This window comes from Sphaerimonospora thailandensis (assembly GCF_016863115.1).
Lineage (GTDB): Bacteria > Actinomycetota > Actinomycetes > Streptosporangiales > Streptosporangiaceae > Sphaerimonospora > Sphaerimonospora cavernae.
In genome coordinates this window covers 1-56,932 of the sequence record NZ_BOOG01000029.1, presented here as the reverse complement: position 1 = coordinate 56,932, position 56,932 = coordinate 1, and the positions used below count along the sequence as shown (strand labels likewise).

Here is a 56,932-nt window from a genome sequence, read left to right as displayed (position 1 = left end):
GGCGACGGCGACGGCGAGACCCGGCTCCCAGTCGTCGGCCGAGTCCGGCATCAGATCCAGCACAGCCTGCGCGGCGCGGAAGTCGACCCGCATCATGCTCTCGGCGACCAGCCGCATCCGCAGCGGCACAGCCTCGGCCGCCCGCGGGTTCGGCATGCGGCTGAGCTCGTCGAGCAGCAACGCACGGGCCTCGTGCGGACGGTCGAGCTGGCGCTCCATCAGCGCGCACACCCGGGCCGCGCGTCCCCTGCGCCGGTAGTCGTCCTCCGGGAGCAGCCGCAGCAGTTCGCGGGCGGTGTCGCGGCCCTCGGCGAGCCTGCCGCTGACGCCCTGGGCCCAGCTCAGCTCCAGCAGCAGCGCCAGGCGGTCCTCGCGTGAGTCATGGTCGTCCGGCATGAGCCGCAGCGCCGCCCGCAGCCAGTGCGCCGAGGTCGCCGGCGCGTGCGTGATGACCGTCCGGGCCGCTTCGACCAGCACGTCGACCGATCGCCTGTCGCCGAACGAACCCGACTGCTCCACGTGGTGGGCCCGCGCGGTGGCGGGGGCGCCCAGACCGGCGAGGTACGCGGCGATCCGCGCATGGGCGCCCAGGCGCCATCCGGGGGCGGCCGACTCGTAGGCGGCCTGCCGTACGAGCGGGTGGCGGAAACGGAACCTGCCGGAGCCGGCCGACCGGGTGATGTCCCGCTCCACCAGCGTGTCCAGCGCGGTCAGCGCGGCGGGCAGCGGCATCTCGCCGGCGACGGCCGCGATCGCCGGTTCGAACTCGTCGGCGGCCACCGCGGCGGCCTGGGCCAGGAGCAGCGCGGCCGGGGGCAGGCCGCCCAGCTCGATCCGGAGCGCGGCCAGCGCGGTGGGCGGCAGCGCGGCCACGTCGGCGTCGCCCATCCGGGCCAGGGCCTCCAGGTAGAACGGGTTGCCGCCGCTCGCCTCGTACAGCGCCCTGCCGCGGCCTCGGGCCACCGAGCGGCCGAGGAACTCCGCGGCCTCCGCGGGGCCGAGCGGGCCTACCGTGATCTCGTGGCCGCGCGGCCCGGCGCCGTGGACGAGCGTGGTCAGGCGCGGCGTGGCCTGGGCCGGGCGGTACGCGGCCGCGATCAGGACCGGTGCGTCCACCGGGTGCCTGACGATGTGGTCGAGGAACTCCATCGAGCCGTCGTCGGCCCAGTGCAGGTCGTCGAGGATCAGCACGAGTCCCGAGGGCCCGGCCAGGGTGCCGATCAGATGGCGCAGCGCGCGGTAGACCCGGTAGCGGCCCAGGCCGCTGCGGTCGTCGTCATCGAGATCCCCTGCGGGTGGGTCGGGGGCCGGACCGGTGGCGGCCAGCGCCGGGAAGACCCGCGCCAGCGGGACGGTGTGCGCGGCCCGCAGGGTCTCGGCGATCTCCCGGCGCCGTGTGTCCAGGTGGTCGTCGAGCGCGTCCACGAGCGCGCTGAACGGCATCACCTGCTCGAACTCGGCGGCCCGCCCCCACAGCTGGACGAAACCGCGTTCGGTGGACAGCGTCGCCAGTTCGCCCAGCAGGCGCGTCTTGCCCGCGCCCGGCTCACCGGCCAGCGCGACGAGCTGGAATCCCTCCCGGAGGCTCGCGTCGAGTGCGCCGTGCAGCGTGTCGAGCGCGTCCCGCCGGCCGACCAGCCGCGTTTGAGCGCCCGTCACGACCGGCCGGGCCGTACGTTCGTCCATTCCTACCCCAAGTGCCGGGGATCCGTTCGATCCCGGTCAGCCGTGTCGACAGGCCCCAGTAAACGCACTTTACAGATCTCTGGCCGTGAAAGGGGTCACGGGCCGTAATTAACGCCGTTTGGCAAGCATTCGAAAAGCAACCGGTCAGTTCGCACGATTCTTGGATGAGGGGTGCGTACTACCGGGTACGGGGAGCGTCGTTCACACATCGTCACCGCGGAGGTGTCAGGTGCTGGACCGGATCGCCGCCCCCAATGGTTCGCGCAGTGGGTCGCGCAGTGGGTCGCGCAGTGGGCCGCGCACGCCGTACGGGCCTCCCGGGTCGGTGGAACGGCTGGCCGCGGCCCTCCCAGGACGTCTGCGCGACGCGCTGCCCACCGAGATCCGTTCCGGCAGTCCCTGGCCGGTGCGGGTCGACGTCCTTCTCGACGACGGGATCACTGAGGACGATGTCGAGTCCTGGGTGCCCGCGGTGTCCATGCTGCATTCGGGCGGTGACGCGCTCGAATTGGCGGTTCGGGACGGACGGGTGGTGGGGGTGCGCGGCCGGGCCGCCGACCGGGTCAACCACGGCAGGCTCGACCCCCAGGAGTGGCAGGGTCGGTGGCAGGGCTGGCGGCACGCGGGGCAGGACGGGGCGGGGCGCCTGACCAGGCCACTGGTCAGGGAACACGGCCGGCTGGTCGAGACGACCTGGGACGTCGCCATGGACCGCGTCGCCGCCCGGTCCCGGGAGTTGCTGGCCAGACCCGGAGGGTGGGGCCGCGTCGGGTTTCACACGGGCGGCCGGCTGTTCCTCGAGGAGTACTACACCCTCGCCGTCATCGGCAGGGCCGGGATCGGCACGCCGCACATGGACTGCGACACCCGCCTGAGCACGGCCGCGGCGTCCGCGGCCCTCATGGAGAGCTTCGGCACCGACGGGCCGCCCGGCTCGTACGGCGACCTCGACCACTGCGACGCGATCGCGATGTGGGGGTGCGACCCGAATTGTGGGCCGCCCGTGCTGTGGGAGCGCGTGCTCGACCGCCGCCTCGGCCCCGGCCCCCCGGCGCTGATCGCCGTCGGACCGGAGGGCACACCGGCCGCGCGGGAGGCCGACGTCCACGTGGCCGTACGGCACGGCACCAACGTGGCCCTGATGAACGCCCTACTGCACGAGCTGATTGCCAACGGCTGGTACGACGAGGCTTATGTGGCGAACCACACGGCGGGCTTCGACGAGCTGTGCCGGGCCGTGGACGCCTACCCGGCCAGGCGGGCCGCCGAGATCTGCGGTGTACCGGTGACGCTGATCGAGCAGGCCGCCGAGATCCTCGGGGCGGCGGAACGGCTCGCGTCCGTCGTGGCGGGCGGCTTCCACCTCGCCTGGCAGGCCACGGCGGCCACCTGCCAGGTCAACAACGTCCATCTGCTGCGCGGCATGCTGGGCCGCCCGGGGGCCGGTGTGCTGCATGCGGGGGGGCCGCCCTCGGCGCGTGGCGCGCTGGAGACGGGTGCGGCCGGCGGCCTGCCGGGTCTGCGCAACTGGGCGAACCCGCGTCATGTGCGCGAACTCGCCGCCCTGTGGAACGTCGACCTCCCACACTGGGGGCCGGCCACGCACGCCATGCGGATCTTCCGGTACGCGGAGGAGGGCTCGATCGGGCTGCTGTGGATCTCGGGGGCCGATCCCGCGCGCTCGCTGCCCGGCGCGGGTCGGATCCTGCGGCGCAAGGACCTGTTCGTGGTCGTACAGGACCTGTTTCTGACTGATACGGCGCGGCTCGCCGACGTGGTGCTCCCGGCCGCCGGCTGGGGCGAGAAGGTCGGCACCGTCACCGGCGCCGACCGCACGGTGCACATCAGCGGCAAGGCAGTGGAACCGCCCGGCGAGGCCCGGCCGGATCTGGACGTCTTTCTCGACTACGCGCGCCGGATGGACTTCCGCGACCGGGACGGCGCGCCGCTCATCGGCTGGCATGATCCGCGGTCGGCCTTCGAGGCGTGGCAGGCGTGCTCGAGGGGCCGCCCGTGTGACTACACCGGCATCACCTACGAACGGCTGCGCCGCGGCGGGATCCAATGGCCCTGCACGCCGTCCTCCTCACACGGCACCGAGCGCCTCTACGCCGGGGGACGCTTCAACACCGACCCCGACGCCTGCCAGACGTACGGCCATGACCTGGTGACGGGGGCCGAGTACGGCGAGGAGCCGTACCTGAGAGCACAGTACGGCGAGGAGCCGTACCGGAGGGCACAGTCCGGCGAGGAGCCGTACCGGAGGGCACAGTCCGGCGAGGAGCCGTACCGGAGGGCACGGTCCGGCGCCGAGCACGGCTCGGGGCCGTACCGGGCACCCGGGCGGCAGGCCCGGGCCTTCCTGCGGGCCGCGGAGTACGAGCACCCGCAGCACGCCGCCACCATGTCCCTGGACGGAGCCGCGCCGTCCCCGGACGGCCATCTGGACGGCCGGGTGAACGGCGGCAGTCACCTGAATGTCCTGAACGGGGGCGCGGACGGCGTCGTGGACGGTGTCGTGGACGGGGCGCCGGTCGTCACGGGATGGGACGCGGTCGCCAGGCAGCCGCTGCTCGCTCCGGCGCCGCCGGTCGCACCCGTGGCGGTCGACGTCGGCGGCGTCTACTCCGCCGCGTCCCCTCTCGATCCCCTCATCCAATCCGGGGTGGCGGCTACGGCGGGGGGCTGCCCGGTGTCGGAACGGCTGGAGGAGGTCTGACTCGTCCTGCACGACCATCGGGGCCTGACGAGATCCGGGAGGTGACGGCCGGCGGCTGAAGCGCGGACAGGTCAACCTACCCGGAGGGAGACGGCCGGTGAGCATGCATCTCGCCCATTACCTCGGTTTGCTTCACCGGTCTCAGCACGAGTTGGCGGACGCCCTGCGCGCGGTACGGCGCGCTCATCCCGACGAGCCCGACCTGACCGGCGTGTGCGAGCGTCTGGCCGTGCAGTGCGGGAACAACGCCCGCCGGCTGGAGCCGTTCGTCCGGAGGTATTCGGCACATCTGTCCGAGGAGCCCGAGCGGATGCATTCCGCGCTGTTCTCCGGGGCCCGGCGGGGCAGTCTCGGCCTGCTGCGGGACCTGCACGACCTCTATCTGCTGGCCACCCAGTGCGAGATCTCGTGGACGCTCATCGCGCAGGCCGCCGAGGGAGTCGGGGACGAGGAACTGCTCGACGTGGTCCGCCACTGCGGTGCCGAGACGGCCGCACACCTGCTGTGGCTACGCACCCTGATGCGCCAGATCGCCCCCCAGACCCTCATCGTCGCCCCCTGAGCCCTCTCGAAAGGTCGGACATCCCATTAGGCGGGGGAGACGAGGGAATCGAAGACCGCCCGCATCGTCGGCTCGTAGGCGTTCCAAGACTTCTCCTGCACCTGCCAGTCCAGGATGCATATGGCCGACTCCAGCGTGACGACCCGGACCACCCTCCGATATTTCCCCTTCACCGAAGGGTTCTCCGGATCGGACTCGGTCGCGACGGCCGTGTACTCCAGCTCCGCTGCCTGCCCCTTGGGCACCCGCGTCCTGTCGAACCGGACCCGGCGGTATCCGTTCCCGGGTTCCGCCTGCTGAATCGCCTCCAGTTTGGCCAGAATTCCCTGCGGCTCGCCCACGTCGCCCACCTCGTGTGGATCGGACCGGGAGGCGACCTGAACAGTGAGGACGGCGCTCTTCTTCTGGTTCCACCACCGGTACTCGTCGTCGCCGGATTCGGAGAGCCACGCCTTGGGCGCCCGCAGCGACCAGCCGCCCGTCATCGGGAACTGGAGCAGCGTCAGCACCTTGCGCTGCGGGGCCGGCTTGGTCGCCGACGCCGTCGGCTGCTTCCGTCCCTTCGGGATCTCCTCCTCCTGCATCAGCGCCCATGTGCCGCCGATCGCGCCCAGGAGGAGGACCAGGGCCGCACCGATCAGCAGTGCCATTCCGCCCGGCCCCAATGTCCGAGTATGCGCAGCCCGTGACCGGGGAGCCGAGGTGGGAGGTGGGGTCGCCTGATCCATGGAGAACGCAGGGCGATGCTGTGGGGTCGGGGTATGCCGTGAGAGGGGAGGGTGCTGTGGAAACGGGACGGCGGGGGATCGGTAATCGACGCCGGCGGCGCCCGGCCTCGTCGGTTCCGGCCGAGACGGCCGTACGGCCTGGCCTGGGTCGCTCGCCTCCGCCATGGCCAGCAGCCGGTCCGCCTCCGCGGCGCCGATGCGGCGGGCGGGGTCCTTGACCAGCAGTCCGCCGACGGCGGGACGGAGCGCGGGTGGCACGGGCGAGAGATCGGCCTCCTCCCGGCTGATGAGTGCCGCGAGCACCGCCATCCCGCCGCTGTCCCGGTGGAAGGGCGATCTCCCGGTCACCATCGCGTACAGCGACGCGCCGAGCGACCAGAGGTCGGAGGCCGGATCCGCCTGGGCGCCGCTCACCCGCTCGGGCGCGATGAAACTCGGGGATCCGGTGACCATGCCGGTTCTGGTGAGCGACGGATCACCTTCGGCGGTGGCGATGCCGAAGTCGGAGAGCACGATCCTGCCGTCGTGCCCGATCAGGATGTTGGCGGGCTTGACGTCCCGGTGGACGACGCCGACGGCGTGGGCGCAGGTGAGCGCGTCGAGCACCTGGCGGCCGATGGCGGCGGCCCGGACCGCCGTGAGGGGGCCGTCCTCCTCGACGATCTGGTCCAGCGACCGTGAGGGGACGAGCTCCATGACGATCCAGGGCCGGCCGTCCTCCTGGACGACGTCGTGGATCGCGATGATGTTCCGATGGCTGATCCGGGCGGCGGTACGCGCCTCGCGGGTCGCCCGCTCGATCATCTCGGCCCGGTGGGCGTCACCGGTCCCCGGCGGAAGGGTCACTTCCTTGACCGCCACACGCCGGTCGAGCACGCCGTCGTGGCCTTCCCAGACCGTGCCCATGCCGCCCTGGCCGAGCCGGCGGAGCAGCCGGTAACGGCCACCGATCACCCGACTGGGAGCAGACGTCACGATCACACCATTCATCGAAAACCATCACAGCCGTTACAGATGATCCCATAACGGCAGGCCACGCCCGACCGGTATCAGGAACGGGACAGTCGGTCGGCCTGGCGGATCGGCTCGGGCAGCCGGTAGGCCGGGGTCAACCGCAGGACGTGGGCGCAGGCCGTGTCCAGCCCGACCCGGTGGCCCTGGGAGACGTAGACGGGCTTGACACCCTCGCGCGTGCGCAGCGCGCGGCCGACCACGTCGCCGTCGATCCGGATGGGGCTCCACGCGCCGCGTTCCCGGCCCGGCGCATCGTGGCTGCCCACGAACGCGGTCTTGGCCACGCCGACCGTCGGCAGCCCGGTCAGCACGCCCAGATGGCAGGCCAGCCCGAACCGGCGTGGGTGGGCCAAGCCGTACCCGTCGCAGATCAGCAGGTCCGGGGTGACCGGGAGCCGATCCAGGGCGGCCAGGAGCGACGGCAGCTCGCGGAAGGCGAACAGCCCCGGCACGTACGGAAACCTCACACGCTCCCGGACGACTGCCCTGTCCACGACTCGCAGGGTGTCCGCGTCCAGGACGACCACGGCACCTGTGACCTCGTTGCCCTTGACGGCGTATCCCACGTCCAGCCCGGCCACGAGCCTGACGTGCTCAGGTCCGGAGTCGGCCAGATCGACCAGTGGCCGGAGCTGTTCCTGTACGGCCTCCGCCTCCGCCACCGTGCTCGGCCACGGACGGGTCAAGCTTGAACACCTCTACTCAGCCATCGGCGGGCCTGGCCGAGATGGCCGGCGGTGAGTCCGAAGCGGGAATCGACCTTCACGAGCAGGAAATCACCCACACCGGGATGCCGATCCAGGTAGTCGTGGTCGGCCTGATCGAGGATGTCGTCGAACCAGACGAACGGACGGCGCCGCACATATTTGGCGATGGCGCGGGTCTTCATGTGCTCACCCGAGTTTGACGCCGGGTCGCCCATGACCGGGATCACCGGGAGACGCGGCAGGCCGATGCGCGGGGCGATCTCCTCGTTGGCGTGGTCCTCCCAGGTGGTGGCCCACGCGAGATCGGCTCCGGTGGCACGGGCCAGCTCCAGCAGACGGGGGCCGTGGCGTGGGTCGAGCATCACCTGGTATGGCGCGCCGTCCACGACCACGGTATGGCGTCGAAAAGACGGGGAAGATCGTCGTAACGGGTTGAGCACCCCGTCCACGTCGAGCAGCACGAGTGGTCTCATATGTGATCACGCTACTGCCGGAACGTGGGCCTTACAAGAACACAAAGGCGCAGGTCAGGGGCACTGGAGGCGTCCTTCTTAAAAACCTTGGTCCCCTCGCGGTAGCTACTTGATGAGAAGTAATAGCGGAAGTCGAAACAGGGAACGACATCGGCATCTACCCGAGCGGAGCTAGCATATATACGAAACGCAGTCGAGCCAGAGGAGTCAACCTGGCCTGGGAACTTCGCCTCTAGAGCTGCCTTTAGCTCGGACCTGAGCCTCGCTGGAGTCCAGATCCCGGCATATGACCCGCTCGGCGGATGCGCGCCAGTCGTTGCCTCGTCCCAGTACGCCGCCTCACCGCACTGAACCGCGATATCAACGTCGCTGTCGGTCTTGACGTTGGTGTTGTTGGCGTACGACCCCTTGGCGAAGGCATCGAGATCAACGCCATCAAAAGCAGGGTGCTCTTTCACGGCCTCGCGGATCATCCGCTCCGTCCGCTCCTGCTTCTCCTGTTCCGTCGCGCTCGACAGTCCGGTCCAGCCACGGAGCTTGTCCTCCAGATCACTCATGTCCATCGCTCCTGTGCAAGGGGGGCATCGTTCAGCTGATCACGGAGGCTTCGCCAGTTCGGCATGAACCTATCCATCAGCTTGGTGAAGCGCTCGCCGTGGTTGCGTTCGAGATGATGCGTCATCTCGTGGACGACGATGTACTCCAGGCAGCCGGGGTGCTTCTTGGCAAGCTCGACGTTAAACCAGATGTGTCCGGTTTCGCGGTTGCATGATCCCCATTTGGTCTTCATCCGCCTGATTGTCCACCGTGGCACTGACACTTTCAGGATCGGTTCCCACTTGGCAATCAGGTTCGGGATCGCTTGTCGCAACTGCTCCCGGTACCAACGATCGAGCAGTTCACGTCGTCGCTCGGCTGTGGTGCCGGCCGGAACGTATAGCAGCAGACGTTCGCCGTCTATCTCGAAGTGAGCCCGGCCCGGTCGTTCTACGACCTTCATCCGGCGGCGAACTCCCCACACATAGTGAGACTCGCCTGTGACCATCTCTCGCTCAGACTGGCGTGCGGCTGAGCGAAGTTGCTCGCGTCGCTGCTTGATCCACGGCAACCGCTGGATCACGGCCAGCCGGACATGCTCGTCGTCAAGCCGACGCGGAGCAGCCACCCGAACCCGACCAAGGGGCGGATAGACGCCGATGTGCAGGTTTTTGATGTCCTTGTAGATGACATCGACGTCGATACCACGGATGGTCAGGTAGGCGCTAGCGGTACTCATGACGTGCCTTTATTAGTTCAAATAGTTCGTCGAGCCGGTCGAAGTCAGCAGGTAGCGTCCGCGCGAGCGCACGCCTGACCTTCTTCTCCTTGATTGGGTTACCTACCCACGAGTCGGGCTTGGTGTGCCGGATCGTCGTGTCGATCTCGACAGCGATCTCGGTTGAGGGGTAGAAGAAGTCGACCAGGGCGCGGCGAGCGCCGTTGTTGGCCCACTCCGGGTACTCGGTATCTGATTCGCCCTTACCGAGCTTGGCCGCGTGCTCGAGCAGCTTCGCGAGGTACTCCTTGTAGTTCAGGGCACCCTGGCGCCGCTCCTCGAGGATGGCGTCAAGCAGGTTGGACATCTTGTCGTAGTACTTCGGGTTCATCGGGCGCTCGTCGATGATGAGCTTGCGTACGTTGTTGGTGATCGTCTCCGCCACCGCTTCAGGGTCCTTCTTGATGCCCGCGGGAAGCTTGTCGAGCGCACCAGCTCCTATCTGGACGATGAGCTGGATGAGGCCGGCGTCCTGGAAGTCGGAGACCACCTCGGACGGCTTAGCGCTGATGTAGGTGTCGAGCAGGTGGCGCATGCCGGCCTCGTACTGCTTGAAGTCGACGTCCTCGCCAGCACCGAGCTTGACCTCGTCGCGCACGTTGGCGTAGTGCGCGATCTCGTCCTTGATTGCCGCAGCCTCGGCATCACTGTAGCCTGCGGCGTTCATCTCGTTGGCGAGGTTCCCGTACGCCCGTGTCACGGCCGCGACGGCCTTGTAGAGCTCGACTCGTTTGGGCTCGTTGGCCTTGAGCTGCTCGGCGTTGCCCTGCTCGCGAGCGCAGAAGTACTGCTGGTACTGCAAGGTGTTCTTCGGCGGTTCAACCAGCTCACACAGGGCGCGGATCTTCTCCAGGGCCTCGTCAAGGTCTTCGCGAGCCTTCTCGAGCCGGTCGGACAGCAGGCCCTCGATATCCTTCTTCTCGTAACCCTCCAGGGCACCGCCGGTGTAGTCGGTGATGGCGGACTCAAGTGAGTTGAACAGGTCCCGGTAGTCGACGATGTAGCCGTAGTCTTTGTCATCGCCGTCGAGGCGGTTGACCCGGCAGATGGCCTGGAACAGACCGTGATCCTGCATCTTCTTGTCGATGTACAGGTAGGTCGCGCTCGGGGCATCAAAGCCGGTCAGGAGCTTGTCGACGACGATGAGTAATCGCATCTGGCCCGGATCGTTGACGAAGCGCTCCTTGACGTCCTTCTCGAACTGCTCGGCCTTGGTCATCGCCTTGTCGGCCGGTTCGCTGAAGTGGTCCGAAAGCATCTGCCGGTAGATCTCGTACTGGCGCAGCCGCTCGGTGGCTCCGTGGCCGGAGTCCTCCTTAGAGATGTCGCTCGCCTGCGGCACGTAAGACGTGACGATCGCGCACTTGCCCTTGAACCCGGCCTGAGTGAACAGCTCGTAGAACTTGCACGCCTGGTAGATGCTCGAACTGACGAGGATCGCGTTGCCACGGCCATCCGACAGGCGCGGCTTGATCTCCATGTCGAGCAAGATGTCGTTGACAATCTGCCGGGCACGCGGCTCGGAGCTGACGACCTTCTGCATGGTGCCCCAGCGCTTCTTGAGTTCGGCACGGGAGAGGTCTGTCATGCCCCGGGTCTTGGCCTCGAACCACTTGTCGACCTTCGCAGGCGACGTCAGCTCCTGGTCGATATTGCGCGCCTCGTAGCGCAGGTCCAGGACGACGCCGTCGGCCACACCCTCGTCGAACTTGTAGGTGTGGATGAAGCTACCGAACCGCTCGATAGTGGTGGCTTTGTCGGCCTTGAGGAGCGGCGTGCCGGTGAAGCCGATAAACATCGCGCCTGGCAGAAGCGCCTTCATGGCGTCGTGCATCTTGCCCGACTGGGTACGGTGGGCCTCGTCGACGAAGACGAAGACGTTGCCCTTGGCGTAGAAGCCCTTGGGGACAGTCGCGTTCAGTTCGCGGATGAACTCGCTCTCCGCTTGGTCACGCGCAGCCTCGTCCTCCGAGCCGCGGAACTTGTGAACCAGCGAACAGATCAGCCACTCCTCGCTCGCGTTGAGAGTGGCCAGCATGTCGGCGCCGCTCTTGGTGCGGTAGATCGACTCGTTGACCCCGCGGAAGACCTTCTCGATCTGATCGTCCAGCTCGGTGCGGTCGGTGATGAGCAACACGCGGCCATCCGGCTGATTCTCGCGGATCCACTTGGCCAGCCACACCATGGTGAGCGACTTGCCAGAACCCTGGGTATGCCAGATGATGCCGCCCTCACGCTTGGCGATCCGCGCTTGCGCTGCCTTGACACCGAAGTACTGGTTATGACGGCATGTCTTCTTCTGCCCCGCGTCGAAGACCATGAAGTCATGGGCCAGCTCAAGCAGACGCTCCTTCGAGCAGAGCTGCGTCAAGGAACGATCGAGCGGATCGGCTATCTCCGACTGCTCGCGCCACGCCAGCCAGTACTTCTCCGGCGTGTCGATAACGCTGTAGCGCAGCCCTTCCACGTCGTTGCCAGCCATCACGAGCTGCACCGTCGTGAAGAACGACCGAATGAACTCGGACCGCTGGTTCCCGTAGCTCTGGCGGATCCCCTCGGAGACCGCGACCTTCGAGCGCTTCAGCTCGATCGTCCCGAGCGCGATGCCGTTGACGTACAGCACGATGTCTGGGCGCTTGGTGTGCTGCCCGAGCACCGTCACTTCCTCGGCCAGGGCGAAGTGATTAGCCTCCGGGCGTGCCCAGTCGATGAGCCACACCGTCTCCGTCTGCTCGCCCACGCCGGGCTTGACCTTCACTCCATATCGCAGCAGGCCGTAGACGTCGCGGTTCGCCTCGTACAGGTCCCGGCCGCCGCCGAGCGAAGCGTCGCTCTTCAGCTTGTCGACGGCCTTGTTGATCAGGTTGTCGCTGTAGCCGCGGGCGCGGAGATTCTGTGCGAGCAACTCAACCTCGACATTGGAGTTCCCCTCGCGATACTCCCAGTTGCCGAGGTACTCGTAACCCAACGACTCCCGGAACAACGCGATAACGCGGTCTTGGGTCCTGCGCTCAAGTTGCCCGACGTTACTCATGACTCGCCCTCCGCCCGTGCCACCATCGCAACATCAACCCAGCGAGCTAGCACACTCAACGCGGCGAGGTACTCCAGCGCTTCCTGCTCGCTAAGCTCCTGATCGGCTTCGTGGCTGAGCGGGTTCCGGATGCCGGCGAACACGCCCTCGGCAAGGTTCATCGCTCCGCGCTGCACCGACTTGTAGGTGTTGCTGCCGTCGTCCTTCATGCGGCGCAGGCGCGCCTTGCCAACCTTCGGGTCATCGAGCGAGAACGCCTGCTTGAACAGGTCTGTCTCGCTCACGTCGCGACGGCCGACCTTGTTCTGGGTCTCGGCGTTCAGCTTCTTGATCGCGCCTTCGACCGCTTCGCGGAAGTGGCCGGATTGCCAGAGCGATTTGGCCCCGCTCCAGACCCAAGGATGCAGTTCGGCGGCTGAAAGCTCGGGCACGTTCTCGCCGAGGTTCTCCTTGACCTCTTGCTCGCGGACAAGCTGCTCGCGCGCACGGATCGCTGCCTCGCGGTGCCCAGTCCATCGATTATTCCGAGTGTTGTTGAACCGCAACTGCCAACCGTGGATTACGCGATCGAGGATCTGCTCGACAACCTGAGCCTGCTTGGCAACTTCATCGCTCGGTGCAGCCGTAATGTTGCGTGTAGTCATGAGACCATTCCCGCTTGCGTTGCGCATCGCGGTCTGTCCGATGAACTTGTCGAGTTCAGCGATCGCCCACTCGGTATTCATGCCGCGCCCTCCTTAATAGTTAGGCGAGTACGACCGGTCAGGAGTTGCTGCATCATACCCTGCTTCACAGCTTTGGCCTTGCTGAGTCGCTCTCGAAGCGCAGCGACTTCGGCTTCAGAGTCACTCAGAACTTCAGCGATTGCAGCCTGCTCTGGCTCGTCCGGTACGAGAATTTCTTGCTTGCTGTACTCGGAGATCCAATGCCGCTTGTGATCGCCGAGGGGGAAGTCGATCAACTGCATCCGCTCATAAACAAACCGAAGGTTGGCTCCGGTGCGAGCAGACAAGATCTTCATGGCCGAGGACTTTGCTTTGAAGTCGAAATCGACATGTTTGGAAGCAGTCGTAAAGTCATCGAAGATAATTACCGGGTGCGCCGTATAGATGCCGTGGGTTTCGTTCGTGTAACCCAGGATGAAGGTCTTTCCGGCTGTTAGCACAGGCACATGGCCTGCGTCCAGCGGCTTCGACGCTTGCACCAAGTACCGACCCGGCTGCTCGTAACTCAGCATCTCGCTAAGACGGCGAGGCCGCCATGGCAGCAAGAAGCCGGGAAGTCGGATCTTTCCGGTCAGAAGCTGCTGCATCAAGCCCTGCTTGATCGCCTGCTTCTTGGCGATCAGCCGTTCAAGAGTGGAAATGAGGTCTTCAGTGCTCGCCAGAACCTCGGAGATTCGCTCCTGTTCCTCGATTGACGGGAGCAATATCTCCAGCTTCTTGATCTGTTGGACGTTCATTCGCTTGAACGTCGATCCAGCCATCATGGCTTCGAACTGGCGGCCAATCGCTGGTGACTGCAGGACCGCCTGTAGGAACTGTGGCGAGCATGCGCTGGGCTTCGGTCTAAGTAGGCAGACGTCCTGACCCATGGCGAAGGGAGGATGGTCTGTTGAAACTCGCGCAACCCGGCCAACTGTCGCATTCCTGCTCATAATTAGATCGCCGGGGCGCGGTCGACGAGCGCCCTCGGTCAGGAGCATGTAGTACTCCCGGGTTGTCCTCGGCGCATGGTAGAGGTTCACAAATCGCCCACCGAGTTCGCCAATGCTCGCAACCGGGAAGCCTTGATGAACGAAGGAAGCTGTGACGTGCTTGCAGTCAACGACCAAGCACACTCCTTCGATCGACGCGGAGGTCCAGCCTCTGGGGATTGGTACAACCTTGGTTTCGGTCATACTTCGACACCCATATCTGACAGGTGGCGGGCGACCTTGGCTTCGAGATTCTCAAGCTCGGCGCTGAGGGCTTCGACCGTATCGGCATACCGCTCACCGAGTTGCTGAATCCGTACGACCAGAGCAAACGTGAGCGAGTTGACCTCGCCGGCCACACGGCTCTGCACGGTGGCCGCCCACTTGTCATCGAGGAGCAGGGTCTGAATCTCGGCGTCGGTGAGGTCCCCATACTTATTCAGGGTCGCGGCGTCAAGGTCTGCCTGGGCTTCCTTGGCTGCCTTCTTGGCGGCGGCTTCCGCGCTGTAGAGCGAGATGAGGTGCTGGAGTGCCTTGATCTCGTCGGCCTCGCCGTATCGCTTGATCTCCTTGAGACGAGTGGTAGCCAGCGCCTTGCTGATCTTGCCGTCATCCATCGCCTCGGCAAGCACGCCGTCGTCGACGGCGTGCTCCTCGATGTACTCCTCGACAGCACGGCCGGCTTCCTCGGCCGCCGCGTTCAGCGTGTTTACCTCGGCCTGCTCGTCCGCAAAGTAACGCGCGACGACGAGTGCAGGCGGAATGAGGTCCATCTTGTACTTGGTCTTCTTGCGGCCGGAGCCAACCTCGAGGTCGGGATCCTCCGAGAGCTTGCGTTCCTTGTCCTCGATGGTCTTGCGAGGCTTTGCCGCGTCAAGCCATCCCTCGTTCATGATGAGGAAGACATCGTCGTGCATGACGTCGTGCCAGTAGGTCATGAGCTGTTCGTAGACGTTGTACTCATCGAGCAGCGGGGTGTGCTTGAAGCGGATCAGAAGGTCATCGCTGATCCGGGCGATCAGATCCTTGGGGACGGTGTCCGCGTCCAGGGCTTGCAGGATCGGCCGGTGTGCGGCGAACCAGTCGTCCACCAGGGAGCGGGCTTGCTCGGCGAACTTGCGGAACTCCTCGGAATCGAGGATCGCCTGCTGCACCTGATCGAGCGGGATGGCGAGGTCGCTATAGCCGGGCCGGTTGGCCGTGAACAGCATGGCGCGCAGGCTGGGGAACGCGTCCCAGTAGCCACCGAGAGCATCGAGGTCCCGGTTCGGGATACCGCCGTGAAGGTGGGCGTGGAGGTCTTGGAGGTCTTCGGGCTCGGAGGAGTCGATGTAGCGCGGGATGTTGAGGTTGTAGTCGTTCTTCGGATCGGTGATCTCGCGGAGGGGCACCATGCGTGAGTAGCGCTCGATATCGATCTGCCTGTTGAAGACGTCGACGATCTTGTGGATGTCCTGGCTGCGAAGGCGGTTCTTGTTGCCGTCCTTGATGAAGCCCTTGGAGGCATCAATCATGAACACGCCAGTGCGCGCCTGGGCGTTCTCCTTATCAAGTACGACTATGCAGGCTGGGATGCTGGTGCCGTAGAAGAGGTTGACGGGTAGGCCGATGATGCCCTTGATGTAGCCGCGGCGCAGTAACTCCCTGCGGATATTGGCCTCAGCGTTACCTCGGAAGAGGACACCGTGCGGCAGGATGACCGCAGCCTTGCCGTTGCTCTTGAGGGACTTGAGAATGTGCAGTAGGAAGGCGTAGTCGCCGTTCTTCACTGGCGGCCGGCCGAGCTCGAATCGACCGTATTCGTTCTCTAAACCGTTGCTCCACGACTTAAACGAGAACGGTGGATTGGCGACGGCGAAGTCGAAGGTCCGCAGTTGGCTGCCTGCGGTGAAGTGCGGGCTGGTGATCGTATCGCCCTTTTGGATGTCCGCGTCCTCGTTGCCGTGGAGGATCATGTTCATCTTGGCCAGAGCCCAGGTAGCGTTGTCCTTCTCCTGGCCGTAGATCGTGATACCCCGAGGCGCTTCGTCGGCGACCTTGAGGAGCAACGAGCCCGACCCGCACGTGGGGTCGTAGACCGTGTTGTCCTGACGGGTGCTCGGTCCGATGCCGACAACCTTGGCGAGCACGCGCGAGACTTCGGCCGGGGTGTAGAACTGGCCCTTTGATTTGCCCGACTCCGTGGCGAAATGCCGCATCAGGTACTCGTAGGCGTCGCCGAGCAGGTCGTCGCCCTCGGCGCGGCTCCCCCGGAAGTCCAGGTCAGCGAAGATCGTCACCAGCTTGGAGAGGCGATCCTGCATCTCCTTGCCTTTGCCGAGCTTCTCCTCGTCGTTGAAGTCGGCCAGGTCGATGACCTTCTCCAGCCCGTTCGCCTCGGCGAGTTTGCCGATGATCTTGTTGATCTTGTCGCCGATCTCCTTATCGCCCTTGAGCGCGACCATGTCGTCGAAGGAGCCACCGGCAGGAACGTCGATCAAGGCGGTCCGGTCGGCCTTGGCCTTGTCCGTCACGTACTTCACGAACAGCAGCGTGAGGATGTAATCCTTGTACTGGCTGGCGTCCATGCCGCCACGCAGCTCGTCACAGCTCCGCCAAAGCGAGCTGTACAGGTCCGACTTCTTGAGAGCCACTACCACACCACCCCCTCGCCCGCATCGGAAGCTGGGCTTTCTGGAGGAGGTGCGACTGACCTGACCATGCTCTTGTATCCGTCCTTCACGCGTTCAACCAGTACGGCCTTCATCACGCAGGGTGACACCAGCCCTGGATGTCCCCACGATAGCGCCGGGCACCGACAGCCAGACCCCGCTTTGCCGGCGGCAGGTTTGCCGCAGGAACGTCACGAATAGGTCACGGCGGTGCGAAGCGACCTGATGAAAGCCGTGGAGTCGTAAGCGGCAACTCCACGTCGCTGCGGATAGTTGAAGCTGTAAACGACGCGATGGGATTGAACTCAAACAGGATTTTAATAGATTCGATTTCATCTTCCGAGCTAATTGTATAACAATTACTCCGCTCTTGAAAGCAGAATAGAGACAGGAATCAAAATTACCCACGGGTGTTCAACGTGCACATCATCACCGTATCTCCATCAGAATAATTGACATTCCGAGCAATAAGCCACCGATTCGACTGATACCGATTAAACCCTGCACATGATTCATACTGGAATAATACATATTGGAATTATGATGTCCATTCACGGGTCCTCCTGACTCGGCCGGTAGCCGATCGCCGTGGCCAGCTCAGGTACGCCTGATGTCTTGGGATGCCGCTCGATGAGCTGGACAGCCATGGAGCGGATGGCCGGGCGGTCTCGTACCTCGGGTACTGATTCGCGGCATGCGGACAGTAAGGCGAGCACGGTCTGCTCGGGCTTTCCCCATTGCCACCAGGCTCGCGCCAGGTCGGTGTGCAGCCGCCCTCGCCGTTCGGGCGTAGGCAACTGACTCGGGTGCAGCCCGCGGCCAGCATGGAGCGCTGCGCCCGCGTCGCCTAGCGACCAGTGGACACTGACCTCGTATCCCGTGACGTGAGCGGAGCTGATCGAGTGCCCCTGAGTAGGGGGCACAGGCAGATGAGCCGCAGCCTGGGACGCTTCTCTGATCATCTCCAAGGCGCGGTCGCGATCACCGATCTGAGCTGAGTTGTACGCGCCAGTGCACAACATCTGCACGTAGGCGGCGGCCTCGTCGGGCTGGCTGAGACCGGTGGATTCCAAGAGCGTGATAGCGCGCAAAGAGACCTGATCGGCAACCGGCCCGCGGCCCTCGTGGCGCAGCACGATGCTCAGGCATCGTGCGGAGGTGGCCACGCTGACCGGCGAGCCGGACAGCTTGGCGAGCATCGTGGCGCGGTCCGCGGTGATCCGGCTCGCCTGGTGGCGGCCGATCTTGTTGAGGGCCACGGTCGCAAGGTTGTAGCAGGAGGCCGCCAGCACGTAGGCGTCTGGTCTGTCGTGGTGGTCCGCCGCTTCGTGCGCGACGGCCAGCAGGTCGGGTAGGTCTGCGATCAGTCGTGCCAGGTCGCCTGTGTCGTAGCGGTCGCGTGTGTGTGCGAGCCGGGTAGCGATGCGGGATAGGTCCGGAGGGCTCGACGACGCTGGCAACACGGCCAAGGCGTCGTCCAGTTTGATCAGAAGGTGTGCGGGGATCGCCAGCCCCACGGCGGACAGGAGGGTACGGCGGCGCATCGGGTCCTCCTCGGCCTGAGGGGCTGTCGTGGTGACAACCGTAGCCACAGGAGAGACCGGAATATCAATGAGCGCGCCCAGAATGTGAGAGGGGAGCTGGACCGCCCGCGCGACTCGCCGCACGGTGTCAAGGTCGACTGCGGCGCGCCGACCTGTTTCGAGGCGAGAGATGGTCGATGCCGAGCAGGCGACGACTTTCGCGAGGTCGGCCTGCCGCCAGCCTCGGGCTACACGGGCATACCGGATCATGCCGCCCACATCCCGGGCAGCGATCAAAGCTCGTACCCGCGCTGAGTTCCACTCACTTTGGGGAGCCACGGCATCTCCAGGCGTCATTGCACCAGATCCGCGCCAAGGGTACGTCGCGCCAGCGGCCTTGGACAGGCGGTGTGCAGAACATGCATAGGGCGTGCACGACATGCACAGCCTCTTCGCTGGCCCGGTGGTGTGGGCGTTTCCTGAGGCCAAGGAACTCGCACGCCTGATGCCATGAAGGAGCTGATCGTTTGATGGGCAATCCCACTCCCGCCCTGGACACCGGCCGCGAATGGACGCCGGTGATCGACCAGCACGCCTCCTGGCTTGCTGTGAACCCGATCCAGGGCTGCCCCAAGAAGTGCAGCTATTGCTTCCTGATCCAGCGCGGTCAGACCCGGGTCGCACCGACCCAGCTCCACACCCCTGCCGAGACACTCCGGCTCCTGCTGGAGTCCGACCTGTACAGCCCGGAGCGTGTGGTCGCCCTGGCCACCTGGACCGACATCATGGCCACGGCACCCTCACGCGCCTACCTGGCCGAACTCCTGCGAGAGTTCGTCGCCGCCTGCCTCCCGAACGCCGTCGTGCTCATCACGAAGTGCCGGGTCACCGCCGACATCATCGAGGCAATCACGGCGGCACGCTCAGCAGGCCTGCGCGTCATCGTCTACCTCAGCTACTCCGGCCTGGACGACGCCGTCGAGGTCGGCGTACGCCATGAGCACATCCGCGCCAACTTCCCGGCCTTGCACGCTGCGGGGATCCCAATCGTGCACTACTGGCGGCCCGCGTTCCCGGAGTCGGCCACCGAGGAGACCATGACGCGCGTGCTCAACACGGCCGCACGGTACGCCGCCTGCACGATGGCTGCGGGGCTGAAGGTCGAGCCCGAGGCTCTGAATCGGCTCGCCCGGCTGTGGCCAGCGCTCGCCACCACGCCTGGCGCGACCGAAGCCGAAGGCGTCTACCCGGAGGCGTTCTGGGAGTTCATCCACCACACCACCGACAGCCACCCCGACTACCCGGTGTTCCACACCAACGCGTGCGCGCTCGCCTACGTCCTGGGCGAGGCGGACCGGTTCGGGATCCACGGCAGTCCCGTCTGCGTGATGCGGAACCGCTGCCCGAAGGGCCAGCGGGCACGGTGCGCCGCGGCTGCGACCACAGCGCCCGCCCATGACACGGTGACTGCGGCTTTGGCTCGGCGCGGCCTGGCCGACGTCAGATTCGACCTGCTGCCGGCGTCCCACGAGCTGGTCATCCACGATGCCGTACCGAATCGGCTGGTGTCGGCGCTCACCCAGGACCTCGGTCTGCGGATCCGGGTGGCCGGTCAGGGACCGGACGCCTACTGGAGCAGTGGCACCTCCGGCGCCCGCCCCCTCATCATCACGGAGACCTCATGATCGGAGACGGTGAGCTGGCGGAGATGCTGGAACAGGCCCGGCAGCTTCGCGAGGGGTTCGCTTCTACGGCACCTCGGCCCTGGGACGCGGCCACCGCGGGCGCGGAACTCGCGGTGCAGCTCGGCCACCTCGCGCTGTGCGTCGCCCGCTGTCACGGCATCGACGTGGCCGACTACTGCGACCCCGCACGGCCGATCAGCGACATAGGGGACGAGCTCGCGGACGTCACCCTGGCGGCCCTCAGCATCAGCATTCTCGACGGCGCCCCACCCACTGCCTCTCAGGACGGCGGATCCCCGGGGTCGGAGATCGAGGCGCTCCTGCTGCTACTGATCTGCGCAGGCCGCGCGGCGGAAGCGGGCCTGGTGAGCGCCGGATACCGGCATCAGCCCACCGGCACGCCGCCGCCTGTTCCCGAGGCGTGCGCAGCCACCCTGCGCGCCGCCGACCACTTCGCCCGGCTGTTCGACCTGGACCTGCCCGAGGAGTTCCGCGCGATGTACGACGATGCCAGCAGGTTCCTGTGCTCCCACCAGGGAGCGCAGACATGACGCTGCTGCAGCGCTGCGAGAACGGCCAGGTCCTCAAGCTCATGTCCGCGTCCGGGTCCATCCCGATCCGGCAGTCCGCGGCCGCAGACCATGTCAGCCTCTACATCGACATCCTGCGCACCGCCGGCGTCCGGCTGCCCGAGGACATGAGGATCGCGAAAGCCCCGAGACGGCTCGCGGTACAACACCAGTGGACTTCCGGCATCGCAGTCACCGACCTGACCGACCCGGCCCTGCTCATGTCGGCGATGCAGCAGATCGCCGCCTGGGTGCGAGCGCTTGAGCCCACACCTGCCCGTCTGGACACCAACCTGGCGAACTTCATCCTCGTGACCGACGGCCTGGTGTGCATCGACGTCCTTCCTCCCCTGCTGACCGACCTTCGACCGCCCGAGCACGACGACTGGCAAGCCCTGTTCGGCGCGCTCTGCTACGACACCGACATCACCCTGTGTGCACTGGCCGGATACACGGCCCGCCTGCTCCTGGCCACCCACGGCACCGGCGCGGCCCCCTATGCCCCCGAGCTCACCGGGCTCTGCCCCGGGCATGACCGGCCCGGCAGGCTGCCCGTCCACTGGTTCCACAGCCGACAGGAGATCGCCGTAGCCGCGCTCAGGGGACAGATCCCCAAGCAGGATGCACTCACCGCGTTCACGGTCACCTCGGTGCTGCAGTTGCGGCACACCGCGCCCGAGTGCCGGCGGGCCCGCATCGACTACGCCCTCTCCGAGATGTGCCGCCTCACCACTGAAGGAATTCGGCCGTGACCACTGACCTCAACCTGACCTGCCACATGGGCGACGTCACGATCACCGTGACAGCGTCACCGGCCGACCTTGACCGGCTGGCCTGCCATTTCGCTGACTACCTGCCCGCTTCCATCGCCGGGCTGGACCTGCCCGGCATCCGGCTCAACGTGCACACCGACCGCGACCGGTTCCGTTCGGCCGCTGCGACCTTCGCCTTGCGTGCGACCGCCACGGTGGAGCCGGTCCCCGGGGTCATCCTCACCGAGGGTCGTACTGCCGCCGGTGCCCGCTGCTACACCGTGGCGGGCGACGCACTGGAGGGACGGCCCGGCGCGTGGGCGGCCTCAATCGACGGGGCGGTCATCGACCTGTACGTGGCCGACCCCCACTGCGCACCCAGGTACGCGCTCCGGCTGATCCGCGAGGCAATGCTCCGGACGTACGAGGACGCCGGCGGGATCGTCTTCCACGCCGCTGGACTCGACGTCTCTGGACGAGCGGTGATGATCTGCGCTCCTCAGGGTGCCGGCAAGACCTCCACGCTGGCGGCGCTCCTCCACATCCTGGGGCAGCACGCGGCGCTGCTGTCGAATGACCGGCTGATCCTCCACGGAGAGCGGCGGGTGCTCGCTGTGCCGCTCCCCGTGCCGGTCGCGCGCGGAACACTGGACGCCTACCCCGCACTGCGGCCCCTCTACAGCCGAACTCCGGCGGACCTACCGGAGGAGTTCGGCACCCGTCACAAGGTCGCCCTGCCCGCCCGGCCGTTCGCCGCCGCGTTCGGGTCCGCCCTGACCGCTGCCTCCAAGCTGGGTGCCATCATCGTCCCCGCCTTCACCGACACGGCCCAGCCGGTCAACATCGGTCGCCTGAACACTGAGGAGACCCGCGAACTCCTGAACGCGGTGTGCTTCACGCCGGTGGACGAGTTCTGGCGGCCCTGGCTGATCCGCCGTAGCCGTAGCGATGCCGACCTGGCAGCCGCCGCAGCGTCCGTCTGTGCCCGCCTTGCCAACACGCCGTGCTACCGCGTGGAGTACGGCGTCCGCGGACCTGTCGGTCACCTGCAGCGCGCCCTGACCAACCTGATCGGAGACCTCCTGTGAGCCTTCCTTCCCACCCGATCTGCCCGGCGGTGGTGACCGCTGCCGGGCGGGGCACCCGCTTCCGGCCTTTCACGGACTGGGTGCCCAAGGAGATGCTGCCGATCGGCAGCAGGCCCGCGCTCGGGCACGTCATCGACGAATGCCTGGCTGCCGGCGCCGACCTGGTTCACGTCGCCACCCGCCCCGGAGAGCAGATCATCCCCGCCTACGTGTCCGGGCTGCGTGAGCAGGGCTTCCCCGTGCGCGCGGTCCCAGAGGACCTGTCGTACGGGTACGGCAACGCCGCCCCGCTGCTCACGCTCGCCGAGGAACTGGCCGCCGCCGAAACGTTCATGGTCGCGTTCGGAGACGACGTCCTCCTCGGCGGCCGGCCCGGCGCCGATCTGGCCGCCATGCGCCGGCTCGCAGAGCAGGGAGCGGACAGTGTCATCGCCGCTCAGCTCATCGACCGCGCCGATGTCGGCTCGTTCGGGGTCGTCGACCTGGCCGATCCCGGCGGGGACCGCGTCAGCGGGATCCGGCAGCGACCCGACCCCGCCACGGTGGCCGAGCCGCTCGCGGTGGTGTCCCGGCTGGTGCTTCGCCCGGGCATCCTGCCCCGGCTCGTCGCGAGACCGGAGGCGCGCGGCGAGGTTGATCTCGGCCTTGCCGTGGGGGAGCAGTCCCATACCGGTGACGTACGTGTCCGGAGGCTCGCCGCCGACTGGGTTACCGTCGGAGAGCCCCGTCGCTACGCCGACGCGCTCGCCCTCCACTGGCGTGATCACGCCCCGGCGGAGCACCCTCTCACAGTCAGCACGTGATCATCTCAGCACGTCTGGAGGACGACATGCCCATCATCGACATCTACAACGACCGCAACCAGCACGTCGGCACCGAGGACAAGAAGGTCGCCCACCGGAGCGGGTCATGGCACCGCACGTTCTCGTGCCTGGCCGTCAATCCCACCAGCGGCAGAGTGGTGCTGCAGAAGAAGACGCCCGGCCGGTATGCCTTCGACCGCCCGGACTACGCCGACTTCACTGTCGGCGGCCACTACGAGGCCGGCGAGCGGATCGAGGACGGCGTCCGCGAGATCCGTGAGGAACTCGGCCTCGACGTCCGCTACACCGACCTGCAGCCGCTGGGAATCCGCCAGACCGCTGTAACCCTGGCATCGGACTGGATCGAGCGCGAGTTCCAGTATTGGCACCTCCTGCCCCTCGACGCCTCCTTGGAGGAGATTCCGCTCGACGACGCCGAGGTGTCGGGACTCGTGCAGATCGACCTGCAGAACGCGATCGAGCTCGCCGCCGGCGACCGGGACGCAGTCCCCGCCCGTTACCTGTTCCGATCGGGCGATGACGGCCGGGAGTTCCTCGACGGGAAGCTCTGCCGGGACGACCTGGTCCCCGGCTACTTCGACGTCGACATGCTGTACCTACGTCTGTTCGTCGCCGCGGACCGGTATCTGCGGGGCGAGCGCAAGCACCTGTTCTGGTGATCTCATGCCATCCGCCTCTGACCGTTCGATCGCGATCGTCCTCGGCACCCGCCCCGAGGAGATCAAGTTGTCGGTGTTGATCGCTCTGCTCGGCGACCAGGCCCGAGTGATCCACACGGGGCAGCACTACTCCCCGGATCTGACCGGTCACCACCGCCCGCACGTGCAACTGCACATTGGCGGCCAGCACCGCGGAGTCCAGATCGGTGCCGCCACCGCCCAACTCACCCAGGCATGGCACGCCGACCCGCCCGCCGTCGTCATCGTCCAAGGCGACACCAACGCGGCACTCGCCGGCGCGCTGGCCGCCAACGCCGTCTCGGTGCCGCTCATCCATGTCGAAGCCGGGCTGCGGAGCCATGACCGTGGAATGCCCGAGGAGCACAACCGGGTCGTCATCGACCACCTGGCCGACCTGTGCTGCGCGGCGACTGAGGGGAACGTCGCCAACCTGTGGGCTGAGGGTATCCCCGACAGCCGGATCATCCTGACCGGAAACACGATCGTAGAGGCCGTACACCTGGCCAAGCGGGACCATGCGACAGCGCAGCAGGTGACCGCCCCGCTGGGCGATCAGCCGTACGTGCTCTGCACCCTGCACCGGCCGGAGAACGTCGACCATCCCGACCGTCTCCGCCGTATCCTGGTCAGCCTCACCGAACTCGATCTGCCAGTCGTGCTGGCGATCCACCCACGGACCCGGCAGCGGGTCCACGACTACGGGCTCGACCGGCTTCTGGACGGAATGCATGTCGCGCGGCCGCTCACTTACCCGGCGTTCCTCGCGGTCGCAGAACGAGCCACGTTACTGATCTCGGACTCCGGCGGGATTCAGGAGGAGGCCAGCATCCTTGGGGCGCGTCTACTCGTGCTGCGGCGGTCCACGGAGCGGCCCGAGGCGCTGGGCAAGGACTGCGTATTGGTTCCTAATCCAGCGCTGCTTGGCGAGGCCACCAGGTCGATGAGCGGGCGGCCAAGGCGTCCGTCAGGCGTGTCCAGCCCGTTTGGCGATGGCAGAGCTTCCGCGCGAATCGCTGATCTCGCGGAGATGTTGGCCACGAACGGGCCGGGCCTGCTGCGGCAGACAGCGGTGCAATCGCGGTCGGCGGTGTCCTGACGGCTCGCCCTACATTGGTGGGCGGTCCCGCCCCCTGCTTCGTCCCAGGGCGGGATCGCCGTCTTAGGACCGCGCGCAGCAATCCTGCCTGGCAGGACGGCCGGTTCTGATCCTGGCATGTCAGTGTCATACGAACAGCTCACCAGCAGCCTCGCTGCCGTCAACGACGACCTGTCCGACAGCGCGCGCCTGCTCGATGCGTGCCTCAGGGCGCGCGAACTCGATCAAGCGGACAAGCCCGACCCTGGAGTCTCCAGCGCCGCCGCTCAGCCCAAAACGACAGCAGGGCTACCTTCGGTATCGGAGGTAGCCCTGCTGTCGTTTCGAATCTGCAGGTCATCCTAGGGCGCACCTACTGGTGCCCAGTGTTCTAGTAAGCCTGATGTCGTGGGCGATACTGGGATTGAACCAGTGACCTCTTCCGTGTCAGGGAAGCGCTCTCCCGCTGAGCTAATCGCCCGAGTACTGCGAGCGGAAGACGGGATTCGAACCCGCGACCCTCACCTTGGCAAGGTGATGCTCTACCAACTGAGCCACTTCCGCGCGATCCCCGGGATCTCCCCGGCGACGCATGGCTAACTCTAGCGGATGTCGCGGGGTGCCGGTGCCGCCGATGGCAGGGATGTGAGGAAAACCCATTCATGAGGAGACTCGGACTGATCCTGCCCGGATTCGGGCAGAAAACTTGATAGTCGACATCCACGCTGCGTTAGGGTCCTGCTCTGTGTCCACGGCACGGCATCCCTTCGAGGATCTGATCAGTCACCTCACCCGGACGACGCCGCTCGGCCCGGGAGAGGCCGCACGGGTGGTGGCCGACGTCCTGGCGTACTTCGGCGAGCCCGCCGAGGAGTACGTACGCCGACGCCACGGCGAGCTCAAGGCGAGGGGGCTGACCAACGACCAGATCTTCCCCAGAATCTCGGCCGAGCTCACTGGAAGGCGTGTCGCGGCACCGGAGCTGTCGCTGCGCCAGCTCCGCCGGATTGTTTACGGATAGGAGCGGATATGTGCGGAATCGTCGCTTACGTCGGCCCCAAGGATGCGGCGCCCATCCTGCTCGAAGGGCTCCAGCGCCTGGAGTACCGGGGCTACGACTCGGCCGGCCTCGCCGTCGTCAACGCCAGGAGCCTGAAGACGCGCAAGGTCAAGGGCCGGGTGGCCGACCTGGCGGCGGCCGTACCCGCCCGTTTCAAGGGCACGGTCGGCATCGGGCACACCCGGTGGGCGACGCACGGCGCCCCGAGTGACGTGAACGCCCACCCGCACCTCGACCACGAGGGACGGATCGCGGTGGTGCACAACGGCATCATCGAGAACGCCGACGAGTTGCGCCGCCGCATCGAGGCCGACGGCGTCGTCTTTCAGAGCGAGACCGACACCGAGACGCTCGCGCATCTGATCGCGCTCATGGCCAAGGAGGCCGAGTCGCTGGCGGAGGCCGTCCGGAAGGCTCTGGCCGGGGTGGTCGGCACGTACGGCATCGCCGTCGTCGACGCGCAGCGCCCCGGCGAGATCGTGGTCGCCCGCAACGGCAGCCCGATCGTGCTCGGCATCGGTGAGAAGGAGATGTTCGTCGCCTCCGACGTCGCCGCGCTGATCCGCTACACCCGCCAGGTCGTGCACCTGGAGGACGGCGAGCTCGCGGTCCTCACGGCCGACGGGTTCCACACCTTCACCAGCGACGCCAGGGAGACCGCCAAGGAGCCGTTCACGGTCGACTGGGACGCCGGTCACTACGACAACGGCGGATACGAGCACTACCTGCTCAAGGAGATCTCCGAGCAGCCCGACACCGTCGCGCGCACGCTGCGCGGCCGCATCGACGACCGGTTCCACATCGCGCACCTCGGCGGCCTCGACATGGACGCCCGCGAGACCCGTTCGTTCCGCCGGGTGAAGATCATCGGCTGTGGCTCGGCGTACTACTCCGGGCAGATCGGCGCGCAGCTGATCGAGGAGCTGGCGCGAATGCCGGCCGACGCCGAGCCGGCCTCGGAGTTCCGCTACCGCGGCCCGGTCGTCGAGCCCGACACCCTGTACGTCGCGATCAGCCAGTCGGGGGAGACCTACGACACCCTCGCCGCGGTCCAGGAGCTCAAGCGCAAGGGCGGCAGGGTGCTCGGCATCGTGAACACGGTGGGCAGCGCCATCGCACGGGAGACCGACGGCGGCATCTACCTGCACGCCGGGCCGGAGGTGTCGGTCGCCTCGACCAAGGCGTTCACCTCGACCGCGGTCGCGTTCGCGCTGCTGGCGCTCCACCTCGGCCGGGTACGGGACCTGTCCCCGGCGGACGGCAGGCGCATCTGTGAGGGGCTGCGGCGGCTGCCCGAACAGATCAAGGAGATTCTCACCCTCGAAGAGCAGATCAGGGAACTGGCGATCAAGTACGCCGACGCGCCGGGGATGATGTTCGTCGGCCGGGTGCGCGGTTACCCGGTGGCCCGGGAGGGCGCCCAGAAACTGAAGGAGATCTCCTACGTCCACGCCGAGGCGTACCCGGCGAGCGAGCTCAAGCACGGCCCGCTCGCGCTGATCAGCCCGGAGCTGCCGACCGTGGCGGTGGTCCCCGACGACGAACTGCTCGACAAGAACCTCACCACGCTCGGCGAGATCCGGGCCAGGCACGGGCGGATCCTGATGGTCGGCCACCGGACCTCCGAGGCCGCCGACGACTGCGTCGTGGTGCCGAAGAACGAGAACGAGCTCGACCCGATCCTGCTCACGATCCCGCTCCAGCTCTTCGCCTACCACGCCGCCGTGGCGCTCGGCCGGGACGTCGACAGGCCGCGCAACCTCGCCAAGAGCGTCACCGTGGAGTGAGCCCGCTCCCTCCCTCTCCTAGCATGTCCGATATAGTCACAATGCGTGATTAGTCCGGTTCTGAGCGTGCAAGGCTTCTTCGGGGGAGGATGCCGAGGTGCGACGCCGTACCGTCCTCGTACTGGGAGCGCTGGCCCTCACGGCGGGATGCGGGACGCAGGCCCCGCCTGTCCAGACCGAGATCTCCCTGGTGGTGCCGGGTGGGGCGGGCGGCCGGGGAGACGGCTTCGCCAGGGCGCTGCGGGCCGTCATCGAAAGCCGCCGCTGGGCCAGGCGGGTGACGGTGCGTGAGCAGGGGGACGGCGCGGCCGCGCTCGCCAGGTTCGTCGCGACCGCGCGCTCCGGTGACCTGATGGTCGCCGACCCGGCCCTGCTCGGCGCGGCGGCCATCCGGCACGCGATGCCGCTCGTCTCGCGCACCGCGCCGCTGGCCAGGCTGGCGGGGGAGTGGGAGGTGCTGGTCGCCGCCCGGGATTCGAGCTTCCGGACGTTCGAGGAGTTCGCCGCCGCCCTGCTGCGCGATCCCGCCGGGCCCAGGGCGGCCGGCGGGACGGCCGGCGGTCCCGAGCACGTGCTGTACGGCCTGACCGCGCTGGGGTTGGGCGCGGACCCCCGGCTGCTCAACTACGCGTCGTACCACGACCGGGACCAGGCGGTCGCGGCCATGCTGGACGGGCGGGCGGCCGTCGGAGTCGGCGCGCAGCGGGATATGGCGCCCCACATCCGCGCCGGTCGGCTGCGGCCGCTGGCGGTCTCGTCACCCGAGCGGATGGCGGGGCTGGACGCGCCCACGCTGATGGAGTCGGGGGTGCGGCTCGTCTACGCCAACTGGTCGGGACTGGTCGGTGCGCAGGCCCTGGGTGAGCGCAGGCACGATGCGCTGGCGCGCCTGTGCCGGGCCATCGCCGACTCGCCCGTCTGGTCCAGGCTGTGCGCCCGCAACGGATGGGTGCCGATGTACCTGGACGGCGACGATTTCCGCCGCTGGCTGGCGAACGAGGCCCGCCGCACCAGCCGGGTGCTCGAAGAGCTCGGCCTGCCCTGACCACGTACTCTCTTGGGCGGCGAAATAGGCATAAGCGTGACTCGCAGTGGTAATGACCCTGTGAGGTGTGAGATGACGCAGAATCCATTCGCCAGGTTCGCCAGATGGCTCGGCCTCGACAGGAATCCGCTTCGCCGCCGGTGCGACCGGGTCGAGGCGGTGGTCCGGCTTGCCGCGGTGCTGGGCGTCATGGTCGCCGTCGCCTTCGGCGTGACGTTCGGTGCCAGAACGTACGGCGACGGCCTGAAAACGGAGGCCCAGCAGCGGCACACCCGTCACCAGGTGACCGCTCACCTGATCGAGGAGCCGGAGTCGCCCCGGCTGTCACCGGCCGGAGCGGCGATCGGCCACGTGAAGGCCCAGTGGCGGGCGCCCGACGGGCGGCAGTGGGAGGGGACGATCGACGCCTCGACGAGCAAACACCACGGTGACACGGTCCGGATCTGGACCGACGACCGCGGTTCGCCGGTCCCGCGCCCGCAGGAGCGGGAGACCACCGTCGTGTCCGCGCTGACCGTCGGCTTCGGCGTTCCGCTGGCCGCGGCCACGGGCCTGGCGCTGGTCGTCGCCGCGACCCGGGGCATCAACCAGCGGCGTGCCAGGCGGGCGTGGGAGGCGCAGTGGACGGTCGTCGAGCCGACCTGGCGCATCAACGGCCGCTGACCGACCCCTGATCAGTACCTGATCAGTCGGCGATCAGAGGTCGATGACCTCGCTCTTGCCGATCACCACGATCCCCTCTTTGGTGACCGCGAAGCGTTCGCGGTCGTGCTCGGGGTCGAATCCGATCCTGGCGCCGTCCGGTACGATCACGTTCTTGTCGATGATCGCCCGCCGGACCCGCGCGTTCCGGCCGACCCGGACGTTGCCCATCAGCACCGAGTCCTCGACGAGCGAGTGCGAGTGGAGCACGACGCCCGGGGACAGGATGGAGCGCAGCGCCGTACCCCCGGAGACGATGACGCCCGGCGACACCAGCGACTCCAGCGCCCGTCCGACCCGATCGCCGTCGTTGTGCACGAACTTGGCCGGCGGCAGCGGATCGTGGCCGGTGTAGATCGGCCACCTGCCGTTGTACAGGTTGAACACCGGATGCACCGCGATGAGGTCCATGTTGGCCTCGTAGTAGGCGTCGAGCGTCCCCACGTCCCGCCAGTAGCCGCGATCCCGCTCGGTCGAGCCCGGCACCACGTTGTTCGCGAAGTCGTACACCTCGGCGCCGCCGCTCTTGACGAACATGGGGATGATGTTCCCGCCGAGGTCGTGCCTGCTGCCGGGGTCCAGGGCGTCCTCGCGCAGCGCCGCGATCAGCGACTGGGTCCGGAACACGTAGTTGCCCATCGAGGCGTAGATCTCGTCCGGCGCGTCGGGCAGGCCCACCGCGTCGGTCGGCTTCTCCCGGAACGCGGCGATCCTGCGGCCGGACGGGTCGGTCTCGATGACGCCGAACTGGTCGGCCAGCTTCAGCGGCTGCCGGATGGCCGCGACCGTGACGTCGGCCCCCGACTCGATGTGCTGGGCGACCATCTGCCGCGGGTCCATCCGGTAGATGTGGTCGGCGCCGAAGACGATGACGTGCTCGGGTTCCTCGTCGTAGATCAGGTTGAGGTTCTGGAAGATCGCGTCGGCCGAACCGGCGAACCAGCGCGGGCCGAGCCGCTGCTGTGCGGGGACCGGCGTCACGTAGTTGCCCAGCATCGACGACAGCCGCCACGTCCGGGAGATGTGCCGGTCCAGGCTGTGGTTCTTGTACTGAGTCAGCACGACTATCCGGAAATATTCCGCGTTGGCCAGATTCGACAGCACGAAGTCGACGAGCCGGTAGATCCCCCCGAAGGGGACGGCGGGCTTGGCCCGGTCCGCGGTCAACGGCATCAGCCGCTTGCCTTCACCACCGGCGAGCACGATCGCCAGGACCTTCATAGGCAGGACCTTAACCCGCCGAACCCCGAACAAACACCTACGACTTAAGCTCCTCGATATGCGGGTCGATCTGCTCAGTCGTGAATATCCCCCCGAGGTCTATGGCGGGGCCGGGGTCCATGTGGAATACCTCGCCCGTGAGCTGCGGGAACTGGCCGACGTGCGGGTGCGCTGCTTCGGGGCGGCCCGGACGGAGCCGGGAGTGCGCGCCTACCGCGTCCCCGAAGGGCTGACCGAGGCCAACGCCGCGCTCCAGGTGCTCGGCGTCGACCTGGAGATGGCCGCCGGCTGTGACGGCGCCGACGTGGTGCACAGTCACACCTGGTACGCGAACTTCGCCGGGCATGTCGCCAAGATGCTGTACGGCATGCCGCACGTGGTGACGACCCACAGCCTGGAGCCGCTGCGCCCGTGGAAGGCCGAGCAGCTCGGCGGCGGGTACACGCTGTCGTCGTGGGCCGAGCGGACCGCGCTGCGGGAGGCCGACGCGATCATCGCGGTGTCGGCGGGCATGCGCCACGATGTGCTCACCGCATACCCCGAAATATCACCCGATCGGGTGCACGTGATCCACAACGGGATCGACACCGACGAGTACGCCCCGTCCGGCGGCACCGAGGCGCTGCTCAAGCACGGCATCGACCCCGGCCGGCCGTACGTCGTCTTCGTGGGGCGCGTCACCCGGCAGAAGGGGCTGGTGCACCTGCTGCACGCGGCCAGATCGTTCGACCCCGGAGCGCAGCTCGTGCTCTGCGCGGGCGCGCCGGACACCCCCGAGATCGCCGCCGAGGTCACCGGCCTGGTCCGCGAGCTTTCGGCGGCCCGCACCGGGGTCATATGGATCTCCGAGATGCTGCCCAGGTCCGAGGTGATCCAGATCCTCACGCACGCGACGGTCTTCGTGTGCCCGTCGGTCTACGAGCCGATGGGCATCGTGAACCTCGAGGCGATGGCCTGCGAGACGGCGGTCGTGGCGACCGCGACCGGCGGCATCCCCGAGGTCGTCGACGACGGTGTGACCGGCCTGCTCGTGCCCATAGACCAGGGAGCGGACGGCGAGCCGTACGACCCGCAGGTGTTCGCCGCGGCCATCGCCGAGCGCGTCGGGACACTGCTGGGAGACCCGGCCCTCGCGGCCGAGATGGGCCGGGCCGGCCGCCGCCGGGCGGTCGACCTGTTCTCCTGGCGGCGGATCGCCCAGCGCACGCACGAGCTGTATACGGAGATCCGCACATGACGACGATCGCGATCGACCGGGTCCGGATGGTCTTCACCGACAGGCACGGCGGTGTGAGCACCGGGCCGTACGGCTCGCGCAACCTCGGCGGAGCGGTCGGCGACGATCCGGCGGCGGTGGCCGAGAACCGCGCGAAGACGGCCGCCGAGCTCGGCCTCGACCAGGTCGTTTTCATGCGCCAGGTCCACGGGGCCGACGTGGCCTATGCGGTGGAGCCCTTCGCCGGTGAGCCGCCCGCGCTCGACGGTGTGTTCACCGACCGGCCCGGGCTCGGGCTCGCGGTTCTGGTCGCCGACTGCGCTCCGGTGCTGCTGGCCGACCCGGTGACCGGTCTGGTCGGCGGCGCGCACTCGGGCCGGCCGGGCACCGAGGCCGGGGTGGTCCCCGCACTGGTGGCGGCGATGGCCGCCCGGGGCGCCGAGCCGTCGCGCATGGTGGCCGCGGTCGGGCCGGCGGCCTGCGGGCGTTGCTACGAGGTCCCCGCCGAGCTCCGCGACCGGGTCGCCGCCCGGGTCCCTGAGACGTGGGCCGTCACCCGGCGGGGCACCCCCGCCCTCGACCTCCGCGCCGGGATCGCGGCCCAACTCGGGCGCGCGGGCGTCGCCGACGTCAGGCACGACGGCCGATGCACGATCGAGACGCCCGACCTCTACTCCTACCGGCGTGAGCGGGACACCGGCCGATTCGCCGGTTACATCTGGATCCACCCGTAGATCGCGAACCTTTCCGGTGTTGCGTGCATCTGATCAATCAGTAACGCACGCGTCGGAAGGAGATCACGATGAAGAGGATCCTGGGTGCCGCGGCCGTCGCCGTCGCCTTCGGCATGACCCTCACGGCGGCACCGCCGGCCATGGCGGCAGGGCACATCCCGAAGGGCTTCCTGCTGTACGAGAAGGAGGCGGCCAAGCACCACAACGACGACGAGGCGAGGTGGGAGGTCAGCCGGAAGACGGGTGCCTCGTTCGCCGTCAACCCCTGCGAGAAGGCCACCCTGGGCCGGTCCGGCCGGATGGCGGCCGGCACCGCGACCTACACGGCGGTCCCCGACTACATGCGGGCGGAGCAGGTGATCCTGTACAACTCGGCCAGGTCCGCCAAGAAGGCTCTGCGTGACCTGCGCGCCGCGGTGGCCGAGTGCCGGAAGATCGGCACCGGGCAGGAGACCTACCGGTTCACCTCCGCCGGAGCCGCCATAGGCGACGAAGCCGTCAAGATCACCGGCCAGGCCTACTACGGGAAGAAGTTCGCGGTCGGCGGACAGCGTGCCCTGGTGACCCGCCGGGCCAACGCCGTCGTCGTCTACAACGTCGCCGGAGAGTGGGGCAAGCCCGCCAAGAGCGACTTCTCCCGGCAGCTGAAGGACACCAAGAAGATGCTCGTCAAGATCTGCACGATCGCCGACTGCGACTGACCGGCGGCGGACACCGCCGCGGCGGGGGGACTCAGCGCGTGGTGAGGCGGCAGGCGTCCGCCCACCGCGCCGGGTCGACGACCCTCTCAGCGGGCGGCCGGACCAGTGCGCGGCAGTCGGCGATCGCGCCGGCGAGCAGGTCGCGCAGCAGCGCGTCCGGGTCTGGCACGCAGGCCTGGGCGATCCCGCGCACCGCGAGCTGCGCCGTGTTGGGCGCGGCATACCGGCGGAACCCCTTCACGGAGACCCGGATGCCGCGGCCGAACGTCGACGCCCACCGCGCCGCGTCGGGCACCCGCGCCAGCGCCTCCCGGCTGCGTTCCGCCATGCCGGGTCTCCCCTCCAGCTCGGCGAGGACGTGCTCGGCCGACAGGATCGACACCGCCATCGCGAGCTGCCGCTCGTGCGCGACCACCGGCAGCGCCGTGGTGGCGCACCGCAGCGCGATCCGCACATCCAGCCGGGGGTCGTCGCCGGTCAGCCCGATCACGGACGGGATCAGCGGGGCCAGGTGGGGCCGCGCCGCGTCGGAGGTGTGATCGTTGACGAGACGCGCCACTCCGGCGAGCAGCGGGTGGGTGCAGGCCGGGTGGTCGCTCCACCGTTCGCCCGCGAGATAGGACACGAACTCCATGAAGCACGCGCCCTTGCTGGGACTGCGATGCTTGCCGCGGGACAGCATCGGCATGACAGGAGGCACCGGAGGTATGTCACTGTGCACGAGTCACCCCACCAGAATCGCCCATCGGGTCTGATTCCAGTGTGCGCCCCTCACAGGGCGGTTCATAGAGGTGGAGACGGGATTTGAACCCGTGTACGCGGCTTTGCAGGCCGCTGCCTCGCCTCTCGGCCACTCCACCGAGCGAGGCCCTGACGTAAAAGACCTCTCGGAGCGGAAGACGGGATTCGAACCCGCGACCCTCACCTTGGCAAGGTGATGCTCTACCAACTGAGCCACTTCCGCGTCCGCCTCGCGGCGACGTGATAACTGTATCGGGTTTTCAACGCGGATGCGTACTCGAAACCGTGAGGCGGCGCCGTCACCCCCGCGGGGCCGCGACAATATAGGCGTGAAAATCGGCACGCTCGACGTCTGGCCTCCTGTGGTGCTCGCCCCCATGGCGGGCATCACCAACATCGGCTTCCGCACGCTGTGCCGGGAGCAGGGCGGTGGGCTGTTCGTCTCCGAGATGATCACCTCCCGGGCCCTGGTGGAACGGGTGCCGCTGACGTTCCACATGATCCGCTTCGGGGAACACGAGACACCGCGCAGCATCCAGCTCTACGGCGTGGACCCGGTGATCATCGGGAGGGCGGCCAGGATGATCCACGAGGAGGACCTGGCCGACCACATCGATCTGAACTTCGGCTGCCCGGTGCCCAAGGTCACCAGGCGGGGCGGCGGGTCGGCCCTGCCGTACAAGCGGAACCTGCTGCGCGCGATCCTCAGGGAGGCGGTCGCCAACGCCGGGCCGCTGCCGGTGACGATGAAGATGCGCAAGGGCATCGACGAGGACCACCTGACCTACCTCGACGCGGGCCGGATCGCCGCCGAGGAGGGCGTCGCCGCCGTCGCCCTGCACGCCCGTACGGCCAGGCAGCACTACGGCGGAACCGCCGACTGGGACGCGATCGCCCGGCTCAAGGAGGCGGTGCCGGAGATCCCGGTGCTGGGCAACGGCGACATCTGGAGCGCCGACGACGCGCTGCGCATGGTCGAGCGGACCGGCTGCGACGGCGTCGTCGTCGGGCGCGGCTGCCTGGGCCGGCCGTGGCTCTTCCGCGACCTGGCACTGGCCTTCGACGGCTCGGCCGAGCGGACGCGGCCCGACCTCGGGGAGGTCGGGGACATGATGCTCCGGCACGCCGAGCTGCTGTGCGAGGTGATCGGGAGCGAGCGGTACGGCCTGGCCGACTTCCGCAAGCACATCGGGTGGTACCTGAAGGGCTTCGAGATCGGGTCGGACGCCCGCCGCGCGTTCACCGCCGTCACCACCCTGGCCGAGTTGCGCGACCGGCTCGCCGAGCTGGACCGCCGTCAGCCATGGCCGGAGGGGGTCGCCGACGGCCCGCGCGGCAAGAGCGGGGAACGGGCCAAGGTCGCGCTGCCGCACGGGTGGCTGGACGATCCCGAGGACATGACGGTGCCCGGCGCCGAGGCGGAGGACGCGACCTCCGGTGGTTAGAGCCGGTCAGAGCCGGTCGAAGCCGGTGAGGTGGAGCACGGCGTGGCCCTCCTCGTCGGAGGCGGCCAGATCGACCTCGGCGCTGATGGCCCAGTCGTGGTGGCCCGCCGGGTCGTCGAGGACCTGGCGCACCCGCCACAGCTCCTTCTCCTCCTCGATCATGAGGAGGGCCGGGCCGCGGGCGGCGGGCCCGGTCCCGATCTCGTCGTGCTCGTCGTAGTAGGCGTCGAGCGCGGCCCCCCAGTCGAAGTCCGGGTAGAGCTCGACCAGCTCCTCCTCGCGGTCCAGGGCGGCGAGCTCGACCAGGCGGAACATCGCGTTGCGCACCAGCACCCGGAAGGCGCGGGCGTTGGCGGTGACCGGCCTGGTCCTGGCCTCCAGCTCGTCGGCGGCCTCCAGCGCCGCCTCCGGGTTGGCCAGCTTCTCCCACTCGTCGATCAGGCTGGAGTCGACCTGGTGGATCATCTCGCCGAGCCACTCGATCAGGTCGAGCAGGTCACCGGTCTTGAGGTGCTCGGGGACCGTCTTCGACAGCGTCCGGTACGCGTCGGCGAGGTAGCGCAGCACCGTCCCCTCCGAGCGGGCCAGTTCGTAGAACTGGATGTACTCGGTGAACGTCATGGCCCGCTCGTACATGTCGCGCACGATCGTCTTGGGACTGACCGTGTGGTCGCCGACCCAGGGGTGACCCTGCCGGTAGGTCTCGTACGCCCCGAAGAGCAGATCGGACAGCGGCATCGGATAGGTGATCTCGGCGAGGCGCTCCATGCGCTCCTCGTACTCGATCCCGTCGGCCTTCATCTGCGCGACGGCCTCGGCCCGCGCCTTGTTGAGCTGGGCGTGCAGGATCTGGCGCGGGTCGTCCAGCGTCGACTCCACGATCGAGACCAGGTCCAGCGCGTACGTCGGGGACTCGGCGTCGAGCAGTTCGAACGCGGCGAGCGCGAACGTCGACAGCGCCTGGTTGAGCGCGAAGTCCTCCTGCAGGTCGACGGTGAGCCGGGCCCGGCGGCCGTGCTCGTCGGGCTCGGCGAGCGTCTCCACGATGCCGCCGGCCAGCAGCGAGCGATAGATGGCGATCGCGTGGCTGATGTGCCGCCGCTGGGCCTTGCGTTCCTCGTGGTTGTCGGTGAGCAGTCGCTTCATCGCCTGGAAGCAGTCGCCCGGCCGGTTGATCACGGCCAGCAGCATGGCGTTGCTCACCTTGAACCGGGACGTCAGCGGCTCCGGCTCGGCCGTCTGCAGCTTCTCGAACGTCTCCTCGCTCCACCCGACGAAGCCCTCCGGCGGCTTCTTGCGCGCGTAGCCGCGCCGCCGCTTCGGATCGTCGCCGATCTTGGCCAGGGCCCGCTCGTTCTCGACGACGTGATCGGGGGCCTGGCACACGACGTAGCCGACGGTGTCGAATCCGGCCCGGCCGGCCCGCCCGGCGATCTGGTGGAACTCCCGCGCCCGCAGCCGTCGCACCCGGTTGCCGTCGAACTTCGACAGCGCGGTGAACAGGACCGTCCTGATGGGGACGTTGACCCCGACGCCCAGGGTGTCGGTGCCGCAGATCACCTTCAGCAGCCCCGCCTGGGCCAGCCGCTCCACCAGCCGGCGGTACTTGGGCAGCATCCCCGCGTGGTGGACGCCGATGCCGTGCCGTACGAGCCGGGACAGCGCCCGGCCGAAGCGGGTGGTGAACCGGAAGTTGCCGATCAGCTCGGCTATCGCCTGTTTCTCCGCCTTCGAGCACATGTTGATGCTCATCAGCGCCTGGGCCCGCTCCATCGCGGCGGCCTGGGTGAAGTGGACGACGTACACCGGGGCCTGCTGGGTGGCGAGCAGCTCCTCCAGCGTCTCGTGCAGCGGCGTCAGCCGGTAGGAGTACAGCAGCGGGACCGGGCGCTCGGCGTGCTTGACCACGGCGGTGGGGCGGCCGGTGCGGCGGGTGAGATCCTTCTCGAAGCGCTCCACGTCGCCGAGCGTGGCCGACATCAGCACGAACCGGGCCTGCGGCAGCTCCAGCAGCGGCACCTGCCAGGCCCAGCCGCGGTCCGGCTCCGCGTAGAAGTGGAACTCGTCCATGATCACAGTGCCGACGTCGGCCTCGGCGCCGTCCCGCAGCGCGATCTGCGCGAGGATCTCAGCGGTGCAGCAGATGATCGGGGCGTCGGCGTTCACCGAGGCGTCGCCGGTCATCATGCCGACGTTCTCGGTGCCGAACAGTGCGCACAGGTCGAAGAACTTCTCCGAGACCAGCGCCTTGATGGGCGCGGTGTAGAAGCTCACCTCGTCCTTGGCCAGCGCGGCGAAATGAGCTCCGGCGGCGACCAGGCTCTTGCCCGACCCTGTCGGCGTGGCGAGGATCAGGTTGTTCCCGGAGACGACCTCGATCAGCGCCTCCTCCTGGGCCGGATAGAGCGTGAGCCCGCGTTCGGCGTTCCAGGCCACGAACGTGTCGAACAGCGAGTCGGGTTCGGGGTCAGGTGGGAGGCGCCGGATCAGGCTCATGCTTTCGCTCACACCTCCTATCCTGCCGAAGCCGTCCCACTGGTTCGACCGTGATCGGCGGCGTCGGCGAGTTCCAGGGCGACTTCGAGGGCCGCCTCCATGCGCTGCCGCGGCGTCAGGTCGTCGTCGGGTAGCGCGAACCAGACGGCGTGCAGCGTGAACAGCGCCATCGCGCGCCTGAGCCGGGTGGTCACGGGATCCTCAGGCCGGGTGAGCACATCGAGGAGCTCGGCCATCCGCTCACGCATCCGCTCGGGTTTGCGCATGCTGTGCAGCGCCGCCTGGTTGCGCTGCATGAGCTGCATCACCTCATGGTGGCGTCCGCCCGTCATCTTCCCGGCGTAGCGCCGGATCACCTCCCGCCGGGTCTCCGGGGTCGCGGGCTGCCGGCGCGCCCAGTCGATCAGCTCTTCGAGTGCCTGGGCGTGATCCTCGATGAGACTGGCGATGATGTCTTCTTTGGACTTGAAGTGATAGTAAAGTGCCGCTTTGGTCACGCCGAGGGCCTCGGCGATCTCCCGTAGCGAGGTGGCCTCGTATCCCTGCTCGGTGAAGAGCCGGATGGCGACATCCTGGATACGAGACCGCGTATCTGACTGTGCACCCATGCCTGCTTTGGTTCCTTAGTTCAACTTGACGGCCGGCAAGTAAGGACAATACCGTAACGACGGTAACTAGCCGGTCGGCAAGTAAGCAAAGTTTCTTAAAAAGGGGGCACCCGCCATGACGGAGACCTCGGCCGCACCCGCCGGCCGGTCCCGGGAAGTGATGATCGTCTTACCCGGCCTGCTGCTGGCGATGATGCTGGCGATGCTGGACAACATGATCGTCGGCACCGCCATGCCGAGGATCGTGGGCGAACTGCAGGGGCTGGACTACTTCACCTGGGTCACCACCGCGTACGTGCTGGGCACCACGGTCTCGACCCCGATCTGGGGCAAGCTCGGCGACCTCTACGGACGCAAGAACATCTTCCTGAGCTCGATCGTCATCTTCCTCGTCGGCTCCGCACTGTGCGGCATGGCCGGCTCGGTGCTGCTCGGCGGCACCGACGGCGGCATGATCGAGCTGATCGCGTTCCGGGCGGTGCAGGGCCTCGGCGCCGGTGGGCTCATCGTCGGGGTGATGGCGATCGTCGGCGACCTGGTGCCGCCACGCGAGCGCGGGCAGTACCAGGGCATCATGGCCGCGATCATGTCGCTCGCGATGATCGCGGGTCCGCTCGTCGGCGGCTTCATCACCGACAACCTGGACTGGCGCTGGGCCTTCTACGTGAACCTCCCGCTCGGCGGCGTGGCGCTGATCTGGCTGATCCTCAAGCTTCACCTGCCCAAGCACCGCACCGAGCACCGCATCGACTGGTCCGGTGCGGCCGTGCTCACCGTGGGCATCACCGCGATCGTGCTGATCACGTCGTGGGGCGGCCAGAAGCACGGCTACCCCTGGGGCTCCTGGCAGATCCTCGGGCTCGCGGGGCTGGCGGTCGTGGCGCTGGCCCTGTTCATCCCGGTCGAGCGGCGGGCGGCCGAGCCGATCATGCCGCTGCACGTGTTCCGCGACCGGAACTTCACGCTGATCAACGTGCTGGGCTTCCTGCTCGGCTTCGCGATGTTCGGCGCGATCACGTTCCTGCCGATGTTCCAGCAGATCGTGCAGGGCGCCACGGCCACCAACTCCGGGATGCTCCTGCTCCCGATGATGGCCTCGTCCATGGTCGTGTCGCTGTTCGTCGGCAAGGCGATCACGCGGACCGGCAGGTACAAGAGCTTCCCGGTGATCGGCGGGGCGATCATGGCGGTCGGCATGGTCCTGCTGGCATTCCAGGACGCGCACACCCCGCTGTGGCAGACCGGCGTGTTCATCGGCGTTCTCGGCCTCGGCATGGGCTTCCTGATGCAGACGACCATGCTGATCGCGCAGAACAGCGTCGAGCAGAAGGACATGGGTGTGGCCAGCAGCGCCGCCACGTTCTTCCGCTCCATCGGCGGGGCGTTCGGCATCTCGCTGTTCGGCGCGGTCTTCAGCAGCCGTCTGGCCGATGAGATCACCGCCAAGCTCGGGCCGCAGGCGGCCGCCGTGGCCGGCGCCGGAGGCGGCGGCCATATCGAGAAGAGCTTTCTCGAGCAGCTCCCGCCGCAGGTCAAGGCGAGGTTCCTGGAGGCGCTCGCCAACGCGATCGGCTCGGTCTTCCTGTGGTCGGTCCTGTTCGCCGCACTCGTCCCGGTGATCGCCGCCTTCATCAAGCACGTGCCGCTGCGCAGCGGCCGGGACGGCCAGAACGGCCAGCCGGGCGGCGAGTCCGCCGAGACCGCGGAAACCGCCGCGATGGCCGCCGCCGAGTGACCGCCGCCGGTCACGTCACGTACGGCTCATGCCCGGCGCGGGCGTGAGCCGTACGCGTACCCCATGGCCGGAGATCAGGCGGGCCGCTCGACCCGGTCGCCCGACCAGTCCGTGTGGAAGGCGCCCTCGCGGTCGACCCGCCGGTAGGTGTGGGCGCCGAAGTAGTCACGCAGGCCCTGCAGGAGCGCCGCGGGCAGCCGGTCCCGCCGCAGCGCGTCGTAGTACGCGAGCGCCGAGGAGAACCCGGGCGTCGGAACGCCGATCGTCGCCGCCGTCGCGACCACGCGCCGCCAGGAGTCCTGGGCGTCGGCGAGGGCGGCCGCGAAGGTGGGGTCGACCAGCAGCGTCGGCAGCGTCGGCCGGGCCTCGTACGCCTCCCGGATCCGGTCCAGGAACCGCGCCCTGATGATGCAGCCGCCCCGCCAGATGGTCGCCATGGCACCCGGGTCGATACTCCAGCCGTACTCCTCGCTCGCCGCGGCGATCTGGTCGAACCCCTGGGCGTACGCCACGATCTTGGAGGCGTACAGCGCCCGCCGCACGTCTTCGACCAGGTCGGCGCCGTCCGCGGCGCCCTTTTCCTGCGGGCCGGCGAGCGAGCGGGCGGCCGTCCGCTGGTCGGGGTGGCCGGACAGGGCACGGGCGAACACGGCTTCGGCGATGCCCGTCACCGGCACGCCGAGGTCGAGCGCGCTCTGCACGGTCCAGCGGCCGGTGCCCTTCTGCTCGGCCTGGTCCACCACGACGTCGACGAAGGGCCGGCCCGTCGCCGCGTCGGTGTGGCCGAGCACCTCGGCGGTGATCTCGATGAGGTACGACTCCAGGTCGCCCCGGTTCCACTCGCGGAAGACGTCGGCCAGCTCCTGCGGGCTGAGCCCGAGTGCCTGCCTGAGCAGGTCGTAGGACTCCACGATGAGCTGCATATCGGAGTATTCGATGCCGTTGTGCACCATCTTCACGAAATGCCCGGCCCCGTCGGGGCCGACGTGCACGCAGCACGGCGTCCCGTCGACCTTCGCGGCGACGTCCTCCAGCAGCGGGCCGAGCGTCTCGTACGCCTCCGGTGCGCCGCCCGGCATGATGCTCGGGCCGTTGAGCGCCCCCTCCTCGCCGCCGGAGATCCCGGCGCCGACGAAGTGGAGGCCCCGCTCCCGCAGGGCGGCTTCCCTGCGCCGGGTGTCGGCGTAGTGGGCGTTGCCCCCGTCAATGATCATGTCGCCCGGCTCCATGTGGGCGGCGAGCTCCTCGATCACGGCGTCGGTGGGCGCCCCGGCCTTGACCATGATGATCGCCTTGCGGGGGCGCCGCAGGGAGGCGACGAACTCCTCGACCGAGCCGGCCGCCAGGAAGGCGCCCTCGTCACGGTGCTGGTCCATGAAGGCGGTGGTGCGGTTCTGGGTACGGTTGTGCACCGCGACCACATGGCCGTGATGGGCGAAGTTCCTCGCCAGGTTGCGCCCCATCGTCGCCAGCCCGGTCACTCCGATATCTGCCTTGTCCATGCCTCTAGTCATATACCTCCGGGGACCGAAGCACTGAGGCGTGTTCAGATGCCGGAACATGGATGACTCGATCTCTTGACAGCGCGCCCAGAATTTTTCGGTATGAGCACCGAAACCGTCATCCCCGGCCTGCCCTGCCGGCACCTCGACGACGTCCTGCCCTTCTACACCGCGCTCGGGTTCGAGGTGACCTATCGCCAGGAGCGCCCCAATCCGTACGCCGCCGTCCGCCGGGGCGGGATCGAGTTGCACTTCTTCGGCGTGCCCCAGTTCGATCCCGCCGACTCCATGGGCAGCGTGGTCGTGCTCGTCCCCGACACGCAGGCGCTGTACGACGCGTTCGCCGCGGGCCTGCGCGCCGCCTTCGGCAAGATCCCGGTGTCCGGGATCCCGCGGATGACCCGGCCGCGGCGCAGGCAGGGCACCGCGGGCGGATTCACGGTCGTCGATCCCGGCGGGAACTGGCTGCGGATCAGCAGGAGCGCGGACACCGGTGACGGGCCGGATCCGTCGGAGGGCAGGCTGGCGCGTGTGGTGGCCGCCGCCGCACGCCAGGCCGACGCTCACGGCGACGAGGCGGCGGGGATCCGCGTGCTGGAGAACGGCCTCGCCCGGCACGCCGACGCCCCGCCCGCCCAGCGCCTGCCCGCGCTGGTCTACCTCGCCGAGTTGCGGCTGCGCACCGGTGACCGTGACGCCGCGGCGGCGCTGCTCGCCGAGGTCGGCGCCATGGAACTGACGGCCGACGATCGTCTTGCACTCGCCGCCGACCTGGCGACCGCGGCCGAGGTCGCCGCCGACCTCAGTTCCCGTTCGGGGCCGAACCGTTCACGGTGAGCACGGGCTCGGGCACCTCGATGGCCGGGAACGTTCCGGTGTCGATGATGCCGTGCTCCCGGTAGGCCGCCTCCAGCAGTGCATGCGCCTGGGGCTCCAGCTTCCACAGAGCGCGGTACTTCTTCGCCGTCGCGAGGGGGATGCCGACCTCCTGGGCGATGTCCGCGGCCCGGGGGACGTACCTGCGCTCGATCTGCCGGTCCCAGTACTGCCGTGCGGCGCGGATCCGCGCCGCACGCTCGGCCGTGTCCACGACGGGCGGAGCGGGGTCGGCGGGTCGGTGCTCGTCGTCCTCGTCGTCGACCAGATAGGTGACCCGGGATCCCGGCAGGGCCGCCGGGGGAGCGGCGACCGCCCCGCCTCCGCCGGCCTGCGGCTGCTCGGGAGCCCACGGCACCGGTGGGCTGAGGTCGATCAGGGCGGAGGTGTTGTAGAGCGCACCGATCTGGGAGAGCAGCGCCTCCTGCCGCTTCTCGTCCACCGCGAGGCCGGTGTGCTCGACGGCGCGGTCCATCGCCTTGTCGAGCTCGGCGAGCGCCTTGCGGATCTTGCGGTCCGACGCGCCCGCCTCGCGCAGCGCACGGGCCCGCTTGGCCGCCAGGGCCACCCGGGTGAGCCTGCGGTGGGCGTCCACCTCGCTCGTGGTCCGGTCGCCGGCCTCGGCCAGCCCGATGCGGACCAGCATCCGCTCGGGGGTGATCCGCCAGTTGATGCGGGAGCGGCCGGTGATGCGGTGCCGTTCGATCGCCATGCCCCGCTCCCACAGCCAGGCGGCCACGAGCGGCGCGGCGAGACGGAAGACGGCCTCGGCGACACTGCGGGCGTCCATGCTCGACAGCACGGCGGACAGGCAGGTGAGCGCCCACACGGCGATGCCGTCGATGCCGGCCGAGAAGTTCTCGCGCATGTTGCGGCGGGCCCGTACGGCACTGGTGATCACGGCGACTTCGATGAACGCGAAGAGGAGCAGCCGCAGTGGGCCGTCGAAGCCGAGCACGTCGCCGGAGAAGCGCCACATGCCCTGGGCGGAGACGCCGGTGGCGATGCTGGCGGCGATGATCGTCAGGATGTCCTCGGCGGGGCGGCCGGCGGCCCAGCCGCGCAGGTTCCGGCTCGCCACGCGGAAGACCGCGCGCAGCGCGAAGAAGGCCAGGGTCAGCAGGATGAGGGCGAAGACGGAGATGATGACCGTTTCGATCGGGTGATCGGAAACGAAGGTTGTTATCTGGTCAATGGGGGGCATCAGTCACGGTCTCTCGACGTCCGATGAGATTTTCATCGGGATCATCCCAGAAGGGCACGGCCGCATGTGGGGGAAACCCGGGCTCACTTCGATGACGATGAGGAATCCGTCGAGACTGGGGCGGCACGGATTGACCGTCATGGCAAGATTTATGAACCATGGAGCTCCAGATGCCACAGTGGACGGTGCTGTCCGTGGTGACGGGCTCACGCGCGTACGGCCTGGCCGTCGACGGCTCCGATGTCGACCGGCGGGGCGTGTTCGTGACTCCGACGGAGCTGTTCTGGCGCCTGGACAAGCCGCCGACGCATGTCGAGGGACCGCTGCCCGAGCAGTTCTCCTGGGAGATCGAGCGTTTCTGCCTGCTCGCGCTGCAGGCGAACCCCACGGTCCTGGAATGCCTGTGGTCGCCGTTGATCGAGCATTCGACCTCGGTGGGCGATCGTCTGCTGGCCATCCGGCGGGCGTTCCTGTCCCGCAGGGCGGAGCAGACGTTCGTCGGCTACGCGGAGCGGCTGTTCCGCCGGTCCGACTTCGGCCGTCCTCGGCAGAGGAAGGCGGCCATGCACGTGATCCGGCTGCTGCTCAGCGGCCTTCACCTGGTCCGTCATGGTGAGCCGCTGGTCCAGGTCGGTGAGCACTGCGACCGCCTGCTCGCCGTACGGAACGGCGATCTGGATTGGGGCGAAGTGTGCGGGTGGCGTGACGAGTTGCTGGCCGAGATCGGTGCGGCCGAAAGTGTGCTGCCGGGCCTTCCAGATCGGGTGGCGGTCGAGGAGGTCCTGATGGACGTACGAAGGGCGTCGTTGTGAGGGCGATCTTGTGACGGCGGTGCTGCCGGGTTGGCTCGGCGAGGTCTGCGCCGGGCAGCCCCATCGGCTGGCGTTCGCCACGGTCAGCGGAGCTCATCTGTACGGGTTTCCCTCGGTGGACTCCGATGTCGACCTGCGCGGCGTGCACGTCCTTCCCCTCGATGAAGTGATCGGGCTGCGCCCAGGGGCGGAGACGATCACCCGCTCCTGGAACCACGACGGCGTCGAGGTCGACCTGGTGACGCACGACCTCGCCAAGTTCTGCCGGCTGCTTCTGAGCCCGAACGGGTATGTGCTGGAGCAGTTGCTCTCCCCGATGATCGTCCGTTCCTCGACGGTCCACGAGGAACTGCGTTCGCTCGCCCCGCGCTGCCTGACCCGCCATCACGCCCACCACTATCTGGGCTTCGCCCGCACGCAGCGGCGGCGCTTCGAGAAGACGGCCGGCTTGAAGCCGCTGCTGTACGCCTTCCGAGTGCTCCTCACCGGCATCCACCTGATGCGAACCGGCGAACTCGTCGCAGACCTCACCCGTCTCGGCGGCGGGCCGCCGTACCTGCCCGAGCTGGTCTCGGCCAAGTGCACGGCCGAGCATGGCGGACTGGCCGCGGACGCACCGGACCGTACGCGGTTGGCCGCCGACCTCGACCGGTTGGCCGCCGAGTTGGAGCGTGCCCGGGACGAATCGCGCCTCCCGGAGGCGCCGTCGGCCCGGAACGCCGTACACGACCTGCTGGTGCGGACCCGGTTGGAATGGGGGATCCACGCATAGTGACGGAGGTGTCGCGGAATAATGGGCACAGCCGCCACGACCTCTGGGAGATCGCCTTGACCGGTTCGTTCAGCAGGGACAATCTCGATCTGGCCGCGAGCGCCCAGGAGCTGGCCGACCGCGCGCCCGCCGGGTCGCTCCACCACGCCGCGGCCAGATCCGTCGCGATCACGTGCGCCACCACCCGGGACGCCGACCAGGCGCGGACCACCCTGGACGGCCTCACACCGGAGGACGTCCGCAAGGCCGCGCTGGAACTCTTCGACCGGCTGTCCGCCGCGCCCGAGTCCTGATCATCGGCCGACGTAGGCCGCGAGGTGTTCGCCGGTGAGGGTGGAGCGGGCGGCGACGAGGTCGGCGGGTGTGCCTTCGAAGACGATCCGGCCGCCGTCGTGGCCGGCGCCGGGGCCGAGGTCGATGATCCAGTCGGCGTGCGCCATGACCGCCTGGTGGTGCTCGATGACGATGACCGACTTGCCGGAGTCGACGAGCCGGTCGAGCAGGCCGAGCAACTGCTCGACGTCGGCGAGGTGGAGGCCGGTGGTCGGCTCGTCGAGGACGTAGACGCCGCCGTCCGCGGCCATGTGGGTGGCCAGCTTGAGTCGCTGCCGCTCGCCGCCGGACAGCGTGGTGAGCGGCTGACCGAGGCTGAGGTAGCCGAGCCCGACGTCGGAGAGCCGGCCGAGGATGGCGTGCGCGGCCGGGGTGCGCGCCGCGCCGGCGCCGAAGAACTCCGCGGCCTCGGTCACCGACATCGCGAGCACCTCGCTGATGTCGCGGCCGCCGAGGTGATACTCCAGCACCGATGCCTGGAAGCGCTTGCCCTCGCACTCCTCGCAGGTGGTGGCGACGCCCGCCATCATCGCCAGGTCGGTGTAGATGACGCCGGCGCCGTTGCAACCGGGGCAGGCGCCCTCGGAGTTGGCGCTGAACAGCGCCGGCTTCACGCCGTTGGCCTTCGCGAACGCCTTGCGGATCGGGTCGAGCAGTCCGGTGTAGGTCGCCGGGTTGCTCCGTCGTGAGCCGCGGATCGCGCCCTGGTCGATCGACACCACATCCGCGCCCGCGGGGATCGACCCGTGCACGAGCGAACTCTTGCCGGAGCCGGCGACGCCGGTGACGACGACGAGCACCCCGAGCGGGATGTCGACGTCGACATCGCGCAGGTTGTTCGCCGTCGCGCCGCGGATCTCCAGCGTGCCGGTGGGCGTCCGCACCTTCTCCTTGAGATCGGCCCGGTCGTCCAGGTGCCGCCCGGTCAGTGTGCCGCTGGCACGCAGCCCCTCGAGGGTGCCTTCGAAGCAGACGGTGCCGCCCGCCGCGCCGGCGCCGGGGCCGAGGTCGACGACGTGGTCGGCGATCGCGATCGCCTCCGGCTTGTGCTCCACGACGAGCACCGTGTTGCCCTTGTCCCGCAGCCGCAGCAGCAGCCGGTTCATCCGCTGGATGTCATGGGGGTGCAGCCCGATCGTGGGCTCGTCGAAGACGTAGGTGACATCGGTGAGTGAGGAGCCGAGGTGGCGGATCATCTTGACGCGCTGCGCCTCGCCGCCCGACAGCGTTCCCGCCGGCCGTTCGAGCGAGAGGTAGCCCAGCCCGATCTCCACGAACGAGTCGAGGGTGTGCAGCAGCTTGCCGAGCAGCGGCGCCACCGACGGCTCGTCCAGGCCGCGGACCCATTCGGCCAGGTCGGTGATCTGCATCGCGCAGGCGTCGGCGATGTTGATCCCCTTGATCTTCGACGACCGGGCCGCCTCGCTCAGCCGGGTGCCGTCGCAGTCGGGACAGGCGGTGAAGGTCACCGCCCGCTCCACGAAGGCGCGGATGTGCGGCTGCAGCGCGTCGACGTCCTTCGACAGGAACGACTTCTGGATCTTCGGGATCAGGCCCTCGTACGTCAGGTTGATGTTGTCGACCTTGATCTTGGTCGGCTCCTTGTAGAGCAGGTCGTGGAGCTCCTTCTTGGTGAACTCGCGGATCGGCTTGTCCGGGTCGAAGAAGCCGCAGCCGCTGAAGATGCGGCCGTACCAGCCGTCGACGCTGTAGCCGGGGATCGTGAGCGCGCCCTCGTTGAGCGACTTGCCGTCGTCGTACAGCTGGGACAGGTCGAAGTCGGTGACCGACCCCCGGCCTTCGCAACGCGGACACATGCCACCGGTGATGTTGAAGTCGCGCCGCTCCTTCACGGTCTTCCCGCCGCGCTCGAGTGTGACCGCACCCGCTCCGCTGATCGAGGCGACGTTGAAGGAGAACGCCTGGGGCGAGCCGATGTGCGGCTGCCCGAGCCGGCTGAACAGGATGCGCAGCATCGCGTTGGCGTCGGTGGCGGTGCCGACCGTGGAGCGGGGGTCGGCGCCCATCCGCCGCTGGTCGACGAGGATCGCGGTCGTCAGCCCATCGAGTACGTCGACCTCGGGCCGCGCCAGCGTCGGCATGAAGCCCTGTATGAAGGCACTGTAGGTTTCGTTGATCAGCCGCTGCGACTCCGCGGCGATCGTGTCGAACACCAGGGAGCTCTTGCCCGAGCCGGAGACGCCGGTGAACACCGTCAGCCGGCGCTTGGGGAGTTCGACGCTGACGTCCTTGAGGTTGTTCACGCGCGCACCGTGCACGCGGATCAGATCGTGGCTGTCCGCAACGTGCGGCACAGACGGCTGTTCATCCGTCCTCGTGGCCATGCTCACCATGTCTCCATCTTTTGAACGTCTGCTGAAGGTCTGTCAGACCGGACCGCCTCGCGGTCTCCGGCGGTGTCGCCCGTTCGATCCGACCAGCCTCGAACGGTACGCCTGGTTCTCCGTCGTCGGCGCGGACGGCTCAGCGGATCTCGTTGATGCGGATGAGGTTGCCCGCGGGATCGCGGAAGGCGCAGTCGCGAATGCCGTACGGCTGCTCGGTCGGCTCCTGGACGACCTCGGCGTCGCCGGACTGCAGCCGCTCGAAGGTGCCGTCGAGGTCGGTGGTGGCCAGAGTGATGATGCCGTAGGTGCCCTTGGCCATCATCTCGGCGATGACGCGGCGCTCGTCGTCGGTCATGCCGGGGCTGGCGGTCGGCGGATACAGGACGACGGACGTACCGGGCTGGCCGGCGGGGCCCACCGTGATCCAGCGCATCCCTCCGTAGCCGACGTCGCCCCGGACCTCGAAGCCGAGCGTGTCGCGGTAGAAGGCCAGAGCCGTGTCCGGATCGTCGTGGGGGAGGAATGCCGAGTGAATGGTGATGTCCATGACGGTCACGCTAGCTGCGGCTCGCCGACCGGCGCTTCTCGATTCCTGATCGGATTCCTGATCGGTCTGGTCACCTGTTTCGCGACGCACGAGGGCATCCCCGCCGTCGCACCCGCCGCCTCGTGCCGATAGACGCTGGGCGGCACACCGACCAACTCGGTGAAGCGTGTGCTGAAAGTGCCCAGCGACGAGCAGCCGACCGCGAAACAGACCTCGGTGACGCTGAGATCACCGCGACGCAGCAGCGCCATCGCGCGCTCGATGCGCCGCGTCATCAGATAGCTGTACGGCGATTCGCCGTAGGCGTGCCGGAACTCGCGGCTGAGATGGCCGGCCGACATGTTCACACCGCGGGCGAGCTCCTCGACGTTCAGCGGCTGCGCGTACTCCCGGTCGATGCGGTCACGGACGCGGCGCAGCAGCGCGAGGTCGCGCAGACGCTGCGCCGGGACGGATCTGCTGGTCACCCGAGAATCGTACGTCTCGCCCGCCATGGGCGTGACGCCGAATGGTTGCGGGCACAGCAGGACGTGCCGACGCGGGAGGGCGGTCCGCGTGTCATCCGGCGGACTGCCACGGGCGCCACCACGAGGAGCGAACGCGGCTTCCGCGCTGGTCGATGTAGCGGTGGGCCTCGACTTCGTCGACGAGGACGAGGCCCTCGGTGACCATCTCGTCGAGTTCGGGGAGGAAGGCATCGATCTGCTCCCGGGTGTCGACGATGACGATGGCGACCGGCAGGTCCTCACTCAGCGACAGCAGGCGGCTGGTGTGGATCAGTGAGGAGGCCCCGTAGCCTTCCAGGCCGCGGAAGACGCTCGCCCCGGCCAGGCCCATCTTGTGCGCCCGATGCACGATCTCGGCGTACAGCGGCCGGCGCCGGTACTGATCGGTCTCCCCGATAAAGATCATCAGTCGCTTGGCATGACCATGCAGTTTCACCTCCGGCTCCCTTCCTCGTAGTCCCTGGCATGGCGCTCCAGCGTCCGGATCAACTCGGTCGACTGGGCGGCCGCCTCCTGCAGAGCACGTGTTCACCCGGGCCGGGCCGGGGACTGAGGCTGTTCGCTGGAGAATGCCCGCTCACGCGAGCAGATCTACCTCCTGAAACATTCCTCCTGAATCAGTCATCGTGCCCCTGTGGGGATTGACGATTCCCGAATCCGTACGCCTAGACTGATCCGTACGGCGATGGATCCCGCCGGGGCGGCATTCGTCGATCACTTCCCATCCACTGCCGCCCGAACCGCCGCTGACGGCTGATGGCTCCTGACGACACGTCGGGAGCTTTTGTCGTTTCGGAGGAGGGCGGAACATGGGGGCCGGCACGTCCACTGCTCCGTTCTCATCGTCCGGTGACCCTCCATCGTCCGATGCCGCAACGGTCCACCCTTGCCCGTCTTCATCATCACGACCATGTCGAGACAGGGCACGAAGACCTGCCCGAATTCCTGCTCATCCCAGGGAGGACCGATGCGCCGACGCCCGTCGAACGAATCTCCAGGCGACCTGCCCATCGACCCCGACGTAGATGTCCGCGATGAACGCGCTCATCCGGAACGGGATGCCTTCCGGCCGCCGGCGTCGCGTTTCCCGAGAGGTCGCAGACGGACCTGGGACATCATCGCGATGATCGCGGCCGGCGGCGGCCTGGGCAGCCTCACCCGCTACCTGGCCGGCCAGGCGATCCCCGCCCAGCCCGGGGCCTTCCCGTGGGCGACGTTCCTCGTCAACGCCATCGGCTGCTTCGCGCTCGGCGCCCTGATGGTGTTCGTCCTGGACGTGTGGCCGCCCAGCCGTTATACGCGGCCCTTCCTCGGGGTCGGCTTCCTCGGCGGATTCACCACGTTCTCCACCTTCACCACCGAGATCGTCGACCTCGCATCCCGCGGGGCCTGGACGCCGGGCGCCGCCTACACCGCCGCGAGCCTGACCGCCGGACCGGCCGCCGTCTGGGCCGGCATCGTCCTCGCCCGGACCATCGCCGGCCTGCCCGTACGGCAGGGGAAGGAACCGGCGGCGGAGACGGCCTCATGACGCTCCTGCTCGTCTTCCTCGGCGGAGCCGTCGGCGCGCCCGCACGCTACCTGATCGACCGGTTCGTCCAGCGACGCCACGACAGCGTCTTCCCCTGGGGCACCCTCACGGTCAACCTCGTCGGGTCGCTCATCCTCGGATTCCTGCTCGGCGCCAGATCCGGCCTGGGGCTGCCGCAGGAGGTGGTCATGCTCGCCGGGACCGGCTTCTGCGGGGCGCTCACCACCTTCAGCACCTTCGGCTTCGAGACCGTGCGCCTGCTTGAGGAAGGATCGTTTCGGGAAGCCGGGCTCAATGCCGTCGGCAGCCTGCTCCTCGGCGTCCTGGCCGCCGCCGGAGGCCACGCCCTCGCCGGCCTCTTCGCGTGATCCTCGCCAGATGACGAAGCCGGGCGGGATGCTGGGGTGGTGGACGGCGAAGACAGACATCCGGGCCCGCGGCGCCGGGCGGTACACGTGCCGGCGGGATTCGCCGTGCTGTCCGCGGTGCTGCTCACCGTGTTGGCGGTGGCGACCGTGGAACGGCACGGAGCGCCCTACCCGGTAGACGTCGACGCCCATCGCTGGGCGCTCACCCACCGCGGGCGCGTCGCGGTGAACGTCGCGGTGGTGGTGACCACGTCCGGCACCGGATTCGCGACCTATCCTTTCGCGGCGGCAGGCGGTCTGCTGGCCTGCCGCCGCATCCGGTGGCGCGGCGCCCTCGCGGGTGTGGCCGTTCTCGGCCTGGGCCAAATCGTGCGCCTCGTGCTCGCAGTCGGCGTTCACCGGCCACGGCCGCCCTCTGTGGACTGGGCCTGGACCGCGAGCGGGTTCGCCATGCCGTCGGGACACACCACGACCTCCGCGATCACCGCCGTCGTCCTCACCGTCGGGATCGCGCGTGGCGTGCGCGGGCGGGCACGTCCCGTGCTGCTCGCCGTGCCGGGGCTGTGGGCGCTGGGCGTCGGGGCCAGCCGGGTCTACCTGGGCGTGCACTGGCTCACCGATGTCGTGGCGGGCTGGCTGCTCGCCGCCGTCTGGACGGCGCTGCTCGGACTGCTCGTCCTGGCCCTCGCACATCGGAGGCATCGGGCCGCCGGCACCATCCCAACGACACGGCCAGGATGAAGCGTGACAGGCAAACGATCGAGAGGCCGGATCCGCGGTCTTGGGATCCGGCCTCTGATCTGGGACTTCGTGGTGGGCGATACTGGGATTGAACCAGTGACCTCTTCCGTGTCAGGGAAGCGCTCTCCCGCTGAGCTAATCGCCCTCAAGAGGTGGAGACGGGATTTGAACCCGTGTGCGCGGCTTTGCAGGCCGCTGCCTCGCCTCTCGGCCACTCCACCAGGTGTAGCCGCGAGCGGAAGACGGGATTCGAACCCGCGACCCTCACCTTGGCAAGGTGATGCTCTACCAACTGAGCCACTTCCGCGTGTCGTCCGTGAGCCGGACTCACGCAGAGCACCTTATCCAATTCCCGTCCGCTCCCCAAATCGTGCCGAGAAGTAAGGACCCAACCTCCGATACGCTGGTTACAACAGATGACTTCCCCCGGTGCGAGAGAGTTGGAAGATGCGCGACAACGAGGTCGTGGCGGTCGGGCCAGAGCCGCTGTCCTTCACCGACGTCGTCCGGATCGCCAGGTACGGCACGGCCGTACGGCTGACCGACGACGCCATCGCGAAGATGGCCGCGTCCCGGAGCAGGGTGGAGGAGCTCGCGCGGGCCGAGACCCCCGCCTACGGCGTGTCCACCGGGTTCGGGGCCCTGGCGACCCTGCACATCGAGCCGTCGATGCGGGCCCGGCTCCAGCGCAGCCTGGTCCGCTCCCACGCGGCCGGCTCCGGCCCGGAGGTGGAGGTCGAGGTGACGCGGGCGCTGATGCTGCTGCGGCTGCACACGCTCGCCACCGGGCACACGGGAGTCCGCCCGGAGACCGCGCGGGTGCTGGAGGCGCTGCTCAACGCCCGCGTCACCCCGGTGGTCCACGAGTACGGCAGCCTGGGCTGCTCGGGCGACCTCGCCCCACTGGCGCACGTCGCTTTGACCATCATGGGGGAGGGCGTCGTCCGTGACGCCGGCGGGCAGGTCAGGCCCGCGGCCGACGTGCTGAAGGAATGCCGCATCGAGCCCGTCGAGCTGGCCGCCAAGGAGGGGCTGGCCCTGATCAACGGCACCGACGGCATGCTGGGCATGCTCGTGCTCGCCATCGACGACCTGACCCGCCTGCTGAAGACCGCCGACATCGGCGCGGCCATGAGCGTGGAGGCCCTGCTCGGCACCGACCACGTGTTCGCGGCCGACCTCCAGGCGCTGCGCCCGCACCCGGGCCAGGCCGCCGCCGCGGCCAACATGCGGGCACTGCTGCGCGACTCGGGCATCATGGCCTCGCACCGGGACGGCTCCTGCACCCGCGTCCAGGACGCCTACTCGCTGCGCTGCGCCCCCCAGGTCGCCGGAGCGGCCCGCGACACCGTCGCCCACGCCGCCCTCGTGGCCTCGCGGGAGCTGGCCAGCGCCATCGACAACCCGGTGGTGCTCGCCGACGGGCGGGTGGAGTCCAACGGCAACTTCCACGGCGCCCCCGTCGGGTACGTCCTGGACTTCCTGGCCATCGCGGTCGCGGACGTGGCGTCGATGGCCGAGCGGCGGACCGACCGGATGCTGGACGTCGCGCGCAGCCACGGCCTCCCGCCGTTCCTGGCCGACGACCCGGGCGTGGACTCCGGGCACATGATCGCCCAGTACACGCAGGCCGCGATCGTGTCCGAGCTCAAGCGCCTGGCCGCGCCCGCCAGCGTCGACTCGATCCCGAGCTCCGCGATGCAGGAGGACCACGTCTCGATGGGGTGGTCCGCCGGGCGAAAGCTGCGCCGGGCCCTGGACGGCCTCACCCGGGTGCTGGCGATCGAGATCCTGACCGCCGCCCGGGCCATCGATCTGCGCCGGCCGCACGAGCCCGCCCCCGGCACCGGCTCGGTCGTGGCGTTGCTGCGCGAGGTGGTGGCGGGACCGGGCGCGGACCGGTTCCTCGCCCCGGAGATCGAGGCGGTCGTCCGGCTCGTCGCCGACGGCTCGGTGCCGGCCGCCGCCGAGTCCGTCACCGGCCCGCTGGCCTGACGTCAGGACGTCGCCGCGACCACCTCGACCTCGATCATCAGGCCGGGGCGGCTGACCCATTCCACCAACGACGCCGGGCCGAGACGCCGGGCCGCGCTGAGAGAATGGGATCCGTGCACGACTCCTTCGCCCACATCGGGGGATTCCTGGCCACCGGATTGCGGGAGGTGACCACGGACCTGGCCGCCCTGGACGGGGCCGGCTGGTGGGCGGTCGTCGTCTCCTACGAGGGCAAGGTCACCTGTGCGCGTTTCGGCGACGTGCGCCGCGCGCCGCTGCCCCGCCCCGCGACCCCCTGGAACGGGCCGGACCGTACGGCCTGGCGCAGCTCGCTCGACCAGGACGGCTACGAACGCGGCGTCCAGCGGATCAGGGCCCACATCGAGCGCGGCGAGGTCTACCAGGCCAACCTGTGCCGGGTCCTGTCCGCGCCGCTGCCCGGGAGCGGGTCGGCCGGCCCGCTCGGCCTCGCCGTACGGCTGGCGGAGGGCAACCCCGCCCCCCACGCGGCCGTGATCGACGTGCCCGGCCTGACGGTCGTGTCGGCGTCGCCGGAGCTGTACCTGTCACGGCACGGCGACGTGATCGAGTCCAGGCCGATCAAGGGGACCGGAGCCACCGCCGGCGACCTGCTCGACAAGGACTACCCGGAGAACCTGATGATCGTCGACCTGGTCCGCAACGACCTCGGCCGGGTCGCGGAGGTGGGCAGCGTTTCGGTGCCCTCGCTGTTCGAGATCGAGGAGCATCCCGGTCTGGTCCACCTGGTGTCGACGGTCCGGGCGCGGCTGCTGCGCGGAGCCGGCTGGCCGGAATTGTTCGCCGCCACCTTCCCGCCCGGATCGGTGACCGGCGCCCCGAAATCCTCGGCGCTGCGCATTATCAATGAGCTCGAACCACAGCCCAGGGGGCCGTACTGTGGGGCCGTGGGCTGGGTCGACGCCGACCGGAGACAGGCGGCGCTGGCCGTCGGCATCCGCACATTCTGGGTCGAGCACGACATGATCTGCTTCGGCACGGGTGCGGGCATCACATGGGGCTCCGACCCCGGGCTGGAGTGGCAGGAGACCGAGTTGAAGGCCGCCCGGCTCATCGGGCTCGCTTCGGGGGGCGGGCCGTGAGGACGAGAACGGAGAGGGAGATGTCGGTACCCATCTGGGTGAACGGGGAGCTGTACGAACCGGACAAGGCCGTGGTCTCGGTCTACGACCACGGGCTGATGGTCGGCGACGGGGTGTTCGAGACGGTCAAGGCGACGCACGGGGAGTCCTTCGCCCTGACCCGGCACCTGGACCGCCTGGCGCTGTCGGCCAAGCGGATGGACCTGCCCGACCCGGACCTCGGCGCGATCGCCGACGGCGTGCGCCGCTGCCTGACCGCCGCGCCGAAGTGGCCGCTGGCCAGGATCAGGATCACCCACACCAGCGGGCCGGGCCCGCTGGGCTCCGACCGGGGCGCCGCCGGTCCGAGCACGATCGTCATCGTGGGCGAGCAGAAGCAGTTCCCCGCCACCGCCGACGTCGCCGTCGTGCCGTGGCCGCGTAACGAGCGCGGCGCGCTGGCCGGGGTCAAGAGCACGTCGTACGGCGACAACGCCAAGGCCCTCGCCTACGCCAAGGAGCGCGGCGCCGGTGAGGCGATCTTCGAGAACCTGACCGGGAACCTCTGTGAGGGCACGGGCAGCAACATCTTCATCGTGACCGGCGGACGCCTGATCACTCCCACCCTCGCCTCGGGCTGCCTGGCCGGGGTCACCAGGGCGCTGACGCTGGAATGGTGCGGCGGCGAGGAGGCCGACGTGCCGATCTCCGCGCTGCACGAGGCCCAGGAGGCGTTCCTCACCTCCACGACCCGCAACATCCAGCCGATCCGGATGGTGGACGGCACGGCGTTGCCCCAGGCCCCCGGCCCGATCACACTGGCGGCGATGAAGGCCTTCGCCGAGCGGTCGGCCGCCGACCTCGACCCCTGATCCGGCTTGCTCAGGCTCCGCCGTACGACCGCTGGGTCTGGGCGTTGAGCTCGGTCAGTCGCAGGGACTCGGCGGGATCGGTGATCGGGTCGTCGAGGCGCAGGACGTCGAGACCCTTGGTGATGTCGCTGGAGTAGATGTAGCCGTTGTAGTAATAGGCGGACCAGGACCCCCCGAGCTGGAGCTTGGGGTCCAGCGGCCCGCGTTCGAAGAAGGCGATCTCCCGCGGACGTCGGGAGTCGGTGAAGTCCCAGACCGAGACGCCCCCCTGATACCAGGCCTGGACCATGATGTCCCGGCCCGGTACGGGGATCAGCGCCCCGTTGTGGGCGACGCAGTTCTCCGTCGGCCCCTGCAGCCGGGGGATCTTGTAGTAGCCGCGTAGTTCCAGCCGCCGGTCCGGGGTGAGGTCGTAGATGGCGGCGGCTCCCTTCGTGCGCTCGTCGGGCGAACTGCAGGTCGGCTGCGCGCCGCCGCCCAGCTCGTCACTGAAGACGATCTTGGTCCCGGCGTCGTTGAACGTCGCCGAGTGCCAGATAGAGAAGTTGACCTTGTCGGTGATCCGCTGGAGCACCCGCGGCTTCACCGGGTCGGAGGTGTCGAGGAGCCAGCCGTCGCCGATGCACGCCGCGGCGGCCAGGTCCTTCTCCGGGTAGGAGGTGACGTCGTGGCAGGTCTCGAACAGCCGGGGCCTGGCCACGACCCGGGCGGCCTCGGGGTTCTCGACCGGCACCTCGACGATGGAGATGCCCTGCGGCGCCGGGCAGATCGCGGATTCGGGCTGCCCGGTGGAGGACGTGTAGAGGTAGAGGCGGTCCGCCTGCTTCCCCGGAACGATCGTGTGCGTGTGCGAGCCGCAATCGGTCTGCACGGACTTCACATAGCGGGGGCGAGCCTTGTCCGAGATGTCGAAGATCCGGATGCCTTCCCAGTTGGTGTCGGCGAACGAGCCTCTGCCGCTCTCGCAGGTGTCGTTGCTGCGGGCCATGTCGACCGAGACGAACAGCAGGTCGCCGGAGACCGAGATGTCGTTCTGCCCGCCGGGGCACTTCACCCTGGCCGTCACCTTCGGCTGCGTCGGGTCGCTGATGTCGTGGATCGTGAAGCCCTCGAAGTTGCCGACGAAGGCGTAACCGCCCTGGAAAGCCAGATC

Annotated in this window: 50 protein-coding genes and 7 tRNA genes (1 of these 57 cut by a window edge); 28 read left to right on the top strand and 29 right to left on the bottom strand. The window is 68.4% G+C overall.

The features are described 5' to 3' along the window. Positions 1-1,686, bottom strand: the 5' portion of a protein-coding gene (locus tag Mth01_RS16440) for an ATP-binding protein (protein WP_204016740.1). The gene continues 1,227 nt to the left of window position 1, outside the view; the window shows 1,686 of its 2,913 coding nt (coding positions 1-1,686); it begins with the start codon at positions 1,684-1,686; its stop codon lies off the left edge, out of view. Positions 1,687-1,915: 229 nt separating this feature from the next. Here Mth01_RS16440 and Mth01_RS16435 point away from each other — a divergent pair, with 229 nt between their 5' ends. After that, positions 1,916-4,405, top strand: a complete 2,490-nt coding sequence (locus Mth01_RS16435; RefSeq protein WP_308440806.1) for a molybdopterin-dependent oxidoreductase — start codon at positions 1,916-1,918, stop codon at positions 4,403-4,405. Positions 4,406-4,502: 97 nt separating this feature from the next. Beyond that, on the top strand, positions 4,503-4,967 hold the full coding sequence (locus Mth01_RS16430; protein WP_204016739.1) for a hypothetical protein: 465 nt from the start codon (positions 4,503-4,505) through the stop codon (positions 4,965-4,967). Positions 4,968-4,993: 26 nt separating this feature from the next. On the opposite strand, the gene Mth01_RS16425 is transcribed toward Mth01_RS16430, so the two are convergent. The 10 genes from Mth01_RS16425 to Mth01_RS16380 form a co-directional block, all read right to left on the bottom strand. Next, positions 4,994-6,670 (bottom strand): serine/threonine-protein kinase, encoded by a 1,677-nt coding sequence (locus Mth01_RS16425; protein WP_204016738.1) that lies wholly within the window; start codon positions 6,668-6,670, stop codon positions 4,994-4,996. 74 nt (positions 6,671-6,744) lie between these two features. Beyond that, on the bottom strand, positions 6,745-7,395 hold the full coding sequence (gene nfi / locus Mth01_RS16420) for a deoxyribonuclease V (RefSeq protein WP_204016737.1): 651 nt from the start codon (positions 7,393-7,395) through the stop codon (positions 6,745-6,747). Next, positions 7,392-7,889 (bottom strand): HAD domain-containing protein, encoded by a 498-nt coding sequence (locus Mth01_RS16415; protein ID WP_204016736.1) that lies wholly within the window; start codon positions 7,887-7,889, stop codon positions 7,392-7,394. The genes nfi and Mth01_RS16415 overlap by 4 nt, the downstream gene beginning before the upstream one ends. A gap of 11 nt (positions 7,890-7,900) precedes the next feature. Continuing rightward, on the bottom strand, positions 7,901-8,446 hold the full coding sequence (locus tag Mth01_RS16410) for a nucleotidyltransferase domain-containing protein (RefSeq protein WP_204016735.1): 546 nt from the start codon (positions 8,444-8,446) through the stop codon (positions 7,901-7,903). Further along, a complete protein-coding gene (locus Mth01_RS16405) occupies positions 8,443-9,165 on the bottom strand; it encodes a M48 family metallopeptidase (RefSeq protein ID WP_204016734.1) in 723 nt (240 codons plus the stop codon). Before Mth01_RS16405 ends, Mth01_RS16410 begins: the two co-directional genes overlap by 4 nt. Next, positions 9,152-12,238: a type I restriction endonuclease subunit R gene (locus Mth01_RS16400; protein ID WP_204016733.1), complete on the bottom strand. Its 3,087-nt coding sequence runs from the start codon at positions 12,236-12,238 to the stop codon at positions 9,152-9,154. Before Mth01_RS16400 ends, Mth01_RS16405 begins: the two co-directional genes overlap by 14 nt. Further along, positions 12,235-12,963 (bottom strand): TIGR02391 family protein, encoded by a 729-nt coding sequence (locus Mth01_RS16395; protein WP_204016732.1) that lies wholly within the window; start codon positions 12,961-12,963, stop codon positions 12,235-12,237. The genes Mth01_RS16400 and Mth01_RS16395 overlap by 4 nt, the downstream gene beginning before the upstream one ends. Further along, the gene (locus tag Mth01_RS16390; RefSeq protein WP_204016731.1) at positions 12,960-14,072 is read right to left on the bottom strand and encodes a restriction endonuclease subunit S; all 1,113 of its coding nucleotides are present in this window, start codon (positions 14,070-14,072) and stop codon (positions 12,960-12,962) included. The genes Mth01_RS16395 and Mth01_RS16390 overlap by 4 nt, the downstream gene beginning before the upstream one ends. 62 nt (positions 14,073-14,134) lie before the next feature. After that, positions 14,135-16,567 carry a type I restriction-modification system subunit M gene (locus Mth01_RS16385; protein ID WP_204016730.1) on the bottom strand — a complete coding sequence of 811 codons (2,433 nt, stop codon included), beginning with the start codon at positions 16,565-16,567 and terminating at the stop codon, positions 14,135-14,137. Between the two features lie 569 nt (positions 16,568-17,136). Beyond that, positions 17,137-18,405: a helix-turn-helix domain-containing protein gene (locus tag Mth01_RS16380; RefSeq protein ID WP_204016729.1), complete on the bottom strand. Its 1,269-nt coding sequence runs from the start codon at positions 18,403-18,405 to the stop codon at positions 17,137-17,139. Between the two features lie 233 nt (positions 18,406-18,638). On the opposite strand from Mth01_RS16380, the gene Mth01_RS16375 reads away from it, so the two are divergent. Genes Mth01_RS16375 through wecB form a run of 7 tightly spaced genes read left to right on the top strand, consistent with a single transcriptional unit; the run spans position 18,639 to position 24,802 of the window. After that, complete coding sequence (locus Mth01_RS16375; RefSeq protein ID WP_204016728.1) at positions 18,639-19,793, top strand: radical SAM protein; 1,155 nt, start codon at positions 18,639-18,641, stop codon at positions 19,791-19,793. Beyond that, positions 19,790-20,344 carry a hypothetical protein gene (locus Mth01_RS16370; RefSeq protein ID WP_204016727.1) on the top strand — a complete coding sequence of 185 codons (555 nt, stop codon included), beginning with the start codon at positions 19,790-19,792 and terminating at the stop codon, positions 20,342-20,344. Before Mth01_RS16375 ends, Mth01_RS16370 begins: the two co-directional genes overlap by 4 nt. Beyond that, complete coding sequence (locus Mth01_RS16365) at positions 20,341-21,114, top strand: hypothetical protein (RefSeq protein ID WP_204016726.1); 774 nt, start codon at positions 20,341-20,343, stop codon at positions 21,112-21,114. Before Mth01_RS16370 ends, Mth01_RS16365 begins: the two co-directional genes overlap by 4 nt. Further along, positions 21,111-22,202 (top strand): hypothetical protein, encoded by a 1,092-nt coding sequence (locus Mth01_RS16360; protein WP_204016725.1) that lies wholly within the window; start codon positions 21,111-21,113, stop codon positions 22,200-22,202. The genes Mth01_RS16365 and Mth01_RS16360 overlap by 4 nt, the downstream gene beginning before the upstream one ends. Continuing rightward, positions 22,199-23,005, top strand: coding sequence for a nucleotidyltransferase family protein (locus Mth01_RS16355; RefSeq protein WP_204016724.1), 807 nt, complete (start codon positions 22,199-22,201; stop codon positions 23,003-23,005). The genes Mth01_RS16360 and Mth01_RS16355 overlap by 4 nt, the downstream gene beginning before the upstream one ends. Then, the gene (locus tag Mth01_RS16350; protein WP_204016723.1) at positions 23,002-23,685 is read left to right on the top strand and encodes an NUDIX hydrolase; all 684 of its coding nucleotides are present in this window, start codon (positions 23,002-23,004) and stop codon (positions 23,683-23,685) included. Before Mth01_RS16355 ends, Mth01_RS16350 begins: the two co-directional genes overlap by 4 nt. A gap of 4 nt (positions 23,686-23,689) precedes the next feature. Beyond that, positions 23,690-24,802, top strand: coding sequence for a non-hydrolyzing UDP-N-acetylglucosamine 2-epimerase (gene wecB / locus Mth01_RS16345; protein WP_204016722.1), 1,113 nt, complete (start codon positions 23,690-23,692; stop codon positions 24,800-24,802). Between the two features lie 388 nt (positions 24,803-25,190). Here wecB and Mth01_RS16340 read toward each other — a convergent pair. Continuing rightward, positions 25,191-25,262: transfer RNA gene (locus tag Mth01_RS16340), tRNA-Val, on the bottom strand. Between the two features lie 10 nt (positions 25,263-25,272). Further along, positions 25,273-25,345, bottom strand: a tRNA-Gly gene (locus tag Mth01_RS16335). Between the two features lie 181 nt (positions 25,346-25,526). Here Mth01_RS16335 and Mth01_RS16330 point away from each other — a divergent pair. The 4 genes from Mth01_RS16330 to Mth01_RS16315 all read left to right on the top strand — a co-directional run bounded on the left by Mth01_RS16330 (position 25,527) and on the right by Mth01_RS16315 (position 29,336). Beyond that, the gene (locus Mth01_RS16330; RefSeq protein ID WP_204016721.1) at positions 25,527-25,802 is read left to right on the top strand and encodes a hypothetical protein; all 276 of its coding nucleotides are present in this window, start codon (positions 25,527-25,529) and stop codon (positions 25,800-25,802) included. A gap of 8 nt (positions 25,803-25,810) precedes the next feature. After that, on the top strand, positions 25,811-27,628 hold the full coding sequence (glmS, locus tag Mth01_RS16325) for a glutamine--fructose-6-phosphate transaminase (isomerizing) (RefSeq protein WP_204016720.1): 1,818 nt from the start codon (positions 25,811-25,813) through the stop codon (positions 27,626-27,628). 97 nt (positions 27,629-27,725) lie between these two features. After that, on the top strand, positions 27,726-28,673 hold the full coding sequence (locus Mth01_RS16320) for a Bug family tripartite tricarboxylate transporter substrate binding protein (protein ID WP_204016719.1): 948 nt from the start codon (positions 27,726-27,728) through the stop codon (positions 28,671-28,673). 72 nt (positions 28,674-28,745) lie between these two features. Next, positions 28,746-29,336 carry an Rv1733c family protein gene (locus tag Mth01_RS16315; protein WP_204016718.1) on the top strand — a complete coding sequence of 197 codons (591 nt, stop codon included), beginning with the start codon at positions 28,746-28,748 and terminating at the stop codon, positions 29,334-29,336. Positions 29,337-29,369: 33 nt separating this feature from the next. On the opposite strand, the gene glgC is transcribed toward Mth01_RS16315, so the two are convergent. Beyond that, the gene (gene glgC, locus Mth01_RS16310; protein WP_275408961.1) at positions 29,370-30,629 is read right to left on the bottom strand and encodes a glucose-1-phosphate adenylyltransferase; all 1,260 of its coding nucleotides are present in this window, start codon (positions 30,627-30,629) and stop codon (positions 29,370-29,372) included. 25 nt (positions 30,630-30,654) lie between these two features. Here glgC and glgA point away from each other — a divergent pair, with 25 nt between their 5' ends. From glgA to Mth01_RS16295, 3 genes are all read left to right on the top strand, one after another. Continuing rightward, entirely contained in the window at positions 30,655-31,833 is a 1,179-nt protein-coding gene (gene glgA, locus Mth01_RS16305; RefSeq protein ID WP_204016716.1) for a glycogen synthase, read from the top strand. Next, positions 31,830-32,546 (top strand): peptidoglycan editing factor PgeF, encoded by a 717-nt coding sequence (gene pgeF, locus Mth01_RS16300; protein WP_239089725.1) that lies wholly within the window; start codon positions 31,830-31,832, stop codon positions 32,544-32,546. Before glgA ends, pgeF begins: the two co-directional genes overlap by 4 nt. Positions 32,547-32,614: 68 nt before the next feature. Beyond that, a complete protein-coding gene (locus Mth01_RS16295; protein ID WP_204016715.1) occupies positions 32,615-33,247 on the top strand; it encodes a hypothetical protein in 633 nt (210 codons plus the stop codon). 31 nt (positions 33,248-33,278) lie between these two features. Here Mth01_RS16295 and Mth01_RS16290 read toward each other — a convergent pair whose 3' ends face one another. The 3 genes from Mth01_RS16290 to Mth01_RS16280 form a co-directional block, all read right to left on the bottom strand. Next, a complete protein-coding gene (locus tag Mth01_RS16290; protein WP_204016714.1) occupies positions 33,279-33,947 on the bottom strand; it encodes a hypothetical protein in 669 nt (222 codons plus the stop codon). Positions 33,948-34,036: 89 nt separating this feature from the next. Further along, positions 34,037-34,107 (bottom strand) — tRNA-Cys (locus tag Mth01_RS16285). A gap of 31 nt (positions 34,108-34,138) precedes the next feature. After that, a tRNA-Gly gene (locus Mth01_RS16280) sits at positions 34,139-34,211 on the bottom strand. Positions 34,212-34,317: 106 nt separating this feature from the next. On the opposite strand from Mth01_RS16280, the gene dusB reads away from it, so the two are divergent. Continuing rightward, positions 34,318-35,433, top strand: a complete 1,116-nt coding sequence (gene dusB / locus Mth01_RS16275; protein WP_239089724.1) for a tRNA dihydrouridine synthase DusB — start codon at positions 34,318-34,320, stop codon at positions 35,431-35,433. A 6-nt stretch (positions 35,434-35,439) separates the two neighbouring features. On the opposite strand, the gene Mth01_RS16270 is transcribed toward dusB, so the two are convergent. Beyond that, the gene (locus tag Mth01_RS16270) at positions 35,440-37,929 is read right to left on the bottom strand and encodes a DEAD/DEAH box helicase (RefSeq protein ID WP_204016768.1); all 2,490 of its coding nucleotides are present in this window, start codon (positions 37,927-37,929) and stop codon (positions 35,440-35,442) included. Positions 37,930-37,946: 17 nt separating this feature from the next. Then, positions 37,947-38,537 carry a TetR/AcrR family transcriptional regulator gene (locus Mth01_RS16265; protein WP_204016712.1) on the bottom strand — a complete coding sequence of 197 codons (591 nt, stop codon included), beginning with the start codon at positions 38,535-38,537 and terminating at the stop codon, positions 37,947-37,949. A 115-nt stretch (positions 38,538-38,652) separates the two neighbouring features. Here Mth01_RS16265 and Mth01_RS16260 point away from each other — a divergent pair, with 115 nt between their 5' ends. After that, positions 38,653-40,272, top strand: a complete 1,620-nt coding sequence (locus tag Mth01_RS16260; RefSeq protein ID WP_204016711.1) for an MDR family MFS transporter — start codon at positions 38,653-38,655, stop codon at positions 40,270-40,272. 74 nt (positions 40,273-40,346) lie between these two features. Here the strand turns inward: Mth01_RS16260 and gndA are convergent, their stop codons facing one another. Then, positions 40,347-41,774, bottom strand: coding sequence for an NADP-dependent phosphogluconate dehydrogenase (gene gndA, locus Mth01_RS16255; RefSeq protein ID WP_204016710.1), 1,428 nt, complete (start codon positions 41,772-41,774; stop codon positions 40,347-40,349). Between the two features lie 102 nt (positions 41,775-41,876). Here gndA and Mth01_RS16250 point away from each other — a divergent pair, with 102 nt between their 5' ends. Next, positions 41,877-42,611: a bleomycin resistance protein gene (locus tag Mth01_RS16250; protein ID WP_204016709.1), complete on the top strand. Its 735-nt coding sequence runs from the start codon at positions 41,877-41,879 to the stop codon at positions 42,609-42,611. On the opposite strand, the gene Mth01_RS16245 is transcribed toward Mth01_RS16250, so the two are convergent. Then, on the bottom strand, positions 42,577-43,854 hold the full coding sequence (locus Mth01_RS16245; protein ID WP_204016708.1) for a hypothetical protein: 1,278 nt from the start codon (positions 43,852-43,854) through the stop codon (positions 42,577-42,579). The genes Mth01_RS16250 and Mth01_RS16245 overlap by 35 nt on opposite strands. Before the next feature lie 170 nt (positions 43,855-44,024). On the opposite strand from Mth01_RS16245, the gene Mth01_RS16240 reads away from it, so the two are divergent. The 3 genes from Mth01_RS16240 to Mth01_RS16230 are packed head-to-tail and all read left to right on the top strand — an operon-like array spanning position 44,025 to position 45,731. Beyond that, entirely contained in the window at positions 44,025-44,666 is a 642-nt protein-coding gene (locus tag Mth01_RS16240) for a nucleotidyltransferase domain-containing protein (protein ID WP_239089723.1), read from the top strand. 19 nt (positions 44,667-44,685) lie between these two features. Continuing rightward, positions 44,686-45,438 carry a nucleotidyltransferase domain-containing protein gene (locus tag Mth01_RS16235; protein WP_239089722.1) on the top strand — a complete coding sequence of 251 codons (753 nt, stop codon included), beginning with the start codon at positions 44,686-44,688 and terminating at the stop codon, positions 45,436-45,438. 8 nt (positions 45,439-45,446) lie between these two features. Then, positions 45,447-45,731, top strand: coding sequence for a hypothetical protein (locus tag Mth01_RS16230; protein ID WP_204016705.1), 285 nt, complete (start codon positions 45,447-45,449; stop codon positions 45,729-45,731). On the opposite strand, the gene Mth01_RS16225 is transcribed toward Mth01_RS16230, so the two are convergent. The 4 genes from Mth01_RS16225 to Mth01_RS16210 form a co-directional block, all read right to left on the bottom strand. Continuing rightward, entirely contained in the window at positions 45,732-48,116 is a 2,385-nt protein-coding gene (locus Mth01_RS16225; protein ID WP_204016704.1) for an ATP-binding cassette domain-containing protein, read from the bottom strand. Between the two features lie 139 nt (positions 48,117-48,255). Further along, entirely contained in the window at positions 48,256-48,666 is a 411-nt protein-coding gene (locus Mth01_RS16220; RefSeq protein WP_204016703.1) for a VOC family protein, read from the bottom strand. Positions 48,667-48,671: 5 nt separating this feature from the next. Then, complete coding sequence (locus Mth01_RS16215; protein ID WP_204016702.1) at positions 48,672-49,160, bottom strand: helix-turn-helix transcriptional regulator; 489 nt, start codon at positions 49,158-49,160, stop codon at positions 48,672-48,674. 64 nt (positions 49,161-49,224) lie between these two features. Continuing rightward, positions 49,225-49,608: a DUF190 domain-containing protein gene (locus tag Mth01_RS16210; protein WP_204016701.1), complete on the bottom strand. Its 384-nt coding sequence runs from the start codon at positions 49,606-49,608 to the stop codon at positions 49,225-49,227. Positions 49,609-50,139: 531 nt separating this feature from the next. On the opposite strand from Mth01_RS16210, the gene crcB (Mth01_RS16205) reads away from it, so the two are divergent. From crcB (Mth01_RS16205) to Mth01_RS16195, 3 genes are read left to right on the top strand one after another with little or no spacing between them, the layout of a single operon-like run. Then, positions 50,140-50,703 carry a fluoride efflux transporter CrcB gene (gene crcB / locus Mth01_RS16205; protein WP_204016700.1) on the top strand — a complete coding sequence of 188 codons (564 nt, stop codon included), beginning with the start codon at positions 50,140-50,142 and terminating at the stop codon, positions 50,701-50,703. Next, complete coding sequence (gene crcB, locus Mth01_RS16200) at positions 50,700-51,071, top strand: fluoride efflux transporter CrcB (protein ID WP_204016699.1); 372 nt, start codon at positions 50,700-50,702, stop codon at positions 51,069-51,071. Before crcB (Mth01_RS16205) ends, crcB (Mth01_RS16200) begins: the two co-directional genes overlap by 4 nt. 39 nt (positions 51,072-51,110) lie before the next feature. Then, positions 51,111-51,812 (top strand): phosphatase PAP2 family protein, encoded by a 702-nt coding sequence (locus Mth01_RS16195; RefSeq protein WP_204016698.1) that lies wholly within the window; start codon positions 51,111-51,113, stop codon positions 51,810-51,812. Positions 51,813-51,882: 70 nt separating this feature from the next. Here Mth01_RS16195 and Mth01_RS16190 read toward each other — a convergent pair. The 3 genes from Mth01_RS16190 to Mth01_RS16180 form a co-directional block, all read right to left on the bottom strand. Beyond that, a tRNA-Val gene (locus Mth01_RS16190) sits at positions 51,883-51,957 on the bottom strand. 5 nt (positions 51,958-51,962) lie between these two features. Continuing rightward, positions 51,963-52,033: transfer RNA gene (locus Mth01_RS16185), tRNA-Cys, on the bottom strand. Between the two features lie 13 nt (positions 52,034-52,046). Continuing rightward, positions 52,047-52,119, bottom strand: a tRNA-Gly gene (locus tag Mth01_RS16180). A 140-nt stretch (positions 52,120-52,259) separates the two neighbouring features. Here Mth01_RS16180 and hutH point away from each other — a divergent pair. The 3 genes from hutH (at position 52,260) to Mth01_RS16165 (ending at position 55,779) form a co-directional block, all read left to right on the top strand. Next, a complete protein-coding gene (gene hutH / locus Mth01_RS16175; protein ID WP_204016697.1) occupies positions 52,260-53,807 on the top strand; it encodes a histidine ammonia-lyase in 1,548 nt (515 codons plus the stop codon). Positions 53,808-53,911: 104 nt separating this feature from the next. Then, the gene (locus Mth01_RS16170; RefSeq protein ID WP_204016696.1) at positions 53,912-54,928 is read left to right on the top strand and encodes an anthranilate synthase component I family protein; all 1,017 of its coding nucleotides are present in this window, start codon (positions 53,912-53,914) and stop codon (positions 54,926-54,928) included. A 20-nt stretch (positions 54,929-54,948) separates the two neighbouring features. After that, complete coding sequence (locus tag Mth01_RS16165; RefSeq protein WP_204016695.1) at positions 54,949-55,779, top strand: aminotransferase class IV; 831 nt, start codon at positions 54,949-54,951, stop codon at positions 55,777-55,779. Between the two features lie 10 nt (positions 55,780-55,789). On the opposite strand, the gene Mth01_RS16160 is transcribed toward Mth01_RS16165, so the two are convergent. After that, a partial coding sequence (locus Mth01_RS16160; protein WP_204016694.1) for an LVIVD repeat-containing protein occupies positions 55,790-56,932 on the bottom strand: 1,143 nt, incomplete at its 5' end.

What these genes read in the sequence shown, in the direction of transcription:
- hutH (WP_204016697.1), top strand. Translation starts at nt 52,260, where the DNA reads ATGCGCGACAACGAGGTCGTGGCGGTCGGGCCAGAGCCGCTGTCCTTC.
- Mth01_RS16260 (WP_204016711.1), top strand. Translation starts at nt 38,653, where the DNA reads ATGACGGAGACCTCGGCCGCACCCGCCGGCCGGTCCCGGGAAGTGATG.
- Mth01_RS16240 (WP_239089723.1), top strand. Translation starts at nt 44,025, where the DNA reads ATGCCACAGTGGACGGTGCTGTCCGTGGTGACGGGCTCACGCGCGTAC.
- Mth01_RS16165 (WP_204016695.1), top strand. Translation starts at nt 54,949, where the DNA reads ATGTCGGTACCCATCTGGGTGAACGGGGAGCTGTACGAACCGGACAAG.
- Mth01_RS16410 (WP_204016735.1), bottom strand. Translation starts at nt 8,446, where the DNA reads ATGAGTGATCTGGAGGACAAGCTCCGTGGCTGGACCGGACTGTCGAGC.
- Mth01_RS16405 (WP_204016734.1), bottom strand. Translation starts at nt 9,165, where the DNA reads ATGAGTACCGCTAGCGCCTACCTGACCATCCGTGGTATCGACGTCGAT.
- Mth01_RS16265 (WP_204016712.1), bottom strand. Translation starts at nt 38,537, where the DNA reads ATGGGTGCACAGTCAGATACGCGGTCTCGTATCCAGGATGTCGCCATC.
- gndA (WP_204016710.1), bottom strand. Translation starts at nt 41,774, where the DNA reads ATGGACAAGGCAGATATCGGAGTGACCGGGCTGGCGACGATGGGGCGC.
- wecB (WP_204016722.1), top strand. Translation starts at nt 23,690, where the DNA reads ATGCCATCCGCCTCTGACCGTTCGATCGCGATCGTCCTCGGCACCCGC.
- Mth01_RS16220 (WP_204016703.1), bottom strand. Translation starts at nt 48,666, where the DNA reads ATGGACATCACCATTCACTCGGCATTCCTCCCCCACGACGATCCGGAC.
- crcB (WP_204016700.1), top strand. Translation starts at nt 50,140, where the DNA reads ATGCGCCGACGCCCGTCGAACGAATCTCCAGGCGACCTGCCCATCGAC.
- pgeF (WP_239089725.1), top strand. Translation starts at nt 31,830, where the DNA reads ATGACGACGATCGCGATCGACCGGGTCCGGATGGTCTTCACCGACAGG.
- crcB (WP_204016699.1), top strand. Translation starts at nt 50,700, where the DNA reads ATGACGCTCCTGCTCGTCTTCCTCGGCGGAGCCGTCGGCGCGCCCGCA.
- Mth01_RS16245 (WP_204016708.1), bottom strand. Translation starts at nt 43,854, where the DNA reads ATGCCCCCCATTGACCAGATAACAACCTTCGTTTCCGATCACCCGATC.
- Mth01_RS16170 (WP_204016696.1), top strand. Translation starts at nt 53,912, where the DNA reads ATGGGATCCGTGCACGACTCCTTCGCCCACATCGGGGGATTCCTGGCC.
- Mth01_RS16365 (WP_204016726.1), top strand. Translation starts at nt 20,341, where the DNA reads ATGACGCTGCTGCAGCGCTGCGAGAACGGCCAGGTCCTCAAGCTCATG.
- Mth01_RS16370 (WP_204016727.1), top strand. Translation starts at nt 19,790, where the DNA reads ATGATCGGAGACGGTGAGCTGGCGGAGATGCTGGAACAGGCCCGGCAG.
- Mth01_RS16295 (WP_204016715.1), top strand. Translation starts at nt 32,615, where the DNA reads ATGAAGAGGATCCTGGGTGCCGCGGCCGTCGCCGTCGCCTTCGGCATG.
- Mth01_RS16395 (WP_204016732.1), bottom strand. Translation starts at nt 12,963, where the DNA reads ATGAATACCGAGTGGGCGATCGCTGAACTCGACAAGTTCATCGGACAG.
- Mth01_RS16375 (WP_204016728.1), top strand. Translation starts at nt 18,639, where the DNA reads ATGGGCAATCCCACTCCCGCCCTGGACACCGGCCGCGAATGGACGCCG.
- Mth01_RS16270 (WP_204016768.1), bottom strand. Translation starts at nt 37,929, where the DNA reads ATGAGCCTGATCCGGCGCCTCCCACCTGACCCCGAACCCGACTCGCTG.
- Mth01_RS16225 (WP_204016704.1), bottom strand. Translation starts at nt 48,116, where the DNA reads ATGGCCACGAGGACGGATGAACAGCCGTCTGTGCCGCACGTTGCGGAC.
- Mth01_RS16400 (WP_204016733.1), bottom strand. Translation starts at nt 12,238, where the DNA reads ATGAGTAACGTCGGGCAACTTGAGCGCAGGACCCAAGACCGCGTTATC.
- glmS (WP_204016720.1), top strand. Translation starts at nt 25,811, where the DNA reads ATGTGCGGAATCGTCGCTTACGTCGGCCCCAAGGATGCGGCGCCCATC.
- Mth01_RS16250 (WP_204016709.1), top strand. Translation starts at nt 41,877, where the DNA reads ATGAGCACCGAAACCGTCATCCCCGGCCTGCCCTGCCGGCACCTCGAC.
- Mth01_RS16415 (WP_204016736.1), bottom strand. Translation starts at nt 7,889, where the DNA reads ATGAGACCACTCGTGCTGCTCGACGTGGACGGGGTGCTCAACCCGTTA.
- Mth01_RS16215 (WP_204016702.1), bottom strand. Translation starts at nt 49,160, where the DNA reads ATGGCGGGCGAGACGTACGATTCTCGGGTGACCAGCAGATCCGTCCCG.
- Mth01_RS16315 (WP_204016718.1), top strand. Translation starts at nt 28,746, where the DNA reads ATGACGCAGAATCCATTCGCCAGGTTCGCCAGATGGCTCGGCCTCGAC.
- glgA (WP_204016716.1), top strand. Translation starts at nt 30,655, where the DNA reads ATGCGGGTCGATCTGCTCAGTCGTGAATATCCCCCCGAGGTCTATGGC.